This window comes from Streptomyces ficellus, assembly GCF_030406405.1.
In the GTDB taxonomy this organism is placed as follows: Bacteria; Actinomycetota; Actinomycetes; order Streptomycetales; family Streptomycetaceae; genus Streptomyces; species Streptomyces ficellus_B.
In genome coordinates this window covers 1-55,773 of the sequence record NZ_JAUEPL010000031.1, presented here as the reverse complement: position 1 = coordinate 55,773, position 55,773 = coordinate 1, and the positions used below count along the sequence as shown (strand labels likewise).

General features: G+C 71.0%; 51 protein-coding genes and 1 pseudogene (1 of these 52 only partly in view). 17 read left to right on the top strand and 35 right to left on the bottom strand.

What is annotated here, in order from left to right; genetic code table 11:
• Positions 1–1,380: the 3' portion of a Bcr/CflA family multidrug efflux MFS transporter gene (locus QWM81_RS20070; RefSeq protein WP_290113530.1), read on the top strand. 198 nt of this gene lie to the left of the window's left edge; the window shows 1,380 of its 1,578 coding nt (coding positions 199–1,578); its start codon lies off the left edge, out of view; the stop codon is at positions 1,378–1,380.
• Positions 1,381–1,409: 29 nt separating this feature from the next.
• Here QWM81_RS20070 and QWM81_RS20065 read toward each other — a convergent pair whose 3' ends face one another.
• The gene (locus QWM81_RS20065; protein WP_290113529.1) at positions 1,410–2,750 is read right to left on the bottom strand and encodes a hypothetical protein; all 1,341 of its coding nucleotides are present in this window, start codon (positions 2,748–2,750) and stop codon (positions 1,410–1,412) included.
• Between the two features lie 145 nt (positions 2,751–2,895).
• Here QWM81_RS20065 and QWM81_RS20060 point away from each other — a divergent pair, with 145 nt between their 5' ends.
• Together QWM81_RS20060 and QWM81_RS20055 are read left to right on the top strand one after the other, a co-directional pair.
• A complete protein-coding gene (locus QWM81_RS20060; RefSeq protein ID WP_435372402.1) occupies positions 2,896–3,900 on the top strand; it encodes a small ribosomal subunit Rsm22 family protein in 1,005 nt (334 codons plus the stop codon).
• A 113-nt stretch (positions 3,901–4,013) separates the two neighbouring features.
• Entirely contained in the window at positions 4,014–4,526 is a 513-nt protein-coding gene (locus QWM81_RS20055; protein ID WP_290113527.1) for a hypothetical protein, read from the top strand.
• Between the two features lie 103 nt (positions 4,527–4,629).
• Here QWM81_RS20055 and ddaH read toward each other — a convergent pair whose 3' ends face one another.
• Positions 4,630–5,475, bottom strand: a complete 846-nt coding sequence (gene ddaH / locus QWM81_RS20050; RefSeq protein WP_353938319.1) for a dimethylargininase — start codon at positions 5,473–5,475, stop codon at positions 4,630–4,632.
• Positions 5,476–5,617: 142 nt separating this feature from the next.
• Here ddaH and QWM81_RS20045 point away from each other — a divergent pair, with 142 nt between their 5' ends.
• Entirely contained in the window at positions 5,618–6,235 is a 618-nt protein-coding gene (locus QWM81_RS20045) for a TetR/AcrR family transcriptional regulator (protein ID WP_290113525.1), read from the top strand.
• Positions 6,236–6,538: 303 nt separating this feature from the next.
• A complete protein-coding gene (locus QWM81_RS20040; protein WP_290113524.1) occupies positions 6,539–7,306 on the top strand; it encodes a bifunctional DNA primase/polymerase in 768 nt (255 codons plus the stop codon).
• A gap of 63 nt (positions 7,307–7,369) precedes the next feature.
• Here the strand turns inward: QWM81_RS20040 and QWM81_RS20035 are convergent, their stop codons facing one another.
• A complete protein-coding gene (locus QWM81_RS20035) occupies positions 7,370–8,356 on the bottom strand; it encodes an SCO2278 family lipoprotein (protein WP_290113523.1) in 987 nt (328 codons plus the stop codon).
• Positions 8,357–8,483: 127 nt separating this feature from the next.
• Between QWM81_RS20035 and QWM81_RS20030 the strand changes: the two genes are divergently transcribed.
• Positions 8,484–9,146 carry a PhzF family phenazine biosynthesis protein gene (locus QWM81_RS20030; protein WP_290113522.1) on the top strand — a complete coding sequence of 221 codons (663 nt, stop codon included), beginning with the start codon at positions 8,484–8,486 and terminating at the stop codon, positions 9,144–9,146.
• Here the strand turns inward: QWM81_RS20030 and QWM81_RS20025 are convergent.
• Together QWM81_RS20025 and map are read right to left on the bottom strand one after the other, a co-directional pair.
• Complete coding sequence (locus QWM81_RS20025) at positions 9,136–9,801, bottom strand: biliverdin-producing heme oxygenase (RefSeq protein WP_290113521.1); 666 nt, start codon at positions 9,799–9,801, stop codon at positions 9,136–9,138. The genes QWM81_RS20030 and QWM81_RS20025 overlap by 11 nt on opposite strands.
• 133 nt (positions 9,802–9,934) lie before the next feature.
• Positions 9,935–10,792, bottom strand: a complete 858-nt coding sequence (gene map, locus QWM81_RS20020; RefSeq protein WP_290113520.1) for a type I methionyl aminopeptidase — start codon at positions 10,790–10,792, stop codon at positions 9,935–9,937.
• A gap of 58 nt (positions 10,793–10,850) precedes the next feature.
• Here map and QWM81_RS20015 point away from each other — a divergent pair, with 58 nt between their 5' ends.
• Positions 10,851–11,084, top strand: coding sequence for a hypothetical protein (locus QWM81_RS20015; RefSeq protein ID WP_290113518.1), 234 nt, complete (start codon positions 10,851–10,853; stop codon positions 11,082–11,084).
• 130 nt (positions 11,085–11,214) lie between these two features.
• Here the strand turns inward: QWM81_RS20015 and QWM81_RS20010 are convergent, their stop codons facing one another.
• A complete protein-coding gene (locus QWM81_RS20010) occupies positions 11,215–11,820 on the bottom strand; it encodes a hypothetical protein (RefSeq protein ID WP_290113517.1) in 606 nt (201 codons plus the stop codon).
• Between the two features lie 90 nt (positions 11,821–11,910).
• On the opposite strand from QWM81_RS20010, the gene npdG reads away from it, so the two are divergent.
• Both npdG and QWM81_RS20000 read left to right on the top strand, forming a co-directional pair.
• Positions 11,911–12,600 carry an NADPH-dependent F420 reductase gene (gene npdG, locus QWM81_RS20005; RefSeq protein WP_290113516.1) on the top strand — a complete coding sequence of 230 codons (690 nt, stop codon included), beginning with the start codon at positions 11,911–11,913 and terminating at the stop codon, positions 12,598–12,600.
• A gap of 68 nt (positions 12,601–12,668) precedes the next feature.
• Positions 12,669–12,839 (top strand): hypothetical protein, encoded by a 171-nt coding sequence (locus QWM81_RS20000; protein ID WP_290113515.1) that lies wholly within the window; start codon positions 12,669–12,671, stop codon positions 12,837–12,839.
• Here QWM81_RS20000 and QWM81_RS19995 read toward each other — a convergent pair.
• The 3 genes from QWM81_RS19995 to panB form a co-directional block, all read right to left on the bottom strand.
• Entirely contained in the window at positions 12,829–13,638 is an 810-nt protein-coding gene (locus QWM81_RS19995; protein ID WP_290113514.1) for a site-2 protease family protein, read from the bottom strand. The two genes, QWM81_RS20000 and QWM81_RS19995, sit on opposite strands and share 11 nt — an antisense overlap.
• 413 nt (positions 13,639–14,051) lie before the next feature.
• Entirely contained in the window at positions 14,052–14,426 is a 375-nt protein-coding gene (locus QWM81_RS19990) for a cupin domain-containing protein (protein ID WP_290113513.1), read from the bottom strand.
• Positions 14,427–14,569: 143 nt separating this feature from the next.
• Positions 14,570–15,433 (bottom strand): 3-methyl-2-oxobutanoate hydroxymethyltransferase, encoded by an 864-nt coding sequence (panB, locus tag QWM81_RS19985; protein WP_290113512.1) that lies wholly within the window; start codon positions 15,431–15,433, stop codon positions 14,570–14,572.
• Between the two features lie 299 nt (positions 15,434–15,732).
• On the opposite strand from panB, the gene QWM81_RS19980 reads away from it, so the two are divergent.
• Together QWM81_RS19980 and QWM81_RS19975 are read left to right on the top strand one after the other, a co-directional pair.
• Positions 15,733–16,755, top strand: coding sequence for an endonuclease/exonuclease/phosphatase family protein (locus QWM81_RS19980; protein WP_290113511.1), 1,023 nt, complete (start codon positions 15,733–15,735; stop codon positions 16,753–16,755).
• Between the two features lie 130 nt (positions 16,756–16,885).
• Entirely contained in the window at positions 16,886–18,109 is a 1,224-nt protein-coding gene (locus QWM81_RS19975; RefSeq protein WP_290113510.1) for an MFS transporter, read from the top strand.
• Here QWM81_RS19975 and QWM81_RS19970 read toward each other — a convergent pair.
• A complete protein-coding gene (locus QWM81_RS19970; RefSeq protein ID WP_290113509.1) occupies positions 18,078–19,835 on the bottom strand; it encodes an NAD+ synthase in 1,758 nt (585 codons plus the stop codon). The genes QWM81_RS19975 and QWM81_RS19970 overlap by 32 nt on opposite strands.
• A gap of 229 nt (positions 19,836–20,064) precedes the next feature.
• On the opposite strand from QWM81_RS19970, the gene QWM81_RS19965 reads away from it, so the two are divergent.
• Complete coding sequence (locus QWM81_RS19965; RefSeq protein ID WP_290113559.1) at positions 20,065–20,934, top strand: alpha/beta fold hydrolase; 870 nt, start codon at positions 20,065–20,067, stop codon at positions 20,932–20,934.
• A 68-nt stretch (positions 20,935–21,002) separates the two neighbouring features.
• Here the strand turns inward: QWM81_RS19965 and QWM81_RS19960 are convergent, their stop codons facing one another.
• From QWM81_RS19960 to QWM81_RS19940, 5 genes are all read right to left on the bottom strand, one after another.
• Positions 21,003–21,419 (bottom strand): CBS domain-containing protein, encoded by a 417-nt coding sequence (locus QWM81_RS19960; protein ID WP_290113508.1) that lies wholly within the window; start codon positions 21,417–21,419, stop codon positions 21,003–21,005.
• Between the two features lie 154 nt (positions 21,420–21,573).
• A complete protein-coding gene (locus QWM81_RS19955) occupies positions 21,574–22,212 on the bottom strand; it encodes a DUF305 domain-containing protein (protein WP_290113507.1) in 639 nt (212 codons plus the stop codon).
• Entirely contained in the window at positions 22,209–22,859 is a 651-nt protein-coding gene (locus tag QWM81_RS19950) for a thioredoxin-like domain-containing protein (protein WP_290113506.1), read from the bottom strand. The genes QWM81_RS19955 and QWM81_RS19950 overlap by 4 nt, the downstream gene beginning before the upstream one ends.
• 68 nt (positions 22,860–22,927) lie before the next feature.
• Entirely contained in the window at positions 22,928–23,335 is a 408-nt protein-coding gene (locus QWM81_RS19945) for a hypothetical protein (RefSeq protein WP_290113505.1), read from the bottom strand.
• Positions 23,336–23,475: 140 nt separating this feature from the next.
• Positions 23,476–24,570: a PP2C family protein-serine/threonine phosphatase gene (locus QWM81_RS19940; protein WP_290113504.1), complete on the bottom strand. Its 1,095-nt coding sequence runs from the start codon at positions 24,568–24,570 to the stop codon at positions 23,476–23,478.
• 119 nt (positions 24,571–24,689) lie between these two features.
• Between QWM81_RS19940 and QWM81_RS19935 the strand changes: the two genes are divergently transcribed.
• Positions 24,690–26,051: a glutamine synthetase family protein gene (locus tag QWM81_RS19935; protein WP_290113503.1), complete on the top strand. Its 1,362-nt coding sequence runs from the start codon at positions 24,690–24,692 to the stop codon at positions 26,049–26,051.
• Positions 26,052–26,126: 75 nt separating this feature from the next.
• On the opposite strand, the gene QWM81_RS19930 is transcribed toward QWM81_RS19935, so the two are convergent.
• The 12 genes from QWM81_RS19930 to QWM81_RS19875 all read right to left on the bottom strand — a co-directional run bounded on the left by QWM81_RS19930 (position 26,127) and on the right by QWM81_RS19875 (position 37,802).
• Positions 26,127–27,395: a tyrosine-type recombinase/integrase gene (locus QWM81_RS19930; RefSeq protein ID WP_290113502.1), complete on the bottom strand. Its 1,269-nt coding sequence runs from the start codon at positions 27,393–27,395 to the stop codon at positions 26,127–26,129.
• Positions 27,396–27,475: 80 nt separating this feature from the next.
• Entirely contained in the window at positions 27,476–27,715 is a 240-nt protein-coding gene (locus QWM81_RS19925; protein ID WP_290113501.1) for a helix-turn-helix domain-containing protein, read from the bottom strand.
• 447 nt (positions 27,716–28,162) lie between these two features.
• Positions 28,163–29,641 carry an AICE element replication initiation protein gene (locus QWM81_RS19920; protein ID WP_290113558.1) on the bottom strand — a complete coding sequence of 493 codons (1,479 nt, stop codon included), beginning with the start codon at positions 29,639–29,641 and terminating at the stop codon, positions 28,163–28,165.
• 2 nt (positions 29,642–29,643) lie between these two features.
• Positions 29,644–30,486 (bottom strand): bifunctional DNA primase/polymerase, encoded by an 843-nt coding sequence (locus tag QWM81_RS19915; protein ID WP_290113500.1) that lies wholly within the window; start codon positions 30,484–30,486, stop codon positions 29,644–29,646.
• On the bottom strand, positions 30,483–31,211 hold the full coding sequence (locus QWM81_RS19910) for a DNA cytosine methyltransferase (RefSeq protein WP_290113498.1): 729 nt from the start codon (positions 31,209–31,211) through the stop codon (positions 30,483–30,485). Before QWM81_RS19910 ends, QWM81_RS19915 begins: the two co-directional genes overlap by 4 nt.
• A 90-nt stretch (positions 31,212–31,301) precedes the next feature.
• Complete coding sequence (locus tag QWM81_RS19905) at positions 31,302–31,613, bottom strand: hypothetical protein (RefSeq protein WP_290113497.1); 312 nt, start codon at positions 31,611–31,613, stop codon at positions 31,302–31,304.
• A 231-nt stretch (positions 31,614–31,844) separates the two neighbouring features.
• Entirely contained in the window at positions 31,845–33,971 is a 2,127-nt protein-coding gene (locus tag QWM81_RS19900; RefSeq protein WP_290113496.1) for a hypothetical protein, read from the bottom strand.
• Between the two features lies 1 nt (position 33,972).
• The gene (locus QWM81_RS19895) at positions 33,973–35,595 is read right to left on the bottom strand and encodes a hypothetical protein (protein ID WP_290113495.1); all 1,623 of its coding nucleotides are present in this window, start codon (positions 35,593–35,595) and stop codon (positions 33,973–33,975) included.
• A 77-nt stretch (positions 35,596–35,672) separates the two neighbouring features.
• Complete coding sequence (locus QWM81_RS19890) at positions 35,673–36,011, bottom strand: RRQRL motif-containing zinc-binding protein (protein WP_290113494.1); 339 nt, start codon at positions 36,009–36,011, stop codon at positions 35,673–35,675.
• On the bottom strand, positions 36,011–37,018 hold the full coding sequence (locus tag QWM81_RS19885; RefSeq protein WP_290113493.1) for a DDRGK domain-containing protein: 1,008 nt from the start codon (positions 37,016–37,018) through the stop codon (positions 36,011–36,013). Before QWM81_RS19885 ends, QWM81_RS19890 begins: the two co-directional genes overlap by 1 nt.
• A complete protein-coding gene (locus tag QWM81_RS19880; RefSeq protein WP_290113492.1) occupies positions 37,015–37,548 on the bottom strand; it encodes a hypothetical protein in 534 nt (177 codons plus the stop codon). Before QWM81_RS19880 ends, QWM81_RS19885 begins: the two co-directional genes overlap by 4 nt.
• Entirely contained in the window at positions 37,545–37,802 is a 258-nt protein-coding gene (locus QWM81_RS19875; RefSeq protein ID WP_290113491.1) for a DUF6284 family protein, read from the bottom strand. The genes QWM81_RS19880 and QWM81_RS19875 overlap by 4 nt, the downstream gene beginning before the upstream one ends.
• Positions 37,803–38,605: 803 nt before the next feature.
• Between QWM81_RS19875 and QWM81_RS19870 the strand changes: the two genes are divergently transcribed.
• The gene (locus tag QWM81_RS19870; RefSeq protein WP_290113490.1) at positions 38,606–39,613 is read left to right on the top strand and encodes an NsdA family TPR-like regulatory protein; all 1,008 of its coding nucleotides are present in this window, start codon (positions 38,606–38,608) and stop codon (positions 39,611–39,613) included.
• Here the strand turns inward: QWM81_RS19870 and QWM81_RS19865 are convergent.
• The 4 genes from QWM81_RS19865 to QWM81_RS19850 form a co-directional block, all read right to left on the bottom strand.
• Positions 39,597–40,385 (bottom strand): NUDIX domain-containing protein, encoded by a 789-nt coding sequence (locus QWM81_RS19865; protein ID WP_290113489.1) that lies wholly within the window; start codon positions 40,383–40,385, stop codon positions 39,597–39,599. The two genes, QWM81_RS19870 and QWM81_RS19865, sit on opposite strands and share 17 nt — an antisense overlap.
• Positions 40,386–40,542: 157 nt before the next feature.
• Entirely contained in the window at positions 40,543–41,703 is a 1,161-nt protein-coding gene (locus QWM81_RS19860; protein WP_290113488.1) for a hypothetical protein, read from the bottom strand.
• Positions 41,704–41,736: 33 nt separating this feature from the next.
• Positions 41,737–42,258, bottom strand: a complete 522-nt coding sequence (locus QWM81_RS19855; RefSeq protein WP_290113487.1) for a hypothetical protein — start codon at positions 42,256–42,258, stop codon at positions 41,737–41,739.
• Between the two features lie 633 nt (positions 42,259–42,891).
• Entirely contained in the window at positions 42,892–45,855 is a 2,964-nt protein-coding gene (locus tag QWM81_RS19850; RefSeq protein ID WP_290113486.1) for an ATP-dependent helicase, read from the bottom strand.
• 175 nt (positions 45,856–46,030) lie between these two features.
• Between QWM81_RS19850 and QWM81_RS19845 the strand changes: the two genes are divergently transcribed.
• A complete protein-coding gene (locus QWM81_RS19845) occupies positions 46,031–47,248 on the top strand; it encodes an MrcB family domain-containing protein (protein WP_290113484.1) in 1,218 nt (405 codons plus the stop codon).
• A 150-nt stretch (positions 47,249–47,398) separates the two neighbouring features.
• A pseudogene (locus QWM81_RS29275) lies at positions 47,399–47,485 on the top strand (glutamine synthetase); the annotation flags it as partial.
• Between the two features lie 45 nt (positions 47,486–47,530).
• Here the strand turns inward: QWM81_RS29275 and QWM81_RS19840 are convergent.
• Positions 47,531–47,965, bottom strand: a complete 435-nt coding sequence (locus QWM81_RS19840; protein WP_290113482.1) for a VOC family protein — start codon at positions 47,963–47,965, stop codon at positions 47,531–47,533.
• 94 nt (positions 47,966–48,059) lie between these two features.
• Entirely contained in the window at positions 48,060–50,060 is a 2,001-nt protein-coding gene (locus QWM81_RS19835) for a PIG-L family deacetylase (RefSeq protein WP_290113480.1), read from the bottom strand.
• Between the two features lie 351 nt (positions 50,061–50,411).
• Here QWM81_RS19835 and QWM81_RS19830 point away from each other — a divergent pair, with 351 nt between their 5' ends.
• Positions 50,412–53,402 carry a bifunctional [glutamine synthetase] adenylyltransferase/[glutamine synthetase]-adenylyl-L-tyrosine phosphorylase gene (locus QWM81_RS19830; protein WP_290113478.1) on the top strand — a complete coding sequence of 997 codons (2,991 nt, stop codon included), beginning with the start codon at positions 50,412–50,414 and terminating at the stop codon, positions 53,400–53,402.
• Here QWM81_RS19830 and QWM81_RS19825 read toward each other — a convergent pair.
• Together QWM81_RS19825 and QWM81_RS19820 are read right to left on the bottom strand one after the other, a co-directional pair.
• On the bottom strand, positions 53,390–54,136 hold the full coding sequence (locus QWM81_RS19825) for a phosphatase PAP2 family protein (RefSeq protein ID WP_435372401.1): 747 nt from the start codon (positions 54,134–54,136) through the stop codon (positions 53,390–53,392). The genes QWM81_RS19830 and QWM81_RS19825 overlap by 13 nt on opposite strands.
• A gap of 153 nt (positions 54,137–54,289) precedes the next feature.
• Entirely contained in the window at positions 54,290–55,360 is a 1,071-nt protein-coding gene (locus tag QWM81_RS19820; RefSeq protein WP_290113475.1) for a LacI family DNA-binding transcriptional regulator, read from the bottom strand.
• Positions 55,361–55,773: the final 413 nt, after the last annotated feature.

Sequence of the window (55,773 nt, the reverse complement as noted above, 5' to 3'; positions counted from 1 at the left end):
GGTGCGTCCACCGACCCCGCCGCGGCCGCCGCGTTCGCCGCGCCCGGCGGGTCGCCCGGAGCCACGCCGCCCCCCGGACCCGCGCCCCGGACGCCCACCGGCCCCGCACCCGCCACCCGGGCCCCGGCCCGCGCCGGGAAGGACGCCGCCACCCGCCGCGTCGGGCTGCTGGTCACGCTCGTGCTCGGCGGGCTGACCGCGCTGCCGCCGCTGTCCATGGACATGTACCTCCCGGCCCTCCCGGAGGTGACCCGGTCCCTGCACGCGCCCGCCGCCACCGTTCAGCTCACCCTCACCGCCTGCCTCGCCGGCATGGCGCTCGGCCAGCTCGTCGTCGGCCCGATGAGCGACAAGTGGGGGCGCCGCCGCCCGCTGCTCATCGGCATGATCGTGTACGCCGCCGCCACCGCCGTCTGCGCGCTGGCCCCCACCGTCGAACTGCTCATCGCCTTCCGGCTGCTCCAGGGCCTCGCGGGCGCGGCCGGCATCGTGATCGCCCGGGCCGTGGTGCGTGATCTGTACGACGGCGTGGAGATGGCCCGGTTCTTCTCCACCCTGATGCTGATCTCGGGCGCCGCCCCGATCATCGCGCCGGTCATCGGCGGACAGGTGCTGCGGATCACCGACTGGCGCGGCGTCTTCCACGTCCTCACCGTCGTCGGCGTGCTGCTCACGCTGGTGGTGTGGAAGTGGCTGGGGGAGACGCTCGCACCGGAGCGGCGCCACGGCGGCGGGGTCGGCGAGGCGCTGCGTACGATGCGCGGACTGCTCGCCGACCGGGTCTTCTCCGGCTACATGCTGGCCGGATCGCTCGCCTTCGCCGCGCTGTTCGCGTACGTGTCCGCCTCGCCGTTCGTGGTCCAGGAGATCTACGGCGCCTCGCCGCAGACCTTCAGCCTGCTCTTCGGGATCAATTCCATCGGCCTCGTCGCGGTCGGCCAGATCAACGGCAGGCTGCTGGTGGGCCGGGTCAGCCTGGACAAGGCGCTGGGCTTCGGGCTCGGTGTGATCACGCTGGCGGCCGGTGCGCTGCTGCTGATGACCAGCGGGGTCTTCGGCGACGTCGGCCTGGTGCCGGTCGCCGCCGGGCTGTTCGTCCTGATGTCCGCGATGGGCCTCGCGATGCCCAACACCAACGCCCAGGCCCTGATGCGCACCCCGCACGCGGCGGGCTCGGCGTCGGCGCTGCTGGGTACGTCCTCGTTCCTCATCGGCGCGGTGGCCTCACCGCTCGTCGGCATCGCGGGCGAGGCCACGGCGGTCCCGATGGCCGTGGTCCAACTGGCCTGCGCGCTGGGCGCGGTGGCCTGCTTCCTGGGCCTGTGCCGCCCGTGGCGTAGTCAGCACAGGAGTCAGCACAGGAGTCAGCACAGGCGTTAGTGCGGGAGTCAGCACAGGAGTCAGTACAGCTAGCGCCGCCGGTATCCGGTCAGGTGCACCCGGTCCCGCGTGTCCGTCCAGGGGAACAGGCCGACCCCGGCCACCTCCGCCGCCGGGAGCCGTACGTTCGCCGCGAGCGCCTCGGGCACACCGGTCGCCAGGTCGACGGCGACCGGGTCGCCCCCGCCGGCCAGGGCGTCCGCCGCGCTGCGGGCGCTGCTCGCGCCGTACGCCACGCCCGCGTCGGTGACGGTGGTCAGCGTGAGCGGCTTGGAACCGTCCGCCTCCTCGAAGCAGCGGCCGGTACGTGCGTCCAGGTCGAACGCGAGGTTCCCGGCGATCACATAGCGGCCGCCCGGCGACACCACCGCCTGCGGGTACTCGCCCGGTTCGATCGCCGGCCTACGGCACTCCGCCTTCACCAGCGGCTTCCCGGTCCGTGCGTGGTGAACCGCCCAGATGTCATGCGTGGCGGCCCGCGCCGCGCCCTTCCGCTGCTGCCAGCGGGCGAGGATGTGCCCGTACGTGACGGAGGCGGGCACCCCCGTCGCCGGGTCAGCGCCCGCCGGAGCCCGGTCGCGGCTGAACCAGCCGCCCGGCACCCAGAACCCCCGCGCGCCGCTCACCAGCAGCCCCTTCGGCGTCACCCCGCGCACGGCGGTCAGCTGCCGGCAGGCCGCGCAGCCCTTGGGGTGGCCGAGGCGCCGCGCCGGGACCGTGCTCACCTCGCCGGTGTCCGGGGCGACGACCGCGCTCCTGGTGCGGCCGTCGCTGATCAGCACGGCCGGGCCGGTGCCGGTCACTATCGGTACGTCGGCCCATGGCACCTCCACCCGTCGGCGGGCGCCGTCGGCCGCGTCGTACAGGTCGAGCGAGACCAGGCTGCCGGCGGTCGTCAGCGGGTCGTCGCCGGTCCTCCCGTACGACCACGTCACGAAGAACTGCCGGTCGTCCGTGGTGATCGCCAGCAGGCCGGGGAAGACCTCGGGATCGCCGAGCGGCCGCCACGGCGCGCCCGCCCAGCCGGGCCGGCCGGTCCGGGGGTCGAGGGTGCGCAGGCGGTACCGGGCGTCGCCGGCGCGCTCCAGGTAGGCGATCGTCCCGCTGGGGCGGGCGATGACGTACTGGGGCGACAGACCGGTCACCTCCCAGCCCCGTGAGGTGTCGTACGCGGCGGGAACGGTGAGCCGCGTGACCGGGGCGGCACGCACGCGGCCCGGCTGCCCGGTGCTCTGCCCGGTGCTCTGGCCGGTGCCACCGGCGCCACCGGTCGCATCCGTCCCACCGGTCCCGCAGGTCGCGAGCAGGACCAGCAGCGCCGAAACGGCCACGCCGGCCACCAGGGCCATGCGCACGATCCTCTGCCTCATGGTCCCCCCGTGAGCACGGCCAGTGAGCACGGCCACCGGATCAATGGTCGGCCAGCCTAGCAACTGCCCCGGGGCGCCGAGTGGTTCACGACCGCCCCCGCACCCCGCCGGGACGGCGGCCGTGAGGCCCCGGGCGGCGCCTACGATGGGGCGGGTGAACGTCTCCCTCTCCGCTTCGGAAGCCCTGCGCGGCGCCCTCGCCGGGCTGCTCGACGGGCTGCCGCCGACACAGGCCGCCCAGGCCACCGGCCGGCTGATCGCCAACTACCGGGGTACGACCCCCACCGACGCGCCCGTGCTGCGCGACCGGTCGGACGTGGCCGCGTACGCCGCGTACCGGATGCCCGCGACGTTCGAGGCGGTACGGGCGGCGCTCGCGGCGCTGCGGGACGCGGCGCCGGAGTGGGTGCCGGGCACGCACACCGACATCGGTGGCGGGACCGGGGCGGCGAGCTGGGCGGTCGCCGAGGCGTGGGAGCAGCCGGAGGCGCCGCGTACGACCGTCCTCGACTGGGCCGAGCCCGCCCTCGCGCTGGGACGGGAGCTGGCGGCCGCCTCGGGGATACCCTCCCTGCGCGCCGCCACCTGGCACCGCTCACGCATCAGTGCGGCGCTGCGGATCGAGAGCGGTGATCTCGTCACCATCTCCTACGTCCTCAAGGAGCTCACCGAGCAGGACCGTACCGCCGTCGTCACCGAGGCCGCGCGGGCCGCCCAGGCCGTCGTGATCGTCGAACCCGGCACCCCCGACGGCTACGAGCGGATCGTCGCCGCCCGCGACCGGCTCGTCGCGGCCGGCCTGCGGATCGCCGCACCCTGCCCGCACAGCGGCGCCTGCCCCATCGAGCCGGGCGCGGACTGGTGCCACTTCGCCGCCCGCGTCAGCCGCTCCTCGCTCCACCGCCAGGTCAAGGGCGGCTCGCTGGCGTACGAGGACGAGAAGTTCAGCTACGTCGTGGCGACCCGGTTCCCCGTGACGCCGGCCCCCGCCCGGGTGACCCGAAAGCCGCAGATCCGCAAGGGCCAGGTACTGCTGGAGCTGTGCACCGAGGACGACGCTCTGCGCCGTGAGACGGTGACCAAGCGGCACGGCCCGCTGTACAAGGCGGCCCGCGACGCCGCCTGGGGGGACCAGTGGCCGCCCCGCTGACGGGGTGACACCGTGCCACCGGGCGGGTGATGTCGTGCCCGTGGCAATTGCCTTCGGGGCCCGGGGGAGTTGAGGTGGGCTCGTTTCCGCCCCCCAACTCCCCTGGAGGTCCCATGCTCCGCACCCGAGTCCGGCGGCTGGCCGTCGGCGTGCTGACCGCCGCCACCGCGACGCTCACGCTCACCGCCACCGCGCACGCCGCGCCCGTCCCCACGCCCAAGGACACCAAGGAGACCAAGGAACAGGTGAAGGTCCTCAACTGGCTCGGGGTCAAGCAGACCGACACCAAGCCGGAGCGGGTCCGCGTGGGCGCCGACTGGACCGTCTACGGCCACCTGTTCGAGGACAGGAAGGGCAGGCCCGGCAAGAAGATCGGCGACGCCACGGCACACTGCAGCGCCGTCGACGTACGCCGCCACGGCATCGTCACGCTCTGCCAGCGCGTCCTGCGCACCGACGCCGGCAGCATCACCCTCACCGACACGCTGGACCGCTTCGGCCGCCCGCCACACGGCGGGAAGTCGGCCATCACCGGCGGCACGGGCGCGTACGCGGACGCCGAGGGGCAGGCCACCATCGTGCTGTACGGCAGCCACGTCACGTACCGCATCGCCCTCGACGACTGACGCCACCGGGGCGACCGAGGGACAGACAAGAGCAGAGAAGAGCAGAGAAGAGCAGAGCGGAGAGGGACCGGCCGCCCCACGCGGGCGCCGGTCCCCGACCGTCTCAGGCGCGCAGCTCCTGCGTACAGCACTTCACGCTGCCGCCGCCCTTGAGCAGCTCGCCCAGGTCCATGCCGATCGGCTCGAAACCGCGCTCGCGCAGCGGCCGGTAGAGCCCCACCGCGGCCTGCGGCAGCAGTACGTGCCGGCCGTCGCTCACCGCGTTCAGGCCGAGCGCCGCCGCGTCCTCCTCCTCGGCGATCAGCGCGTCCGGGAAGAGCCGGCGGAGCACCGCGCGGCTGCCCGGCGAGAACGCGCCCGGGTAGTACATGATCTCGTCGGCCGCCTCGTCCAGGACGCACAGCGCCGTGTCCAGGTGGTAGTAGCGCGGGTCCACCAGCTCCAGGCCGATCACCGGGCGGCCGAAGAACTCCTGCGCCTCGTCGTGCGAGAGGGGACTGGAGCGGAAGCCGCGCCCGGCCAGGATGTACGTGGCGGTGACGGCGAAGTCGCCCTCGCCCTCGTTGATGTGGTCGGGTTCGTGGACGTCGGTGAAGCCGTGCGCCCGGAACCAGTCCCGGTGCACCGCGGCCTCGGGCACGCGCTCGGCGTGGGCGAACCGGGCCAGGAGCACCCGGCCCTCGATGACGGTGGCGCCGTTGGCGGCGAACACCATGTCGGGGAGATCGATACGGGGCTCCAGCAGCTCCACGGTGTGGCCGAGGGAGCGGTAGCGGTCGCGCAGGTCTTCCCATTGGGTGAGGGCGAGCGGCAGGTCGACCGGTTTCGCGGGATCCATCCACGGGTTGATGGAGTACGTCACCTTGAAGTGCGTGGGTGGGCACATCAGGTAGCGGCGGGGTGATGCGTCACGAGGCAAAGAAGGCTCCTCACGGACGGCTGGGTGCACGGTGTGTGCGTGGATGCCATGGTGCGCCGTGCGGGGCCGTCGCGCAGTGGACCGTACGGGTGGTTCACCGCGCGTTCACGAGGCACCACCGCGAGAAGATGAGACGAAACGTCTCGCCTCGGTCCGCTGTTAGATTGACGACATGGCTGAGACCAAGGCACCCGACTCCACGCGCCGCAGCGAACGCTCCCGCCGCGCCATCTACGACGCCGCCCTCGCCCTCGTCGCCGAGGTCGGCTACGCCAAGACCACCATCGAGGGCATCGCCGCCCGCGCCGGCGTCGGCAAGCAGACCATCTACCGCTGGTGGCCCTCCAAGGCGGCCGTCCTCCTTGAGGCCTTCCTCGACCTCGGCCGGCAGGCCAACGAGGCGCTCGGCGGTGACGCCGACAGCGAGATCCCGGACACCGGCGACCTCGAAGCGGACCTCAAGTTCGTGCTGCGCGCCACGGTGGACGAGATGACCGACCCGAAGTTCGAGGCCCCCTCGCGCGCCCTCGCCGCCGAGGGCGTGGTCAACCCCGAGCTGGGTGCCCGGTTCGTGGAGCAACTGCTGGAACCGCAGCTCCAGCTGTACGCCAAGCGCCTGGCCGCCGCCCAGGAGGCGGGCCAGGTCCGCGCCGGAATCGACCTCCGTATCGCCCTGGAGCTGTTCACCGGCCCCCTCGCCCACCGCTGGCTGCTGCGCACCCAGCCGCTCAGCCATGCGTACGCGGACAGACTCGTCGAATACGCCCTGTACGGCCTCGCTCCGCGATGACCCGCCGCAGGTCGTGTCCGCGAAGTCCCCGCTGCCCTGCGGCGGACGACGCCGCTTCGCGGGCACTCCCCGGCCCCGGGCCGCGCCCCCTCGGCGAACGCCTGCGCGACCGGCGCGTGTAGCCGCTCACGCCCGGCGGCCGCTGACGCGGTGCGAATCTGCCCATACCGCCGCAAGGTGAACGGCTCGGTGGCGCCGGGGAATCGACCGCCCCACCCCGGTTGAGGACTCCGGTCACCGAGGACTCAGGATGGTGGGACCATGGCAGGGACCGCAGGGCTCGGCAGAGGTGTGAGGGGATAGATGGGCGACGGGATCGGCCGCTACCGCGGCACGGAGAGCAAACTCGCACAGTGGCTGCGCCGGCGCCCCAGGAAAACCGCCGCCGCCGACACCCCGAGCCGCGAAGATCTGCTCCTGGCCGCCGCCGCCTCGGGACTACCGCTCGCCCCCGCGGCCTATCCGGTCGGCTACCGCTGTTCCTGCGAACGCGTCGGCTGTCCCACCCCGGCCCGCCATCCCGTCTCCTTCGCCTGGCAGACCCAGTCCACCACCGACCGCGCCCAGATCGAGCGGTGGGCCCAGGGCGAGCCGCAAGCCAACTTCATCACCGCGACCGGCATGGTCCACGACGTCCTGGACGTTCCGTTGGAGGCCGGTCGCGCCGCGTTGGAGCGACTGCTCCGCGAGGGCGTCGACGTCGGTCCGGTCGCCGAGTCCGGGGCTCCCGCCACTCCGCACGACACGGGCGGAGGCGGCCGGATGCTGTTCTTCACCGCCACCCGGGGCACGCCCGAGGACGAGGACGAGTGGTGGCCGTGCGAGCTGGACTGCCACCCGGAGACGATGGACGAGCACCCGGGGCTGCGCTGGCACTGCCGCGGCTCCTACGTCCTGGTCCCGCCCGCCCGGCTCCCCGGTGAGCTGGGCGTGGACTGGGTGCGCGGCCCCGAGCACCCGCTGCCCGACCCGCTGACGCTGCTGGAGGCGCTCACCGACGCGTGCGCCCGCCACGCGGACCAGTGCGACGACCACGACCACCACACGGTGGCCTGGCCCCTCAGCCGCTGACCGGAGCCGCTGACCGGAGCCGCCGGCCGTTGACCGCCGCCGCGGCCCGCTGCCGACCGGCGCCTACGAGCCCGTCGCCGACGTCACGCCCTGCAGCCGCCCCAGGATGGTCACCTGGTCCGACGTCGCGCCGGCCGGCTTGACCAGAACCGCCTGGCTGGACACCCACTCCTTGGTGAGGGCGCTCCTGACCTCTCCGGTCATCAGCGCCCGTACCTCCTCGCTGACCTTCGGCCGGTACCCGGGAGCGGCCGTCTGCCGGTCGTAGAAGCGCGTCGCGAAGAAGACCAGCGCGCCGCCGTCCTGGGTCGTCAGCCCCAGCGGGACGTAGTCGCCGGTGTCCAGGGGCTGGTCCACGTACTGCGTGGAGAGCCCGGGCCGGAGGGCGACCTTCTGCCGCTCCTCCCGCCACAGCGAGGTGTGCGGCCCGGCGGTGAAGTGCGCCGGCTTGCCGGTCTGGAGGTACGAGGCGTACTCCTCGCTCAGGTTCTTCGGCGCGACCGCGAGCGCGGTGGAGTCCGGCTCGGCGGGCTCGGCCCATCCGTCCTGGTCGGTCTTGAACTTCGGCACCCCGTCGGCGGAGAGGATCGTCAGATACGCGACCTCCCACAGCTGGTCGGGTCCGTTGCGTACGAAGACGAGCACCCAGCGGTTGTCGTCCGCGCCCTGGTCGGCGTCCCGGTTGGAGTCGGTGTCCGCGAGGAACCAGCGCGGCCAGCCCGCCTTCTTCGGGATGGCGAACCGGGCGTCGGTGAGCTCCAGCGGCCGGTGGTCGGGGTTGCCGCCGGGGTTGGTGATGCTGCGGGACTTCAGCCCCGCCTGGTTGATCGCCCCGAGCGCGCCGGTGACCCGCCCCGCGTCGAGGGCGGGGTCGTAGGCCTTGTCGGCCGCGTTGTAGGCGTCGGTGAAATCCTTCAGCGCCCGCTCGGCCTCGGCGTTCGTCGCCGTCGGCATGACCTCAAGCTCGCCGTGCACCGTCACGCACCCGCTCGCCGTCAGCGCCAGCACCGTCGTCACGAGCGCCGTCGCCACCCGACCCAGCCTTCTCATCGGTTGCCTCGCTCCTCGACCCCCATAGGACCGTCCGAACCCTACCGGGACCGGGAAGGGCCCCGACGCCGGGCTCCTGTTCCGTCCGGCGCCGTACCCGCCGGCCGTCGCGTGCTTCAATGCCGACGTGAACGCCGATGTGAACTGTGCCTATGACGTCCTCGCCGTCTTCTGCGGACCCGATGGCCGCCACGGCAACCTCCTCGGTGTCGTACGCGACACCCGCGGCTGCCCGGACGAGGCGTCACGGCAGGCGCTCGCCAAGCAACTCGGCTTCAGCGAGACGGTGTTCGTGGACGACCCGGAGCGCGGCGTCGTGGACATCTACACGCCCGGGGTGCGCCTGCCGTTCGCCGGGCATCCGCTCGTGGGCGCGGCCTGGCTGCTCGACCTGGAGGTGGTGAACCCGCCGGCCGGCGAGGTGTGGGCGCGGCAGGACGGCGAGTTCACCTGGATCACCGCCCGCGCGCAGTGGGCGCCGCCGCGCACGCTGCGGCAGTACGGGGCGGCCGCTGAGGTCGACGCGCTGGAGGTGCCGCCGCCGGGCGAGTGGCTGTACGCGTGGGCGTGGGAGGACGAGGCGGCCGGCCGCGTACGGGCGCGGGCGTTCCCGGGGCGCGGCGACGGGATCGAGGAGGACGAGGCGACGGGCGCGGCCGCCCTGCTGCTCACCGCGCGCCTGAACCGGGCGCTGAACATCACGCAGGGCCGGGGATCGCAACTGCTGACGGCTCCCGGCCCGGACGGCACGATCGAACTCGGCGGCCGTGTACGGGAGATCAGGCGCTGAGCGGGAACTCGGCCCCCAGCTCACGGAAGACGGCCCCGTTGAAGTCGAAGGCGCGCCTGCACTCCTCGATGATCCGCTGCTTCTCCAGGTCGTCGGCGTCCACCCGGTCCAGCAGCTCCCGGTAACCGCGCTTGAACGCGGCCGGGTTGGGGATCTGCTCGAAGACGTAGAAGCGCACGCCGTCGCCCTTGCGCGCGAAGCCCCAGGTCCGCTCGGCCTTGTCGCGGATGATCTGGCCGCCCGACAGGTCGCCCAGGTACCGCGTGTAGTGGTGGGCGACGTACCCGGCCGGCCAGGCGCGGGCGCACTCCTCGACCCGGGCGGCGTACGCGGCGGTGGCGGGCAGCGGCGTCAGCCCCGCACGCCAGCCGGCGCCGCGCAGATGGGCCAGGTCCCGCTCCAGCGCGGCGGTGCGGAACAGCTCCGGCTGGATGAACGGCCCGGCGACCGGATCGTCCCGCAGCGCGTCGGCGGCTCCCTCCAGCGCCCGGTACACGAACCACAGCTGCTCGGTGTAGCGGGCGTACGCCGCCACTCCCAGCCGGCCACCGAGCAGATCGCTCATGAAGGTCGAGTTCTCCGCTTCGGTGTGCTGCTGGTGCGATGCCGTGCGGATGAGCGTCGAGAACGGGGTGACGGTGGCGCGTGCGTCCAAGGCGGGCCTCCGGGGACCGAGGGGACGGGATGTGGCAGCCGAGGCCGCCACCACCGCCGATCTTCCTGCTTAGGCTTGCCTAAGTCAATGGGTTCCCGACGGTCTGTCGGTAAAACGGTACCCGCCGCAGGCGTCAGGGCAACGTGAGGATCTCGGCACCGGTGTCCGTCACGACGAGCGTGTGCTCGAACTGCGCGGTCCGCTTGCGGTCCTTCGTCACCACCGTCCAGCCGTCGTCCCACATGTCGTACTCGTGCGTGCCCAGCGTCAGCATCGGCTCGATGGTGAACGTCATGCCGGGCTGGATGACCGTCGTCGCGTGCGGGGAGTCGTAGTGCGGGATGATCAGGCCCGAGTGGAACGACGAGTTGATCCCGTGCCCGGTGAAGTCGCGGACGACGCCGTAGCCGAAGCGCTTGGCGTACGACTCGATGACCCGGCCGATGACGTTGATCTGGCGGCCCGGCTTGACGGCCTTGATGGCGCGGTTGAGCGACTCGCGGGTCCGCTCCACGAGCAGGCGCGACTCCTCGTCGACGTCGCCGCACAGGTAGGTGGCGTTGTTGTCGCCGTGTACGCCGTTGATGTAGGCGGTGACGTCGAGATTGACGATGTCCCCGTCACGCAGGACGGTGGAGTCCGGGATGCCGTGGCAGATGACCTCGTTGACGGAGGCGCACAGCGACTTCGGAAAGCCCCGGTAGCCGAGCGTCGACGGGTACGCCCCGTGGTCGCACATGAACTCGTGCGCGACCCGGTCCAGCTCGTCCGTGGTCACGCCCGGCGCGATGTGCTTGGCGGCCTCCTCCATCGCCCGCGCGGCGATGCGGCCCGCGATGCGCATCCGCTCGATGGTGTCGGAATCCTGCACCTCCGGGCCGGTGTACGGCGTCGGGGCGGGCTTCCCCACGTACTCGGGACGGCGGATGGATCCGGGAACGGAACGGATGGGGGACAGTTCCCCAGGTACGAGCAGCGACTGGCCAGACATGTCAGCGAGTCTAACCAGGGCTGCCGGGGCACCATTGCGACAGAGGAAGGAGCCCAGGATGGCCCTGTTCAAGAGGCGCACGGTCGGCAAGCCCGGTGAGTGGTACTACTGCCTGAAGCACCGCACGGTGGAGGAGGGTCCGGAGTGCCGGGCCGCCGACCGCTTCGGCCCGTACGCCACCCGCGAGGAAGCGACCCACGCGATGGAGACGGCCCGGGAGCGCAACCTCCAGTGGGAGACCGACCCCAGGTGGCACGACACCCCACCGGACACCCCCCGCGACACGGACTGACCCCCCGCCGGGGACCGCCCCCCGCCGCCCCGCCCCGCCCTCGGACTCGGCAACCGGATTTCCACGCGGTGGGCAGCCGGGGCCGAGGCGGACGGGCTACCGGCGCGGGCGGGTCACCAGCGCGGGCAGGTCACCAGCGCGGCGGTGGCGGCGACGTCAGGTGGTCGGTGAGGCGGGAGAGGCGGTCGCGGAAGCGGCGGCCCGTGCGGGGGAGAGAGGGCAGGGTGTTCTCGCCCGCCGCCGCGCTCACCAGGTGCTGCACCACGTCGAGGTCCACGTCGTCCGCCTCCGTCACCGTCAGCGCCTCGTGCGCCAGCGCGTGCACCTCCCGGTCCCCGCCGTTCAGCGACAGCACCCGCGCCCCCGCCCGCCGTGCGTCGTGGACCCGCTCCAGCAGCGCCCCGCCCGGCCGGTCCGGCGCCACCACCAGCAGCGTCGCGCCCCGCCCGGCCGACTCCAGCCGCCCCAGGCCCACGGCGAGGTGCGCCGGGTCCGCCGGCCGCACCCGGTGCCGTACCAGCGTGGGCGCCAGCTCGGGCTGGCCCGACCACGCCGCCTCGTCCACCAAATGCGCGGCCAGGTGCCACGGCTCGTACTCCGCGGTGCCCACCAGCAGCAGCCCGCCGCCCTGCGGCACCACCGATGACCGCAGCGCCCCGGCGAACCGGCGGGCTGCCGCGGGCCACTCCGTACCGGCAAGGACCTCACGCAGCAGTGCGACTCGTACGGCGTCCATGCCGCCGCATCATGCCGCGGCGGCCGGGGCCGGGCGGGCGGATCGGTCACACGTCACCCGGACGTGGCGGCGGCACGTAGTGTCAAGACCATGACTGCTTCCACCACTTCCAAGGACCCCTGGGACCTGCCCGACGTCTCCGGCCTCGTCGTGGGCGTCCTCGGCGGCACCGGTGACCAGGGCCGGGGCCTCGCCTACCGGCTCGCCCGCGCCGGACAGAAGGTGATCATCGGCTCGCGCGCCGCCGAGCGCGCCGAGTCCGCCGCCACCGGGATCGGGCTGGGCGTCGAGGGCGCCGACAACGCCGAGTGCGCGCGCCGCAGCGACATCGTGATCGTCGCCGTGCCGTGGGACGGGCACGCCAGGACCCTTGAGTCGCTGCGCGAGGAACTGCGCGGCAAGCTCGTGATCGACTGTGTGAACCCGCTCGGCTTCGACAAGAAGGGCGCCTACGCCCTCAAGCCCGAGGAGGGCAGCGCCGCCGAACAGGCCGCCGCCCTGCTGCCGGACTCCCGCGTGACCGCCGCCTTCCACCACCTGTCCGCCGTGCTCCTCCAGGACGCGACGATCGACGCGATCGACACGGACGTGATGGTGCTGGGCGAGTCCCGCGCGGACACCGATCTCGTGCAGGCCCTGGCCGCCCGTATCCCGGGCATGCGCGGCGTCTTCGCGGGACGGCTGCGCAACGCGCACCAGGTGGAGTCGCTGGTCGCCAACCTGATCTCGGTCAACCGCCGGTACAAGGCGCACGCCGGGCTGCGCGTGACCGACGTCTAGCTCGGGTCGGGCATGGGGGACACTGGACGGGCACGTTTCACGCCGTACCCGGACAGGAGCCCACCCCCATGCCCCGCCTCGCTCTGTACGCCCTCGTCGTCTGCGTCCTCGCCGTCACCGCGGCCGTGGTCTCCTTCGTCCAGGGCACCTGGCTCGGCATCGTGTGGGTGCTGCTGGCCGGCGTCTCCTCGAACATGGCGTGGTACTACCACCGCCGCGGGACGAACGTCACCCGCTGACGATCTCCTGGCAGGTCGCGCTCTGCTCCTGCCAGAAGAGGTACAGGTCCCACCCGCAGTACGTCTCCAACTGCGCGATGCCCAGGCCCTCCATGACCGTGTGCACCAGCGCGAAGAAGGCGTCCCGCACTCCGGGGACGAAGAAGAGGAAGGCGAAGACGGCCAGCAGGCCGTAGGCGGCGTACGGCTGGATCTGCCGGCGGATCTTGTACGAGAGCCACGGCTCGATCACGCCGTAACCGTCCAGGCCGGGCACCGGCAGGAAGTTCAGGATCACCGCCGACACCTCCAGCAGCGCCAGGAACGCGAGCGCGAAGCGGAACGACACCGGTACGCCGTCCAGCACGCCCAGCCAGAACGGCGCGGTGAACAGGACCACGCAGACGGCGTTCGTCAGCGGACCGGCCGCCGAGACCAGACTGCGCTTGACGCGGCTGCGGATACGGTCCTGCTCGATGAAGACCGCGCCGCCCGGCAGACCGAGACCACCGAGGATGACGAACACGACCGGCAGCACGATGCTCAGCAACGGGTGCGTGTACTTCAGCGGGTTGAGGGTCAGATAGCCCTTCGCGCCGATCGTGATGTCACCGCCGTGGTGGGCGGTGCGGGCGTGCGCGTACTCGTGCAGGCACAGCGAGACGATCCAGCCGGACGTCACGAACAGGAAGACGGCCAGGCCGAGGTTGGCCGAGAAGCCCGTCCACACCGCCCATCCGGTGACCACCATGATCGCGGCGATCCCGAGGAAGACCGGGCTGACCGTCCGGTCGCTGTGGCGGGTGGTGGCGGTGGCCATGGCGGCTCCTGAGGCTGGCGGGCTGCTGTGCCACACGACCGTATCGGACCGCCGGGACAACGCCCCGGGCGGGCGGACGGGTTCCAGGAGCGGCCGGGAAGGACATGCGAAGGACACGGGAAGGGCAAAGGGCCGGTGCGCGGGTGCGCACCAGCCCGAGGCGGGTCCTCGGTGGGAAGGGGCGGCCGGGCGGCCGGGCGATCGACGGCCCGGGCGCACCTGGCGCGGAGGGTGTACGACGTCGTACCCGGCGACGGTGGCGGACCCGGCGGACCGGGCGGACCGGGCGGACCGGGCGGACCGGGCGGATCCGGTGGACCCGGCGGACCCGGCGGACCAGGCGGACCCGGTGTCGGGTACGACCGGATCACGACCGGGTCACCGGCAGCCTGGTGGAGCTGACCCGGCGAGGGTCAGGAGGAGGCCGCGCCGGTGGCGTAGTCGCCGAAGCCGACCCAGTCGAGCATCACGCACGGCTCGTCGCCGACCACCCAGGCGTCGTGCCCGGGCGCGACCTGGACGAAGTCGCCGGGTCCCGCCTCGCCCTCGGTGCCGTCGTCCATGACGATCTTCATCCGGCCGCTGAGGACGTAACCCGTGTGAGCCGCCTGGCAGCTGTCCGTGCCGGCGATGGGCTTGACGTGCTTGGACCACTGCCAACCCGGCTCGAAGACTGCCCGGCCGACCGGTCCCTGGTCCGTGTTGAGCAGATCGAGCCTGCCCTTGCCCTCCTCGAAGGGACGGGTCTCATCCGCGGATTCGAAGCTTCTGCGCACGATCGTGGCCATGATCTACGCCTCCTGACGGAGAAGTGTGTGGAGAGCCTCCGAGTCCTCTTCCAGGCTACGCCCGGAGCCGGACCGGGCCACGGGAAAGCCCGACAGCCCGCCGATGGGGGAAGTCGGCGGGCTGTCGTCCGTACCGGGAGTGGCTAGTGGAAGGTGTGCTCTTCCTGCGGGAACGTTCCGCCGACCACGTCGTCGGCGAACGCCCGCGCCGCGTCGCCCAGCGTCCGGCGGAGGTCGGCGTACTGCTTGGTGAAGCGCGGGACCTTGCCGCCGGTCAGGCCCGCCATGTCGGTCCACACGAGCACCTGCGCGTCGGTGTCGGGGCCGGCACCGATGCCGATGGTCGGGATGTGCAGCGAGCGGGTCACCTCGGCGGCCAGTTCGGCGGGGACGAGCTCCAGGACGACCGCGAAGGCGCCCGCGTCCTGCGCGGCCTTGGCGTCGCGCAGCAGCCGGTGGGCGGCCTCGTCGCCGCGGCCCTGGACCCGGTAGCCCATGGTGTTGACGGACTGCGGGGTCAGCCCCAGGTGCGACATGACGGGGATGCCGGCCTGGACGAGCATCTCGGTCTGGGGCAGCGAACGCTCGCCGCCCTCCAGCTTGACCGCGCCGACGCCCGCTTCCTTGACCAGCCGCGTGGCGGACCGCAGGGCCTGCACGGGCCCTTCCTGGTACGAGCCGAAGGGCAGGTCGCCGACGACGAGGGCGCGCCTGGTGCCCCGCACGACGGCGGCGGACAGGATGAGGACCTCGTCGAGCGTGACCGGCACGGTGGACTCGTAGCCGAGGTGGCAGTTGCCCATCGAGTCGCCGACCAGCATGACCGGGATGCCGGCCTCGTCGAAGACGGACGCGGTCATCGCGTCGTACGCGGTGAGCATGGGCCACTTCTCGCCGCGCTCCTTGGCGGCGGCGATGTCATGGACGGTGATGCGGCGAGTCCCCTTGCCGCCGTACAGCGCCTTGCCGCTGTCGGCGGGCTGCTTCGGGGCAGCCTGAAGCGTCATGGAAACGGCTCCTTCGTCATCTCGAGGCGCCCTCACGGCGTCCCCGGACCACGTCCATGGTGGCACTTCGTGCCGCGCGGGGGGAAGTGGGACGGGCAAGACCCGGCCACCGGCCGCCGGCCGTCGTTTGTGCGCGTTTCGTCACAGCGGCCGCCTCACCCGTAACCCCAGGAACCCGCCGCGCCGCCGCGTCGTCCTCGTGGCAGTACGGCCGTCCCGCGATCCCCTAGTGTCGGGGACCGGCACGGCGTGTACGGCACAGCACGACAGGCAAGGCAGCAGTGAGTGAGGACGGCGGCATGGCGCGGGTGGACGTGACGGAGACGGGGAACGGCGGCGCACAGGGGCAGCGCACCGGATCCCGGGTCCGGTCGGTGGTCGACCGCTGGCGTGACGATCCGGGTATCTGGCGGCGTGGCCTGCTCCTCGCGGGCTGCGCCATGCTGGTGACGCTGCTGATGATCTTCCACGCCGAGATCCCGAACGCGATCGGCAACCTGGGCAGCCTGACGGAGACGTTCCTGCCGTGGCTCGGCGTCCTCGTCGTGGTGATCGCGGCGGCGGCGCTGCTGCGCCGTTCGGCCACCGCGCTGATCGCGGCCCTGCTGCCCGGCGTGGTCTGGCTGAACCTCTTCGGCGGCCTCGTCACCGACAAGTCCGGCTCCGGGGGCGACCTGATGGTCGTCACGCACAACGTCAACGCCGACAACCCCGACCCCGAGGGCACCGCCCGCCAGGTCGCCGGCTCGGGGGCGGACATCGTGGCGCTGGAGGAGCTGAAGCCGGGGATGGTCCCGGTGTACGAACAGGCGCTGGCCGACACCTACCCGTACCACTCCGTGCAGGGCACGGTGGGCCTGTGGAGCAAGTACCCCATGAGCGGCAGCCGGCCCGTGGACATCCGGCTGGGCTGGACCCGGGCGATGCGCGCCACCGTCACCGCGCCCAAGGGCGAGGTGGCCGTCTACGTCGCCCACCTGCCGTCGGTGCGGGTCAAGCTGAACGCCGGGTTCACCGCCAACCAGCGCGACGACAGCGCCGACGCGCTCGGCGAGGCCATCGCCCGCGAGGACCTGGACAAGGTGATCCTCCTCGGCGACCTCAACGGCACGATGAACGACCGGTCGCTCAACGCCGTGACGTCCCAGATGCGCTCCACACAGGGCGCGGCCGGTGACGGCATGGGGTTCAGCTGGCCGGCCGCGTTCCCGCTGGCGCGGATCGACCAGATCATGGTCAAGGGCGTCGAGCCGGTCGCGTCGTGGACGCTGCCGGAGACGGACAGCGACCACCTGCCGATCGCGGCGCGCGTCACCCTCTGAGCCTTCGAATCAGGAGATCTGACGGCAATCTTCCGTTCACCGCGGGGAACAATCGGCGTGACACCCTTTGTTCAGTAAGGGAACTTAGTAAGGGATCTCCAGCACGTCACGTCTCGAAAGGCCTGCCCTCATGCCCCTGGCGCTGCTCGCGCTCGCTGTGTCCGCCTTCGGCATCGGCACGACCGAATTCGTGATGATGGGCCTCCTGCCCAACGTCGCGGACGACCTGCACACCTCCGTCCCCACCGCCGGGTACCTGGTCTCGGCGTATGCGATCGGCGTCGTCATCGGCGCCCCGCTGCTCACCGCCTTCGGCTCCCGCGTCCCGCGCAAGCGGATGCTCCTGCTGCTGATGGCGCTGTTCACCGTGGGCAACCTCGCCTCCGCCCTCGCGCCCGGCTTCGGCTCCCTCCTCGCCGCCCGCGTGCTCGCCGGACTGCCGCACGGCGCGTTCTTCGGCGTCGGCGCGGTCGTCGCCTCCCGCCTGGTCAGTGAGGGGCGGCAGGCGCGCGCGGTCGCCACGATGTTCCTCGGCCTGACCGTCGCCAACATCGTGGGCGTCCCCGCCGCGACCCTGCTGGGCCAGCACCTCGGCTGGCGCGCCACGTTCCTGGTGGTCACGGTGATCGGCCTCCTCGCCATGGCCGCGCTCGCCCGGCTCATCCCCCACGTACCCCTCGACGCGCACCAGAGCGTCGGCCGCGAACTGCGGGCCCTCCTCGACCGCCAGGTGTGGCTCGGCCTGCTGACGGCCGTCTTCGGCTTTGCGGGCGTCTTCGCCGTCTACTCGTACCTCGCCTCGATGACCACGGAGGTCATGGGCTTCGGCGAATCGTCCGTCACCCTGGTCCTCGCCCTCTTCGGCATCGGCATGACCCTCGGCGCACTCGCCGCCGGCCCGCTCACCGACCGCGCGCTGCGCCCCACGCTGTACGGGTCGCTCGCCGCCCTCGCGCTGGTGCTGGTCGCCTTCCGCTTCACCGCGCACGTGCAGTGGGCCGCCCTGGTGACGGTCGTCGTGCTCGGCGCGGTCGGGTTCATGACGACCACGCCGCTCCAGATGCTGGTCATGAACAAGGCCCGGCACGCCCCCACCCTGGCCTCGGCCTCCAACCACTCGGCGTTCAACCTCGCCAACGCGGGCGGCGCCTGGCTCGGCGGCGTCGCCATCGCGGCCGGCTGGGGCTGGACCTCGCCGACGCTGGTCGGGGCGGCGCTGGCGGTGGCGGGCCTGGCCATCGCGGTGACCGCCGGGCTCATGGACCGTACGGCGAAGGGGACCTCCCGCGTCGTGGCGGGAAGCCCCCGGTCGCAGCGGCGCGTCAGCTCGTCGTCTCGCGCCAGCGGTTCGTGATCGGCAGGCGCCGGTCCTTGCCGAAGCCCTTGGCCGAGATCTTGGTGCCCGGCGGGTACTGGCGCCGCTTGTACTCCGCGGCGTCCACCAACCGCAGCGTCCTGGCCACCAGCTCCTCGTCGTAACCGGCGGCGACGATCGCCTCCTTGCCCTGGTCGCGGTCGACGTACAGCTCCAGGATCCGGTCCAGGACGTCGTAGTCGGGCAGCGAGTCCGTGTCCACCTGGCCCGGGCGCAGCTCCGCGCTCGGGGGCTTGGACAGGGAGTTCTCCGGGATGGGCGGCGTCTGGCCGCGCTCCTCGGCGGCGCGGTTGCGCCACCTCGCCAGCCGGAACACCGACGTCTTGTACACGTCCTTGATCGGCCCGTACGCGCCGACCGAGTCGCCGTACAGCGTCGAATAGCCCACCGCCAGCTCGGACTTGTTGCCCGGCGCGAGCACGATGTGGCCCTCCTGGTTGGAGATCGCCATCAGCATCGTGCCGCGCAGCCGCGACTGGAGGTTCTCCTCCGCGAGGCCCGTCAGGTTCAGCGCGCCCATGTACGCGTCGAACATCGGCTCGATCGGTACGGTGCGGAAGTTCAGCCCGGTACGGCGGGCCAGCTCGGCCGCGTCGCCCTTGGAGTGCTCGGAGCTGTACTTGGACGGCATCGACACGCCGTACACGTTCCGCGCGCCCAGCGCGTCGCAGGCGATCGCGGCCACGAGCGCCGAGTCGATGCCACCGGACAGGCCGATCAGCACCGAACGGAAACCATTCTTCGCGGCGTACGCGCGCAGGCCCACGACCAGCGCGGTGTACACCTCCTCGTCGTCGTCGAGGCGCTCCGCGTACCCGCCGGTCAGCTCCGGCTCGTACGCGGGCAGCGGCTCCTCGGAGAGGACGACCCGCTCGATCGTCAGCCCGTCGTCCACCGTGCCTTCCGGGGCGTCGGGGGACGCGGCCGGCAGGTCGAGGTCCAGGATCACGCTGCCCTCGGAGAACTGCGGGGCACGGGCCACGACCTCACCATTGGCGTCCACGACGATCGAGTCGCCGTCGAAGACCAGCTCGTCCTGGCCGCCGATCATCGCCAGGTAGGCGAGGGTGCAGCCCGCCTCCTGCGCCCGCTTGCGCACCAGCTCAAGGCGGACGTCGTCCTTGTTCTGCTCGTACGGCGAGGCGTTGACCGACAGCAGCAGCCCGGCGCGCGCGCTGCGGGCGGCCGGGACGCGGCCGCCCTCCTGCCACAGGTCCTCGCAGATGGCGAGCGCGACATCGACGCCGTGGACCCGTACGACGGGCAGGGTGTCGCCGGGCACGAAGTACCGGAACTCGTCGAAGACCCCGTAGTTCGGCAGGTGGTGCTTGGCGAACGACAGGACCACCTCGCCGCCGTACAGCACGGCGGCGGCGTTCTGCGGCGCGCCGGCGGGCTGGCCGAACCGGGGCTGGGCCTTCTCGGAGCGGTCCAGGTAGCCGACGACGACCGGGAGGCCCCCGAAGCCCTCCTCGGCCAGGCGCGCGGCGAGCGAGCGCAGCGCCGCGCGGGACGCCTCCACGAAGGACTGCCGCAGGGCCAGGTCCTCGACGGGGTAACCGGTCAGCACCATCTCGGGGAACGCGACGAGGTGCGCCCCCTGCTCGGCGGAGTGCCGGGTCCAGTGCACGACCGCCTCGGCGTTCGCGGCGAGATCGCCGACGGTCGAGTCGATCTGATTCAGAGCGAGGCGTAGTTGAGGCACGCGCTCAGTGTAATCGTCAGAGCGACACGATGCCTCGGGGCCCTTCGGGCGCCGCTCCGTGGCAGGCTGGCGTGCGGGGGAGAGCTACCAGTGAGCAGGGGGAGAGACGGTGGGCTGTGGACAGGTGGGGATACGGCGCGGGGCGGCGCGGGCCGGGGTGAGGGACGGGACGGGGGCCGGGGTGACAGGCGGGGTGAGGGCCGGGATGGCGGCCGGGGTGACAGACGGGATGGCGGCCGGGGTGGGGGTCGGGACGGGGGCCGGGGTGCGGGTCGGTGGAGTGCCGCACCACGTGACCGTCGAGGGCAGCGGCCCCGTGTGCGTCCTGAGCGCCGGGCTCGCGATGAGCTGGTTCGACTGGGACCCCGTCGTCCCGCTGCTGGCCCCGCACCGCACCGTCGTCCGCTTCGACCGCCCCGGCCACGGACTGAGCGGCCCGGCCGCCGTGGCGCCGTCCGCCGCCGGTGAGGCCCACCGCATCGCGGGGCTGCTGGACGCGCTCGGGCTCGGCGGTGCGCCGGTCACCGTCGTCGGGCACTCCATCGCCGGGTTCCACGCCGAGGCGTTCGCCCGGCTGTACCCCGACCGCACGGCCGGGGTCGTCCTCGTGGACGCGTCCGTCGAGGAGCACGCGCGCGTACCGGCCGCCCCCGCGGTCCGCACCGCGCTCGCCCGCGCCCTCGGCGCCGCGCTCACCGCCGTCGGGGCGCCCGCCGCGCTCGGCCCGCTCACCCGCCGCGCCGCGGTCCGCCTCTCCCGGCACGGCCACGCCCCGGACCCGGCCCCCGCCGCGCTCGTACGCCGCTGCTACGCCACGTCCCGCGTCTTTCGGGGCGCCCTCCTGGAGAACACCCACTACCGGGCCGTCGCCGCCGAGACCCTCGCCCTCCGCGACCGCCACCCGCTCCCGCCGGGCCTGCCCGTCACCGTGCTCGCCGCGCCCACGTCCGCCCGGTGGACCGCCCGCCAGCAGGCCCTGGCGGACCGGCTCGGCGCCCGCTTCGCGGCCGTTCCGGGCGCGGGCCACCTCGTCATGCTCGACCGGCCGGACGCGATAGCCGACGCCGTACTGGGCGCGCCGGACGCACCAAGGGCGTGACACACCAAGGGCGTGACGCGGCACCGCGTCACGCCCTTGCTCCCCGGGTCTCCCGGGACCAGCGGCCGTTACGGCGCGTACACCCGCTCCGCGAACTCCGCGACCTGCCGGTCCGACAGGTGACGGGCGAGGTCGGCCTCGCTGATCATGCCGACCAGGCGCTTGTTCTCGATCACGGGGAGCCGGCGGATCTGGTGGTCCTTCATCATCTGGAGGACCTCGGTCACATCCGCGTCGGCGTCGATCCAGCGCGGCGTACCCTTCGCCATGTCACCGGCCTTGACCTGCGACGGGTCGTGGCCCATGGCCACGCAGCCGACGACGATGTCGCGGTCGGTGAGAATGCCGCAGAGCCGCTCGTTCTCGTCCGCGATGGGCAGTGCGCCCACGTTGAGGTCGCGCATCATCTGCGCGGCCCGGTCGAGGGTCTCGTGTGCGGGGAGCCACTGGGCTCCCGGGTGCATGATGTCCTTGGCGGTGGTCATGGGGTGTTTGCCTCCGAAAAACGCCGTACGACGCCCTGTGTCGGTCCCCGAGCGCCTCCATTCTCATCGCGCCCCCACCACCCCGCGACCGCTGTACGGCCATACGGCCGCGCCGGGGAGGTTCCCGGCGCGGCCGTGGCGACGCGCACGCGGCCTACGGCTTCGCGCCGCGCTTCTTCAGCAGGTCGGCCATGAGCAGGATCTCCGACTCCTGGGCGTCGACCATGCCCTGCGCCAGCCGCCGTTCGACGCCGACCTCGCACCTCTCGACGCAGCCACGCGCCATGTGCACACCGCCCTTGTGGTGCTCAGTCATCAGCCGCAGGTACGTGATCTCCGCCTGCGTGCCGCTCGCGGCCCGCAAGGCGTCCAGCTGCGCCGCCGTGGCCATGCCCGGCATCAGCGCGCCGCCGCCGGCCGGGGCCGCGTGGTGGGACGGCGTACCCATCCACGCCATCGGCTCGCGGTCCGGCGCGACCTTCGGCAGGCCCCACAGGTCGAGCCATCCCAGCATCATGCCGCGCTGGTTGGCCTGGGTGTTGGCGATGTCGTACGCCAGCCGGCGCACCTCCTCGTCCCGCGTGCGGTCCCGCACGATGAACGACATCTCCACCGCCTGCTGGTGGTGCACCGCCATGTCCCGGGCGAACCCGGCATCCGCCGAATCCGCCGCCGGCGTGGGGGCGGCGGGAGACTCCGAGCCCCCGCCGCCCGCCGAGGCGACCGTCGCCGCCCCGGCGAAGAGCAGCGCGAGCACCACGGCGGTGACCGCCGCCCAGTGCGTACGGGTCACTGCTCGCCCATCCCGTTGGTGCACGCGGCACCGGGCTCGGGCGTCTGCGGACCCTGTACGTACTTGGTGAAGAAGGCGTCCACTCGCGGGTCGTCGGCGCCGTCCACGGTGACCTGCTTGCCCCAGGCGCTCAGCATGATCGGCCCGGCCTGCTCCTTGACCGGGCTCATGAAGGAGTACGAGGTCTTCCCGACCTTCTCCTCAAGCTTCTTCACGTCGGCGGCGGGGGCCTTGTCGTTGTACGTCACCCACACCGCGCCGTGCTCCAGCGAGTGAACGGCGTTCACCTCGGGGACCGGCTTCTTGTAGACGTTCCGGTCGCAGTTCATCCACACCTGGTGGTGGTCACCGCCGACCGGGGGCTTCATCGGGTACGTCACGGGCGTCGTGACGTGGTTGCGGCCCAGCTTCTTCGCGTCCCAGGACTTCTCGTCCTGGATCGGCGCCTTCGCCGCGGCCTCCTGCTGCTCCTGCTCCTCGTTCTCCTTGGTGAGCACGTACCCGCCGAAGCCGACGAGACCGGCGACCACGACCGTGCTCAGGGTGATGGTGATGATGCGGTTGCGGCGCTCGCGGGCCTTCTCGGCGCGGCGCATCTCCTCTATTCGGGCCCGGCGGTCGGCGGTGGAGGATCGGTTGGCGGCCATGGTGATCGATGTCCTTCGTCAGTGGTGGGGAGTGGGGAGTCGGGTTCGTGGTTCGGAAAGGACCCGGCCTAGGTCCGCAGAACCTGAAGGACATGGAGATCCGGCGCCCGCGGCCGCGCCCCGGAGCCGGCCGGCCGGCTGACGGTGGCGTCCGGCGCGGCCGGCCGCACGAGCCCGTCCGTGTGCGGGGGCGGGTCGAGCGGTGGGGCGGTGAGGACGGCGGGGGTGAGGTACGGGAAGAGCCGGCAGTCGCCCCGGTCGTAGGGGCACGTGTACTCGGGGTACCCCGAGGCGTGCTCCGTGGCCCCGGCGGCGAGCGTCATCCCGCGCGCGTGGGCGTCCTGCGGGGGCACCGGGGGAGGGGCGTGTGTGGTGCCGTGCGGGACGAGACAGACGAAGAGCGCGGCGAACAGCGTCGCCACGGCGCTCACCCGCGCCATGGGACGCACGATGCGTATGAGCCCCAGGCCCCCCATGGGCGCAGATGGTAATCGCCGCACGCCCGATCAGCTATCGCCACCGTCACGGCCGCCCCCGGCCGTCAGGCCTCCGCCCGCCCCTCACCGCCCTGCGCGCCCTGCCCGCTGTGCCCGGCCGTCACGCCTGCACCCGCCCCTCACCGCCCCGCGCGCTGCCCGCCGTGCCTCGCGTGGCCGTCCGACATGCTGAGCGCCAGCAGCGCCACGTCGTCGGCGACCTCGCCCGCGTACGACGACAGGTCACGCCACACCGCGCGGACCAGCTCCACGGGCGCGCCCGGCCGGACCCGCTCCGCCAGCGGGTAAAACGCGCCCGTCGCGTCCCGCGCCTCCGTCACCCCGTCCGTGTGCGCCAGCAGGACGTCCGCCGGCCGCAGCGGTACCGTCACCGCCTCCGGCGGCCGGAACTCCGCGAGCCCCAGCCCCAGCGGCGAACCCGGCTCCAGCTCCACCTCCCGCGTCCCGTCGCCGCCCACCAGCAGCGGCGCCGGATGGCCGCAGCTCAGCACCCGTACCGTCGAACCGTCCGGCGGGAACTCCAGGAGCACCGCCGTCGCGAACACCTCCGCGTCCCCCCGGTTCCCGCAGTCCACCACCAGCCGCCGGTCCAGCCGCGCGGCCACGCCCGCGAGTTCCGGCTCGTCGAGGACCGCCTCGCGGAACGTGCCCAGCAGCGCCGCCACCGTGCCGACCGCCGCCAGACCGTGCCCCTGCACGTCCGCCACGATCGCCCGCACCCCGAACGGGCCCGCCTGGACGTCGTACAGATCACCGCCCACCAGCGCCCCCCGCTCGGCTGCCCGGTACAGCGCGCCGCACCGCACCGGACCCACCCGTTCGGGGAGCGGCGGCAGGACGGCCAGCTGCGCGGCCTCGGCGAGCGTACGGACCGACACCAGCTGGGCGTCCCGGCGCACCCGCAGCCACGCCAGCCCGACGCTGACCACGCCGATGAGCCCGAACGCGAGCAGGTCACCGTGGGTGACGTCGTCGGCCCGGATCGCGGGGAAGAGCAGCAGTCCGAACATGGCGCTCGTCACCAGGGCGGTGCCGACGAACCCGTACACCAGAGACGTGAGCGGCGGCACCACGGCGAACAGGAAGCCGAGCTGCACGCTCCTGGGCGTATACAGCTGGACGATCACGAGCAGGATCACCGTCAGCCACGGGAGCAGGCGCAGCCACGCCGGCGGCCGACCGGTGCCGGGCAGCTCCTGGGCGCCACGGTCCATGCCACCAGTCTGCGAGGCCTGCGTTACCTACGCCACAGACCTCCAGGCACTATGGGTTCGCAACGTGCACGTAACCGTGTGGTGGCATGCTGGCCTGATCAGCGAGGATGGGTGTGGAAATGGACAAGCAGCAGGAATTTGTGCTCCGTACGCTCGAGGAGCGCGACATCCGCTTCGTGCGCCTGTGGTTCACGGACGTGCTCGGTTTCCTGAAGTCGGTCGCGGTGGCGCCCGCCGAGCTGGAGCAGGCCTTCGACGAGGGCATCGGCTTCGACGGCTCGGCGATCGAGGGCTTCGCCCGGGTGTACGAGTCGGACATGATCGCCAAGCCTGATCCGGCCACTTTCCAGATCCTGCCGTGGCGCGCTGAGGCTCCGGGCACGGCCCGGATGTTCTGCGACATCCTGATGCCCGACGGCTCGCCCTCCTTCGCCGACCCGCGCTACGTCCTCAAGCGCATCCTGGCCAAGACCTCGGACCTGGGCTTCACCTTCTACACCCACCCCGAGATCGAGTTCTTCCTGCTGAAGGACAAGCCGCTGGACGGTTCGCGCCCGACCCCGGCCGACAACTCCGGCTACTTCGACCACACCCCGCAGAACGTGGGCATGGACTTCCGCCGCCAGGCGATCACCATGCTCGAATCGATGGGCATCTCGGTCGAGTTCAGCCACCACGAGGGCGCGCCGGGCCAGCAGGAGATCGATCTCCGCTACGCCGACGCCCTGTCGACCGCCGACAACATCATGACGTTCCGCCTGGTCATGAAGCAGGTCGCGCTGGAGCAGGGCGTGCAGGCCACCTTCATGCCCAAGCCGTTCTCGGATTACCCGGGCTCCGGCATGCACACCCACCTCTCCCTCTTCGAAGGCGACCGGAACGCCTTCTACGAGTCGGGCGCCGAGTACCAGCTCTCCAAGGTCGGCCGCTCCTTCATCGCCGGCCTCCTGCGGCACGCCGCCGAGATCTCGGCCGTCACCAACCAGTGGGTCAACTCCTACAAGCGCATCTGGGGCGGCTCGACCCGCACCGCCGGCTCGGGCGGCGAGGCCCCCTCGTACATCTGCTGGGGCCACAACAACCGCTCGGCGCTGATCCGCGTCCCCATGTACAAGCCGGGCAAGACGGGCTCCGCCCGCGTCGAGGTCCGCTCCATCGACTCGGGCGCCAACCCGTACCTGACGTACGCGGTCCTCCTCGCCGCCGGCCTCAAGGGCATCGAGGAGGGCTACGAACTCCCGGCCGGCGCGGACGACGACGTATGGGCCCTCTCGGACGCCGAACGCCGCGCGATGGGCATCGAACCGCTCCCGCAGAACCTGGGCGAGGCGATCTCCCTGATGGAGCGCAGCGAACTGGTCGCCGAAACTCTCGGCGAGCACGTCTTCGACTTCTTCCTGCGCAACAAGAAGCAGGAGTGGGAGGAGTACCGCTCCGAGGTCACCGCCTTCGAGCTCCGCAAGAACCTGCCGGTCCTCTAAGCGCAGGTCAGGACAGGTTTCCCACCGATTCGACGGATGGGGCCGACAGTCGCGAACCGTCGGCCCCATCGCGGCTCACTGCCCCTGGGCCGTCTCTGGGCCGTCCGGCGTCGGATCGGCGCCCTCGTACAGGCCGTCCACCGCCTTCCGGGCCCGTGCGTCGCTGCTCGGCATGAGGTGCGTATAGACCCGGAGCGTGAACCCCGGATCGTTGTGTCCGAGGTAGTGGCTAAGTGCCTTGATGTTCTCGCCGGCGTCCAGTAGGACCGAGGCGTAGAAGTGCCTTAGCGCGTGCATGCCGTGTTCGCGGGCGGCCTGGTGGCGCTGGCCGGGCCTTGGCTCCGGGATCACCCCCGCGGTGACGAGAGCAGGCTTCCACACCCGGTCGTTGAAGTCGGTACGCCGAACCGCACCCGCGCCATCGAGACGGGTGAACAGCAGCCGCTTCGTGACTGGCGGACCATCCACCCGAAGCCAGGGCAGGGTGATCTCTACCGGGGGAAACGCCTCCATATGCTGTTTGAGGATTTGGGCCACGCGATCCGGCAAGGGAACGTCTCGGATCTTGTTCCGCTTCGGCGGGGCGAACACAAGACCCTCTTTCGTCACCTTCACCTGATTCACGATGTGCAGCCATCCGGAGTCGAAGCCGACCTCATCGACTGGTAAGCCGAAGATTTCCCCTTGTCGGAGTCCGCATCCGCCTCCGAGGTCGACTGTCGCGCGGTAGCGCTCTGGCAGTGCCGCCCGCACGGCGAAGACGCGCTCTGCGCTCCACGGCACAACGCGACCACTTCCCGCAGCAGGCGGGCGCACCGATTGCGCGTGGCAGGGGTTCTTCGACAGGTGGCCATCGTCGACGGCCGCGTTGAGGACCGTCGATACGTTGTTATAGATCACACGCCGATACGAGGACGCCGGGACGGCCCGTTCCAATTCGCTGAGCCAATCCCGGATGTGTTCCGGCTTGAACGAGCCGAGCGGTCGCGGCCCCAGATAGGGGATCGCGTGGCCGCGGATCGCGGACTCTACCGACTCCCGGGTGGTCATGTCGGTGGTCTGCGTGTTCAGCCACTTCTCGGCGTACTGCCGGAACGTCACTCGGCTGGCAGCAGGGTCCACGTACTGCCCCCGAGACATGTCCGCCTCGATGTGGGCAAGCCACTGGTCAGCCAGTCGCTTCTGTCCGTCGGGGAATGACTTGCTCTTCTCGGTGCCGTCCGGGCCGATGTAGCGAGCTCGGTAGCGCAGGCCGGCGCCGTAGCGCTCAGTCCGTACGCGGCGGGGCTTTCCGTTGGAGTTGGTTTCCGTCTTGTACCAGCGGTCTTGGATGTGGCCTGCCATGCGGCGGCGATCCTCTCTCGACATACAGCAGGGAGAGCCGCTGGGCAGCGGCTCTCCCTGCTGGTTCTCGTGGTGTTCGGCTAGGCGGCGTTCCGGTCGGCGCTCTTGCGCTCGGTGACGTAGGCGCGGACGTCGGCGGGGTCGTAGCGCAGGTGCTTGCCGATGCGGAAGCCGGGCGGGCCGGTCCGCTTCTTGCGCCACTGGTAGACGGTTTCGACGGGGACGCCGAAGATCTCGGCGATGTCGTCGGGGGTGAGGTACCGGTCGGGCAGTCCTCCTCGGAGAGTGGCGCGGGGGTCGGGGTCTGTCGGTTTTGCCATAGGGACTCCAAGCGGGGAGGGCCTGGCCGAGTCTGTCCGAGGTTCGGATTTCTGCGTCACCTGCGTCATCTGCGTCATTCGCGCACCTGACCTGCGGTTTCGCGGTGACGCAGAACGGTGGGGGTGCGTCACCGGTGACGCATGCCTCCGTCATCGGGTGACGCAGGTGACGCAGGTGACGCAGGGTGACGCAGAAATCGGCTGTCTGCGTCACCCGTCTTTGGGCAGGTCACCGGCCGTTTTCGGGGGGTGGGTGACGCAGGTGACGCAGCGTCTCTCTACTTCGGACAAAGAGGGGGTGGTGTCTGTTGTGGTGCGCGGCTCAGAGAGTGAAGAAGGAGCCGCTTCGCGGCGCGACCTTCGCAGGGCGGCGCTGCCGCCGAACAGCAAGAGGAGCACGCGCCCGGGTGCTCCTCTTGCTTGTGCGAGCGGTGGTGGGCCGCGCGGTCAGAAGGCCGCTTCCTGCTCGGGTGAGGGCGGCGCGGCGGCCGGCCGCGCGATCTCGATGTAGCGGGATGTCTTGGTGCGTCCCCAGTCGATGAGGACGCCCCGGGCGGCGAGGGTGGGCTGTAGGCGTTTGAGGCGGTCGGAGAGAACCTTGCCGGTGGTGGGCCACCCTTTGGGCAGGGGGCGGAAGTCCTCGCCCGTGTAGAGGCCGGTGAGGCAGTGCAGCCATTCGGCGGACGTCATCCGCTGCTCGGTGCCCGGGTCGATGCCGGCGGCGTGCTTGAGCACCGTCTGTGCCAGCAGGTCGCCCTCGATGACGTCGTCGTTGAGGTCGTCCAGGCTGGCCCGGTAGGCGGCGAGCGCTCCCAGACCGGTGGCCGCGTCGAGCTGCGCGCACAGGTGCGCGAAGTCGGCCATGCGCAGGTCGGTCGGGATGTCCGCCTCCGCTGCCCGCACCTGCACCGTGAGGTCCAGGAGCGAGCCGAGGATGACGGGCAGCACCTCGGCGAAGTCGGACCACAGTTCCGCCTCGGTGCGCCGGACCCGGGGGCGTTCCAGGCGGAGCGGCAGGAGCCGTTCGGCGAGGTCGGGCCGGATCACGCCGACGTCGATGCCGGTCAGGAGCAGGGGGCGGCGGTAGCCGATGCGGAAGACGTCCCCGTCGGTGAACAGGGCCCGCTTGACGTCCTCGGCGCCGGTGACGATGCGGCACATGGCGTCGGAGAGATCCGGGGTCATGTGGGAGAGGTTGTCCAGGGCGGTGACCCAGCCGGCCGCCACTGCCGTGGTCAGGTTCTCCTCGTCCTTCGGGGCCCGGCGCAGGTCGCCGCTCATGCCCTCGATGATCCGCACGAGCATGCGCCCGCCGGTGGACTTGCCGGCGCCCTGCGGGCCGGTGAGGAACGGAGCGGGCACGGGCACCGACGGTGCGAGGCAGCCGATGAGCCAGGCGATGGCCAGGCACTCGGTCTCGGCGGTGGCGAAGTTGCACAGCCGCATCAGCAGGTCGATGCCCTTGCCGTCGGTGTCCTTGGCCGGCAGGGGCAGTTCCCCCGTGAGCTGGGTGCGGCGCCAGCAGACTTCCCGCGGGTCCGGGGTGTGGATGCCCCACCCGGTGGGGTGGATGCGCACGGACTGCCCGTCGCTGCGTCCCAGGTCCAGCCAGGTGGCCCCGTCGTATCCGGGGGCGACGCGGATGTGGACGGGCTGGACGTCCTCGGTCAGCGCCAGTGCTTCGATCAGGTCGAGCGCTTCCTTCATCGCGGTGCCGTTGAACACGCCGATGCCGTCCTTGAACAGGCCGACCATGAGTTCTTGCCGGTGGCTTCCCGTGGTGCCCTGGGAGCGGATCGGGCGGGCCACGGGGTGGCCGTTGCGCTGCGCGTACACGGTGCCGTCGGCGGTGCGGAAGTACCGGAAGTGCGCTTGCGCGTAGTCGGTGATGATCTCGCGGGCGGGGGTCTTCTCGTCGTCGGACATGGTCACAGTCCCAACGTGGTGCGGGCGTTGGTCCACGCGTCCACGCAGTGCCGCGGGCTCTCGCCCTTGGCCTGAGCCGCGGTGAACAGGCGAGCGACGTGGGTGTCGGTGAGGCAGCCGCACCGGCCATGGTTCGACAGCACGGCCAGGAACGTCCGGTACACGGTCGCGTGGACCGCACTGGACGCCTCGGTGATGCGCTGCTCTGCCATGGCGATGCCGCGTTCCAGGTAGGCGGGCGTGCGGTGCGGGCACTCCCCGCCCCTGCTCCCAGCGGGCACGGCGACGGCTGTCGGCCGGACCGGGGAGGGTGCCTTGACGGCCAGCGCGCGTACGGCGTCCGGCAGTTCGGCCATTACGCCGGTGCCGGGGCCGAGGTAGCGGGCGTAGGACATGGTCGACTTGATGTCCACGCCGGGCCGGCACGCGTTTCGGGACGCCATGGTGCCCTGATAGATCCAGTGCTGACCGCGCGTCGTCGGCACGGTCCGCGTGGCGGGCAGGGCGGTACGGGCCCAGGCGATGGCGTCCGCGTCGTCCAGGTCCACCACGGTCAGCCCGGCGCCGCCGGGGTGGTAGCCGACGCACACCGCCCGGCGCCACGCCGCCGACCATGCGGGCGAGACGATGACGGCCGGGTCGGTGGTGGCGGCGGCCCAGGCGTGGCAGATGCCGGGGCAGCGGCAGGGGCCCGGGGTCTTCATGTTCGGCCGGCCGCCGCACGCGTTGTCCGCGCACGCGGGGCAGTTGCCGAACGGCACCTTGCCCCGGCGCAGGGGCAGCACGGGCATGCCGGACGCGGCGAGGCTCAGCGCGGTGTGCTGGGGGTTGGGCGTCTTGCTCATGCCGCCACCTCCAGCGTGGTCGTGGCGAGGAACGCGGCGCCGATGTGCTCGGTGTAGGCGGGCGGGATGGCTTCGGTCAGTTCCTCGCGGACGTCGGTCCAGTCGATGCCCATCGCCGCTTGCAGTTCCGGGACGGTGGGCTTGCCGCCGCCGTTGCCGTAGGCGGCCACGTACGGGCCGTCGAAGTACTGGCCGTGCCGGTAGCCGCGGACCCGGCCCCGGTGCGGGACGTGGGCGGGCTGTTCGATGGTCCAGCCGCCGGCTTCGAAGTTGCGGTGTCGGATGACTCCGAGGCCGAACATCTCGCCGCAGAGGGTGAGGTCTTTGCGGATCTTCGCTCGGCCGTTGGGCTGCTCGATCACGTAGGGCAGACCGGTCCTGTCCAGCAGCTCACGGGTGGGGGCCACGAGGTCGACATGCGCGCGTCCCCAGCCCTGCGAGGCGTTCGTGCCCACGGTCAGCGCGCATCCGTGCTGGCAGGGCGGGGAGGCGTGCACGAACGCGTACCGGCGGATCTCATCGGTGGCGATCAGGTGGGCGAGGTAGGCGAGCGCGTCGCCCCGGTGGTGGGGGAAGGGGTAGTTGGGTCGGTCGGCGATGTCGCAGCCGTCGACCGCGAATCCGGCGCGGGCGTAGCCCACGGCCGCGCCGCCGGCACAGCAGAAGAGATCCAGAAGGCGGGGCCGGTGGCCACGCTCTCGCCGGATGGTGGCGGGTTGCGTCATGCTGGGAGACCTCCACAGGTCAGTTGGTTGGCAGGTGGACAAGGGCGGCCCCGGTGTTCTTGGCGGAATCGGGGGCCGCCCTTGGCGTAGCTAGGTGTGCTTGGTGCGGGCGAGTTTGAGGGTGATGCCGCCGATGCCGATGGGCCCGGCGGCGCCCGCGATGACGGTGGCGGTGTGGGCCGCGGCGTCGAGCAGGAGGCACAGGCAGGCGACCAGTCCCCAGCCGCCGGCCACGACGGCACCGGCGATCGCGAACGGGAGCAGGGCACGGCGCCAGGGGATGCCAGCCGGGTGGGTGTCGTGGACGACGATTACGACGGGCTGGCCGGTGGCCTGCGCGCGGCGGTAGGCATCGGCGGGTATGTGCGGGGCGATGTTCCCCGGCGGGGTGCGGTGGTCCATGACGGGGCTCCTCGGGTGAGCCGCGGGCCCGCACCCCGGTGGTGCGGGCCCGCTCGGATGGGTGGCTGTGCTTGTCGCGTTGCTTGTCGTCTTCCTTGTCGCGTGCTTGTCGTCTGGCTTGTCGCTTGTCTTGTCTTGTCGCTTGTCGCCTTGCAGGTCACAAGCCGTTTCCGCGCTCTCAGAGGCAGCCGGACGGCATGTGTTCTGGTGGGCGCGACAAGCGACAAGTGATCAGCTCTCGGGCGGGTGCTCGGGGGTGTGCTGGCGGTGGACGTAGCGGGCCTTGGTGCCCTCTCCGACGCGGACGGCGGTGCCGTCCTTCACCCAGTCCCGCAGCCAGCCGACGACCGTCTGACGGGACGTGCCGTGCTCCTCGGAGAGTGCGCGGGCGATCGCGGAGGCTCCAGTGCCCTCGCGGCCGGCGGCGAGCAGCAGCGCCAGCGCGGCCTGCTGTGCGGGGCTGTCCTGCTCGCCCCGCAGCGCCGACAGGTTCAGCCCGCCTACGGCCGGCGGCCCGTCGCCCCGCTCGGGGGCCTGCGGCTCGGGGGCGGTGCCGAACTGGGCGTCGATCTGCTCCCGGAACTGGCGCAGCATCGCCTCTTCGGGCGTCACCTGCTCCGCCTCGCTCTCACGCAGGGCGGTCAGGTTCAGCCCGCCCGAACCGGCGTCGGAGTCGTTGCCGTGGTCGGTATCGGTGAGGGTGAGGTCGCGCATCCACGCGGTGCGCTCGGCCTCCCAGCGGCGGGCGTAGGAGGGCCCGGCCGCCTTGGCGGACACGTCGTCCAGGCGCGGGTGCCGGTCGGAGGTGGCGACGGTGATGTCGCGGATCTGGTTGGGCAGGATCCGCCAGGACTTGAACAGCGCGGCCGGCGATTCGGGGGTGCCCATGAACCCGGACCCCTTGTAGGGGGCCTGGTCGACGCGCAGTCCGCGCCGGCCGGGGAACATCTTGCCCAGGTCCATGCCCTCGGTCTCACCGCCGGTCAGGGCGACGCGGACCTTGCCCTCTCGGCGGATCATCAGGTTGCCCAGCACGCTGCCGGTGGCACCGAGCGCGGTGAGCACGGTACGGATGCCCATGGCGCGCAGCATCCGGATGACTTCCAGGATCTTCTTGGCGAGCTGCTTCATCTGCCGGTCGGTGCTGACCAGGATCTCCGCGCCCTCGTCGATGACCAGCAGGATCTGCGGAATCTTGGCGCTGATGGGGAGCAGGTCCGTGTTCGCCTTGGCCAGCAGGTCCTGATACGCCTTCTTGCGGTGCAGCCCGATGGCCAGCGCGGCATCGAGCATCAGCACGGCCTCCTCGTAGGAGGAGGCGAGCCAGTCCACGCCGGGCCGGACGGGCTTGCCGTCCTGGCTGGTCAGCTCGCCGTTCAGGGCGGGCAGCACCCAGGGCAGTCCGGCGCTGCCGGCGTTGAGGTCGATCACCCAGGTGAGCACGTCCTGCGCGCGGGCGAACCCGGCGAGGATCGTGTGCACCATGTTCGTCTTGCCCGACCCCGTGGGACCGACGACCAGCGCGCACTGCTCGCGCAGGTAGGCGGAGACGATCTCCCCGTTGGTGCGCACCCCCCACGGCAGACCGGACAGGACCGACAGGGGCCCGTAGTCCTCCGGGTATGGGCAGTCCTCCTTGAGGACGTTGACCGTGGTCACGTCCATGATCGTGCGGCCCTGGTGGATACCGGGCCCGGCACTGGCGGTGCAGCCGTGCGGCAGCCTGGCATCCGCCGACAGTTGCACCGAGTACTGCGCGATCCGGTCGTAGGTGACGCCGCCCTGCGGCTCCAGGTCCAGGGAGTAGCCTGCGCCGGTCGGCCACATCTCCACCCCGACCACGCGCACACTGATCGAGCAGATCCGCTGGATCCGCTCCACCCACTCCGCGGCGATCGCCCGCCGCTCCGCGGACAGCTCCCGCGCAATCTCCCGCTGCTCGGCAGCGATGGCTTCCTCCTCGCGGGCTTCCTCGAACAGGGCGGAGGAGCGGGCAGCGGCGCCGATGCCGACGCCGATGGTGGCCAGGGAGCCGAGGGCGGCCCAGGTGAGGGGGCCGTGGGTCATGGCCCAGGTGGTCCATCCGGCGCCGACCAGCCAGGAGGCGGCGCGGGTGGCAAGCGTCCGGCCGGCGTTGCGGACGCGCAGGCCGACGACGGTGTGTCCGAGGGCGCCGGCCGCACCCACGGCCAGGGCCCAGCCCGGGGGCATGTGGGTGGCGGCGCCGGTGGTGGCGACGGCGAAGGCTCCGGTGGTGGCGGACAGGGCGCCGGTCACGGGTCCGTGACCGGCCGCCCAGTCCAGCACCGGGCCACTGCTCGCCTGCTGCTTCTTGGTGGCGGTGGCGGTGCTGCTCATCTCAGACGTTCCAGCCCTTCTCGGCCTCGGTGCCGTTGCGGGGGTCCTCGTGGCGGGCGATGTCCTGCTCGTGGGCCTGCCGGAACAGCGGGCCCATGTCCTCCGCGACCGCGACCGCGCTCATCAGGGCGCCGAAGATGTCGTTGAAGCCGTCCGCGACTTCCTTCTCCAGCGGGAACTCCGAGTCGGAGCGCTCCGCGAGGATCTTCATCACGTTCGCCACGCTGGTCAGCGCGGCCGGTAGCCCTTCGACCATGGCCAGGATCTCCATGGCGTTCTCGGGCTCGTAGGAGTTGGCGGCCTGCGCCATCTCCTCAGCGGCCTCTTCAAAACGGAAACCGGACACGTGCTCTCCCTCGATCGACGGGGTGTTCGTGCTGGTGGGAACGGTGGACGGGGGACGCTCGACGCTGTCCGTGATGCCGTCGGCCCCGTCCTTGGCGGCTTCCGCGTCGGCGGCGGCTTCCTGCTCGGCCTGCTCCTGGCGGATCGCCTCATCCCGCGCGGCCCGCTGCTCGGCAGCAACACCGGTCAGACGATGGAACAGGCGCCGTCCGGGGTGGATGAGCCAGGGCAGTCCGAGCTTCCGGCCGATCGGGCTGGTGACCAGCCCGAGCAGACCGACCGGGAGGGCGAGCAGGGCGGCGAGCAGGCGCCGGCCGTGGAACCGGGCCGCGGACCTGCGCAACGCCCGCCGCGCCGCCCGCCGGACCGGCGCCTTACGGACCGCCGCACGCTTGGCTGCGACCGTGCCAGCGGCCTTGGCGTCGCGCTGGGCACGGTGCTTAGCAACCGCCGCATCCCGCGCGGCGCGAGCCTTACGGGCGGCACCACCAAGCAGCCGACCGCCCGCACCGCCCCGGGGTCCGGCGCGGTGAGCGAGCCCGGCGCCGCCGGCGGTGGTGCGGGCCTTGGCGTTGCGGCGGGCGTCCGCGACCGCGCGGCGTGCCGCGGTCGTCTGCGCCCGCTGACCGGCCCGGGAGCCGGCCGCGGCCTGCTGCGCGGACCGGCGCAGGGCCTTGACCTGCCCCACCTTGCCCGCAGCCTTCCCCGCGGCCCCAGCAACCGCGCGCTTGGACTTGGACGTGGCCTTGCCGGTGGTGCTGCGGGTCTTCCCGGCCGTGCCGGTTCCCGTGCTGCCGTGGCGGGCGGTCGTGCCAGCTCCGCGGCGGTGCTGGCCCGGACCGTTGCCCGACTTGCCACCGGAGCGACCGGCGCGGGAGCCAGCCGAACGGCTGCTCCCGGCTCGGCTACTGCCGGCCGTGCCTACTCCGGTGCGGCGCGGGCCCGCGCTGCGGGCGGCGGACCGGCCTGCGGTGCGGGCGGCGGTGCGGCGGGCTTGCTTGCGGGGGTTGGTCTTGCGACTGCGGGAGCCCGCCACGGTGCCGAGGACGACGGCGCCCGTCGCGGCCACTATGGCAGCGATCGGACCGCCGGCCAGGGCGGCGGTGGCGACCATGCCCACCGTGCTGTTCGCCCCGGCCAGGGCGAGCGGGACGACCGGCCAACCGCCGGGCGTGTGCTCCACCCCGGCATCGGCCGGGGCCTGCTCGGTTGGCGCGGGTGCGGGCGGGGGCGGTGCGGGAGCCGGGATGGCTACCGGCTCGGTGCTGAGTTCCGTCATGCTGGGAGCACTCCTTCAGGGGAGTAGGGCCCGGCCAGGGCTGTAGGAGGCGATCTGGCCGGGCCTGCCAACAGGGCTCATGCGGCGCGCTGTTCCTCGGAGTAGGCACACGGTGTGCACGTGCCGAGCGAGGGCGGGATCACGTATCCGGGATCCCGCCGGCACCGCGGGCAGATCCGCCGGGCGGCGTTGGCCTTGGCCAGGGCCGCCCGCTTCGCGGGCGTCATCGGCCGAACGGGCTTGGCCTGCTCGATGCGGTAGAGGTAGGCGACCAGCGGTTCACGCCGTCGGCGGGGGCGTTCGAGCTGCGCGGCGACGTCCTGTCCGCCGGGCCGCAGGCCGAGGGCGCGCAGCTGGCGGCGTGTGGCCAGTCCGTCCGGGGCGAGCCGCCACCGGTAGGTGGGGAGGCTGGCCATCAGCTGCTCGCGATGGCCAGTTGAGCACCGCCGGCGCCCGGGTCGCGGTGTTCGGCGTAACGGGCGGACACCCACCCCACCGACCAGCCGCACAGCTCCGCGGCAGAGCGCACGGACAGCTCTGCGCCGAACGCGGCGGCCACGATCTGCCGAGCGTCGTCCTCGGCAAGCTTGCCGTTGGCCGGCCCACGCGCCAGCAGCGCGGCGCGTTCACGCTCGGCCCGCTCCTCGCGCTCCTGCCGTTCACGGCGTTCACGCGCTTCCCGCTCGGCGCGCTCGCGGGCACGGCGCGCGGTGGCCTCCCGCTCGGCCCGTTCACGCTCCTGTTCACGCTGTTCACGCTCGCGTTCACGGCGTTCACGCTCGGCCCGCTCCGCAGCCTCCACCCGCTCCCGGGCTTCCCGCTCCTCGCGGCGCTGGCGCTCCTCCCGCTCGGCCTGTTCGCGGGCGAGCGCGGCTTCGTGCTCACGCTGTTCACGGGCCAGCGCCGCGGCGTGCTCCCGCTCCTCGCGGGCCTGCCGACGGGCGGCTTCTTCCCGCTCCCGCACCGCCTGCTCGCGCCGCTCCCGCTCGGCCCGCTGCTGCTCCTCCAGCGCCGTCACGGCGGCGGCGATGGCCCGGCGGTAGGCGAGGCTGGTCTCCGCGGTGACGATCAGCAGCAGCGGCGCCACCGCGTGGACAGCGACGCCGACCAGGTCTTTCTTCAGTGCGGAGTCGGCGGTGTTGAGGGCGAGCGTCATAAGACCGGTCATCCACCGCAGCACCATGGGCCAGCGTCCGCCGTGCCCGCCCAGGCGGGCCAGCACGTCATCGAGCTTGACCACGATGACCACCGCGGCGTCCACCACGAGCGGCAGGATCGGCGCCGTCCAGTCCCACTCCTCGGCCGTGTGAGCGGCCATCAACGGCGTCACGGTGAGGATGGAGTAGAGCATCGCCCCGCACACGATCAGCCACGTGCCGCCCGACAGGGCCCGCTCTGCTGAACGCGTCTGAACACTGTTCACGCCGCACCCCCCACCGGCTCCGGAGCGGGCGTGAACGCCCGGCGGAACCCGTTGCAGGAGGCGTCGTAGATGAACGCCGCGATGCACCACATGGACGCCGACGCCGGGCGTTCACCGGCGGGCACCCACGGGGTCCCGACGGGCACGCCGTGCGTCGCGGTGTCGGCGTAGGCGTCCTCACGGGAGGCGTAGATCGTGTGCGGCGCGCCGTAGTGCATCAGCACCGTCAGCGTGTCGCCCTCCACCGGCCCGCGCTGCAGTTCCTCGCGCAGCCGGCGGATCTCGATGTCCTTCAGCAGCAGCTCCTGCTGCGCGGCGGACAGCTCCTCCATGGCCAGTGCGAGGATCGCGCCCACCTCGGACGTGGCCGCCTCCGACCGCTCGGCGCGGTCGGTGACGGCGTACAGCTCCCGCACGTGGCGGCCCCACGCTGCATCCGCCTGCGCCTGTACGTCCCGCGCACGGCCACGGGCCTGGTCGGCGTCCTGCTCCAGCCGGGCGATACGGCCGGCGGTGACGATGCGGATCACGCCGCCTCCCCGCGGCCGGCGCGGTTGGCCAGCACCACGCGCGTGGCCAGCGCCTTGCGGCGGGCCCGGCGGATCCGGCGGGCGTCCAGCGCGCCCGGGACGCGCTCCAGCGCGGCGATCTCCGCGTCGACCAGGTCGACGTCCGCGAGGATCGCGGGCATCTCCAGCTCGATGGCGTCCAGCTCCGCGTCCGTCGGCTCCTTCCAGTCGGCGAACGCGGTAACAGCTTCCTGAACAGTGACGATGTGGCTCATTGGGTCGTGTCTCCCTAGCAGTAGGTACGGCCCCAACAGCGGCCCCGGGTGGCTAGACCCGGGGCCGCCCGCCGTCTAGGACAAGCCTCTCGATCTGCACGAGCGGCCACGGCTCCCCGGCACAGCGCGCCGCGTACGGCGCAGGTGCCGGGGACCGTGAGCACTGGTGCTCAGGCGGGACGACGATTGCCCCGCAAAGGTTCTGCGGAAGTCGGATCAAGCGAGGCCGGATCCGCCCCGCGGGACAGATCCGGGCAGGTCACCTGGCCCAACATGGGTGGTCGGGGTGGTGACCCGCACCCATCGACCACCCGTGTTCAGGTGGCTGGGTCGGCACTCTGTTGAGTTCTTCGCAGTGCGAAATCCGGGCCTTGCATCCGGGCACTGACACAGCTGGTGAAGCCCTTTCGGGCGCCCGTTGCGTGCACACCACAGACCCGACGCGAGCCGGTATCTGGTGCGCACCAGTAGGTTGCATCTGGTGCGCACCAGAGTCAAGGTGGTTTGCCGATTTGAAGGGCGTTCACCTCGCCGCGGTGCCCCTTCAGGAGACTGTCTGAGGCAGGGTCACCGGTAGCCAACAGGACTTAACTTCCGGCCTGTTAACCCCTGTTGACCTGCGGCGACGTGCGGCATGCTGGGATGGTCAGTTGAGGGCATCTATCGCCGGACGGTGGCCTGTGAGCGCAGGACTTCGAAGTGCGCGGACGGCGCGCGGCTGGTCTCAGGAGCGACTGGTTCGTGAGATTGAGCAGTACGCCCGACGGAGCGGCACGGACGTCGCGTCGACAGCGAGTTTGCGGGTGTACGTGTCCGAATGGGAGAACGGCAAGCGCACCATCTCGGACCGGTACGCGGCCATCCTGCGGCAACTCCTCGGCGTGACCGATGGGGAGCTGCGGGACGCCGCGCCGACGCCCGTGGCGCCGACGGCAGACGGCTACGACGAGCTACTCAGCCGGATCGATGCCGCCGACAGCGTCAGTGAGTCCATGGTGAAGGCGTTCAACGACCAAACTGAGTTGCTCCGCACCATGGACCGGCAGAGGGGCGCCGCTCATCTCATCGACCAGATGACAGGTCATCTGGCAGCCCTCGAAGAGACGCTCAACTTCACCGTGCTGCCGACCGCGCGTCGACCGGTGGCGCTCGCGCTCGCGGGTGCGTCGACGCTCGCAGCCTGGCAGGCAATCGACTCGGGGGCGGTCGAACGGGCGTGGCGTCACTACGAACAGGCCAAGCAGGCGGCGCGCGATGCTGAGGCTCCGATGTACCTCGCCCACGCCATGGCAGAACAGGCGTACGTCCTCTGCGAGGCTGGGCGGCCGGCGCTCGGCGTCGACCTGGTCCGCGAAGCGCGGCGCACCGTCGGCCAAGCCGGCTCCGCTCGGCTCCATGCATGGCTGTACGCCGCGGAAGCGGAGATGTGCGCGCACGCCGACATGCCGGACGACAGCCGCCGTGCGCTCGATGCCGCACTGGCCAGCATTCCGCCGGGCCCGGAGGACCGGGACCCCGACATGCTGAGCATCTTCCTGAACGGTGCCCACCTTGCCCGGTGGCACGGCAACGTGCTTGCGCTCCTTGGTGACGGTGACGCAGTCACCAGTCTGTATGAGGCGATGGACGGCATGGACGCGACATTCGTACGGGCCAGGGCCGGACTGCACACCGACCTGGCGCATGCGCATCTCGCCCGAGCCGAGTACGACGACGCGCACACCCATCTGAGGCAGGCCCGACTGTTGGCGAGCCGCACCGGATCGGTTCGGCAGCGCCGTCGTGTCGACATGCTCAGTGCGCGGCTGTGACTCCCTGCGCACGCCGGTTGGCCAGGATGTGCAGCAGTGCGACGAGCGTGCCCGACCCCATCAGCTCACCGCGGGCCATGAGCCCCGGAATGTCTGCGAGGGGAACCCACTCGATGTGCCCCGCCTCTTCTAGGTCCGTCGGTGAACCGACCTTCTCGGCCCCGTTGCCCACGAAAATCTCGTGTGGCGAGTCGACCATGCCCACCATGGGCTGGTAGGTCACAACGTGCTCTAGAGACCTCGGCCGCCAGCCGGTTTCCTCGACGACTTCGCGCATCGCCGTCTCCGCCGGGTCCTCACCCTCGTCAACGATGCCGCCAGGGAGCTCCCAGCCGAACTGCTGGGGGACAAATCGGTACCGCCAAATCATGAGCACGCGGTCCTGATCGTCCAGGACAGCGGTTACCGCCACGTGGTGCAGCCTTACCACGTGATGCTCGAACGGCTCCATGCCAGGCGGCTGCACGTCCCAGAGTTGCAGCTTGACCCATCGGTTGTCGTATAGGTCGCGCTCGCCGTGGATGCGCCACGGCTCCAGCCCTTCCGGCCGCTCGACGCTCACCGCGCCTGGCACTCGGTATGAGCTCCGTCCGCGTACCTCCAGGGCGCCCTCAGCGACGAGACGGGCGAGCACTTGCCGAAGAGCCGTCCGGCCGATGCCCAGTTCTTCGACCAGCGTGCGCTCTGAGGGGAACTTGTCGCCAGCGGCGTACTCGCCGGCGGTGAGCCGCGCGTGAAGCGTCTCGTAGACCTTGGTCGTCTTCGGTCCCATCCGCGGAGCACTCTCCATCCTGAAGTGGCGCGAACCAGCGTAACGCCTTGCGATGCGATTGGTGGGGGCCGGGGATGTCCCGTCCTCGGAACGACGGCGCATGTGGCTCTCACGCCCTCACTCACGGTGATGACGGTAATGGGTTTGGTGGAATCGGTCACCAATCCATGTTGGCGGCCTGGTCTGTTAGGTAGGAGCAGTACTCTATGAATCTGTCGAAATGTTCCGGTGATTCCATTGCCAATGATGCTTGGTCTCGGAAATTCTCGTCGTAGTAAACATCCAAACCACTCTCGACCCATTTCATTGCAAGTGGTGCGACGTCTTTTCTGAGCCATTCGTCTATTGAGTCGAATGCGAGCTTCACGCGGCTGAAGTCGTCTGCGTCGACGGGGACGAAGCTAAAGTAGGAGTTTCCGCGGATGTTGCTGAGTACGGCTGGAAGTGCGCCAACTCCTTCCATGTGAAACAGGAAAGTTGAACCATTCTTATCGAACCCCCCGTGCCCGTAAGTATTGCGGTACTCCTCGGCGATTCGATAGAGAGTGTCGAAGTTATTCTTGGCAGATGGGTCCCTGTCGACTGTGAATATCTTCCTGAACTTTTCCCCCCACCGCTCGCCGATGAAATCTTTCAGAGCGGATTCGGAGGGATCGAACCCCGTGAAGGGGAGCAGCAGCACCAAAGTATGTTCCAAGAGGCTGAAATATGCCGACACCATGGCTACCGTATTGTAGAATCCCTCGGTTGCACGAGGATTGAAACGTCGTCCCCCGTCAGGCAACTCTGGGCTGAGTCTCCCCTGGCCGGCAAAGGCGAGGCTTGCGCCTTCTTGGAAGTACTCATAAATGTCGCGCAAACGATGGTACTGATTGCGAATCGTCAAGCCACCTTGACGGATCTGCTCGTCTGCAAAATCCCGCAATTGGCGTCTTTCCAGACTGCGCTGTGCGCTCTCCAGTGCTTTCGTGATTCGATCGAGTAGGGCCTGTGCGTCATCTTCGGACGCTATAACGGTAGAGTCTACATAAAGACGCAGTCCGAATTTTTGATGAGCAAGCGAACAGGAGGTGCCGTCGACTTCAAATGCGTACTCCCATGCGAGCTTTTCTGCCTGTCCTAGATCTTGCAGCCCGATCAGTTCAAGAACTATTCGAACGATCCCCGGGATGGGAAGACGTTGCGGGTCTACTCTGAGTCGATGACGGGGGCGGCCGATCGTCATAGCGAATCCTGGATCACCGGGGTTAGCGGGCTTAATTGCGCGCATGATGATCGACATGTGTTTCTTGAGTTTTTCATCAGCGAAAAGATCCACATGTTCCGCCTGAAAGGTATAGTGTTGGGCTGCTCAGTGGTCAACAGATCGAAGATCTGGCCGCGTAATTACCTCGCGTGCGCCTGATAGATTCCAGGGCCGCCTTGCCGTCTTGCTGCCGTTGAGGTGAGAACGGGCGGCGTCGGTGAAATTGTTAATTGCGGTCAGTAGGTCTAGGTGTGTGTTGCGACCCTCACCGGTAGGGGCGGGTCGCCCGTCCAGCGCGTCGAATAATGTGTAGGGAGCCTCGCCGTAGAGTGCGTCGACGTGCACGTTGTGGGCGTGATTTTCGATCTCCCGTGCGATGGCTGCGATATTTTCGGGGCCTTCAAGTTGGACGACGGCCGCAGCGAGTTTCAGTGGCTCTGTTGGCACTTCCGACTGGATACGCAAGGCGCGTCGGTTGATTTCCTGGCGCCTGGCTTCGTCTCGCAATGAAATGCCTAATTGGCTGCTAGCTTGTTGTGCGCAATTTCCCCACAAAGTCTTACTGAGAAATGCGTTGGCTTCCGTAAGGAAAGCGGCGTAGGCGTCTCGCTGGTGCTGGCGGCGCACGGCGTCAACGGGGCCGCGGTAGGCACCTCGGCCTTGCACGAGGCCAGCGCCATACGCAGCCCCGGCCGCTAGTAGTGCGACGGGGCTGGAGATCAGAGCGGCTGCTATGGCGGGGTCCACAAGAGTCGATCTTCCCTTACCACGGGCGCGCAGGTCCCCCTGTTGCGCAGATTTTGCACCGATCTGGCCGCGTTCTCGTGGGAGTAGCGGTGTTCGCGCGCCCTCGCCGCTGTTCCGCGCGTCTGCGGTGAGACCCGCTCTTGGGACGAGGTGTGGACGGTGACACGCGCATGCGCCGACCGTGTCTGCACACGGGCAGGTCAGCGGCGCATCTGCGACCTGTTAGCTGGGGGACTGTAAATTCGCCGCGAGAGCTGAGCTGTCCGAGCGGCTGGCAGCAAGCGGCTGCTGACCATGATGACAAGGGGCAGGTCGCCGACCGGCTCATTGGTCCCACTGCCCAGCTAGAGGTAGCGAGACGCATCCATGGCGGCCAGGGCCGCTTGCCACCGCGGTGCCGGGTCCAGGCGCCAGAAGAGACGGTCGGGGCGTAGGTCATCGATCAGCTTCAGCACAGTGGGCTGAGACCCTTAGCGCAGGATCCACAGCCCACGGCACCGGCTTGCGTCACGCCTACTCGTCGGGCCCGAGCTGAGAGAAGGCGGACACCATCAGGAACTCCTTGCCGCCGTTACTGGCCGGAAGGTGAAGCTTCGGCGGCTCCTGTGACGTCGCGAACTGCTGCACCTTCTTCGGGCAGATCTGGGCGAAGTCGCAGCCACCGCACTTCTTTCCCGAGGCGCGCTGCGGGAAGTCGCCTTCCATGATTCGGTCGACCGCCCAGTCCACATTGGCGACCGCGGCGTCGACGGCGTCGGTGTCGACCGGAACCGACACCCGCTGGCCATCCTTGAGAAGGTGTACGGCACCAGTCCGCGCGTTCATCCCGTACACCTGTACGGCGCCACGTGCGTAGAGCTGGACCTGCAGGGAGAGGTTCTCCCAGTGGAGATCGGGATTGTTGATCGGTTCGGGGCCCCCTTCCATGGTCTTGAAGTCGATCACCGATGCGTCGCGGATCTGGTCCGAGTCGTCGTAGCTGAGCAGCAGATCGATGGCTCCGGAAATGACCGCGCGGTTCACCGGGACCTCGAAAGGAAGCTCGACCTGCCGCTTGCTCTCGAAGTCCTTCGCGTACTTGTCGACGTAGCTGGCCACGATGTTCGCTGAGCTCTGCTTCGCACGCTCGTACGCGCCTGGCCGGTTGACCGGGTCCTGGCTCGGGGCGACGTGCTTGAGGTGAAAGAGGTCCTCGGCCACGTTCCGCGCCTCGACCGGGCTGGGTGCTTGGTCTTTATAGAGCTGGTGCACCTTGCCCACTGCCGCGTGGACCGCGCGTCCGAACCCGAAGAGCTCCGGGATCGGCGGGGCGAACCCGTGCACCACGCTGAGCTTGTAGGCGTGGGGGCAACGCATGTAGGTGTGGATCTGGGAGTACGTGGTGGGCAGCACGGACTCGTCGCCACGCCTGGACGGAACGGCGGGCGGGGGCATCACCTTGGGCGGGGCGGACGGGTCGAGAAGGTCGCGACGGACTTCGGGATGCGTCAGCATGGCTGCGTAGGGGGACACCTTGGTCGGCTTCGCACCTCCGGGTAGCCATTCGGATCCGGTGACGTACAGAAAGCGCTCGGCGCGGGTGATGGCCGTGTAGAACAGCCGGGCCTGGTCCGGCCGATCCGCCTGGTAACTGCCGTTGTTCAGGGCCCGCTGCACCAAGGTGGCAGGGATCCACCCGTCGTACGAGCGCTTCCTGCCTGGGAAACGGCCGGCTTCGACGTCCACCACGAAGACGACCGGGAACTCCAGCCCCTTTGCCTTGTGGATCGTGGAGACCGTCACTGCATCAGGGCGGGCCATCATCTGGTTGTCGGTCTCATATCCCTCGCCTGCCACGTTCTGCAGGAAGTTCAGAAGCTCCCCGTACCGTGCCTTGCCGTCGACCGAGACGTACACCGACTCGAAGTCCGTAAGGATCTTGCTGAAGGTACCCAGGTCGGCCATGACGCCGTCGCCGAACCCGCTGGCGGCGACGCCGAGGGCTTCCAACAGGTCATGGAGCAGCTGCTGCGGGAAGAGGCGCTGACGTGGAACGCCCGGTGCGACGGGAGCGTGGATGCGGCGACCCCAATCGGCGAAGACGTGCCTGACGCGGCCCAGGTCGGCACAGGGGAAGGCTACGCTCAGCTCGGAGTTGAACAGTCCGTCCACTTGCGTACGGTTCGGGTTTTCGCCGCGCAGCAGCTGAAAAGCGCTGAGCACGGCTGCGGGCTGGGCTCGTTCGAAGAGCTGGCCGCCGGCATTGAGGGCGTACTCGATGCCCCGCGTTTCCAGGGCTCGGATGAACGCGGTGTGGCGCTTGGTTTCATCGCCTTCGGACATGTTCGTCGACCGCATCAGGATGGCGAAGTCGGCGGGAGTCAGACCGCGCACGGTCCCGTCCGCTTCCTCGTAGCGGGTGCCGAGCAGTTCCTTGATCCGGTCGCCGACGAAAGCAGCCTCGTCCATCCGCGTGGGGAACCGCAGGACGCCGAACTCACGGGGGTCACGGTCCACAGCGGCGGTCAGTTGTTTCTGCAGCCGCGTGGCGCCCAACTCCTGCCCGGCGAACGTGCTGGCGGCCTCGACGATGGCCGACGTGGACCGGAAGTTGGTGAGCAGCTTGTGCACGGCCGCGTTCGGATAACGCTGGTCGAATTCCAAAATGTTCGTAATGTCCGCGCCGCGCCACCCGTAGATCGCCTGATCGTCGTCGCCCACCACGAAGAGGGTGTCGGACTCGCGGTGCATCAGCTCGATCAGACGCTCCTGCACGACGTTCACGTCCTGGTACTCATCCACCAGCACGTGCTGGAGAGGAGCAAGTGCCTGCACTGCCCCGGGTTCCTTGCCCTCAAGCGCCTCGACCACGAGGCGCTGCATCAGTGAGAAGTCGATGAAGTTGTCCTGCTCCATCTGCGCGCGAAGACGCTCCAGAGCGTCGCCCAGCACTGGATCTTCGGCAGCGATCTGTGCAGGATCGAGTAGTTCGTCGTTCATCATCGTCCAGGCACGACTGACCTGGTTGAGCGTCTCGAAGTACCCGCGCGGCTTGCCTGCCTTCGTGCTGTGTTGGGCACGCAGTGGATGCAGGTTGAGCTTGGGATACCGAGACATCAGGTACATCTGGAGCTGCATGGCGTCGAGCACATCGAACTGCCGGTACTTGGCATCCATTTCGCCGAGGACGCGACGGCACCAGGCGTGGATGGTGCCGATGTACATCCCACCCACCAGGAGTGGGTCCAGCCCACACACCGTAAGAGCCTGAGCCACCCGCTCCTTGATCGTCTCGGCAGCCTTGTCGGAGAACGTGAAGGCGACCAGCGACTCCGGGAGCGCCCCCGAGGCCACGAGGAAGGCTACTCGGGCAGCGAGGGTTCGCGACTTGCCGGACCCCGCGCCGGCGAGCGCGAGGATCTCAGCGTCGGTTGCGATGGCCGCCGGGAGCTGATCGGCGGTCAGTGGCCAAGCGCTCAGCGCCTGCTTCACGTCCACAGGAACTCCATTGTTCGAACGGGTTGTTACAGGTGAACACCCTGCCAGGAGGGTCTGACAATCGACCCAGTTATGGGGAGATTCCGTGTGCAATGGCGCGAAACCCCGCCGTCGGTGGCCCTACTCCGCTATGGGCGCCCCGAGCGCTGTCAGTACTCGGGGCTACGCTGCGGCCGTGAATGATCTCCTGGGCAAGGTCCTTAATCTTCAGCCGTCTTGGACGGCAGCGAACACGGAAAAGATGCAGGAACGAGGCGTCGTCGTCCGGCAGCAGCTGCCAGATCTGCTTCGGGCGCGCGGACGGGATCTGTCAGCGGCGCTCGGTACTTCACTCGACAACTTAGGAGTCGAGGGCCGCGATGGTACGGGGCTCAAGTCGGAGATTCCCTGGGTTCGGGTTTTCGGGCGGGAGCAGTCACCCAGCTCGACCACCGGGTGGTACGTGGTCTACCTGTTCAGCGCCTCCGGTCGGAGGGTCTACCTGTCGTTGAATCAGGGGACCACCATCTGGACGGGAGGCGTCTTCAAGGCGCGCAGAGCCGAAGATCTTCGTGCCCGTGTCGACTGGGCGCGGCCACTACTGGCGAAGGCGACGACCGCGCGCCCGGACCTGCACGAAACGCTTCAGCTGGACGCCAGGACCCCTCTTGGCAGTGGCTACGGCCCCGGGAACGTGGTGGCCATCGCATACGAGCGCGAGCAGCTGCCCTCGCGGGAGGTTCTGCTGAAGGACCTGGCCTTCATGACAGGCCTACTCGGCACCCTCTATGAAGCCGAGCGCCTCGCCCCTTACATCCCTGGGGACCCGACTCCGGAGGTGCTGGAGGCTGAGCAGAGCGCGGAGAAGACCGCCGGCCGTCGGACCCGTAGCGGCACCCGACCGCGTAGACCGGGGCAGGGATTTCTGCTCACCGCCAGCGAACGCCGCGCGATAGAGCACCACAGCGTCCGGATGGCCACTGAGCACTTCGAGGCTCAGGGTTGGTCGGTCAAGGACGTCGGCGCCAAGGAGTCCTTTGACCTCCTGCTCACGAGGGGGGAGAAGCGACTGCACGTGGAGGTCAAGGGGACGACCTCTGCGGGGTTGGAAGTGATCTTGACCCGAGCCGAGGTCGAGAAGCAGCGGAAGTACTACCCGGACAACGCGTTGGTTGTCGTGCACTCGATCAAACTGGACCGCACTGGGGTGGAGCCGACCGCCTCCGGTGGCATCCTCCACTGCACCTCCCCGTGGGCCGTGGAAGACGAAGATCTCACGGTGATCTCATACGCCTACCGCACGCCTGTGGACAGGCTCACGTCCGGTGATGTGGCTGGGAAGCAAACGCTGTTTCCCGTAGCCGTCCCCCGACAGCGAGACCTCCGAGAGAAACCGCAGGCCGAAGCAGGTTAACTGGGCCGGGGTGAACCACCGTGCCTGGGCCGTCTGTGGGCCGTCGAAGGGCGGCCCACAGCGACCCACATCGACCAATGACGACCGCTCGACCGCAGGTCAGCGCTGCGCCGGCGTCGATCGCGTGAGGTCGCTCGGGGCCGACGACACTTCCTCCGCAACAAGAAGCAGGAGTGGGAGGAGTACCGCTCCGAGGTCACCGCCTTCGAGCTGCGCAAGAACCTGCCGGTGCTGTGAGCCGTGTCGAGGGGCGCCCGATCAGAGCGCCCCTCGACTGGTCTCCTACTCGCGCTCCGAGAGCTCGGAGGGGGCCTCTTGGACCGTCCAGCCGTTGCCGTCCGGGTCCTTGAAGAAGAGGAACGAGTTCCACGTCCCGCCCTTGCCCTCGGTCCAGCCGTCCGGGCCCACGTGCTGGACGGGACTGACGTCCACGCCCCGGGAGAGCAACTCCTCGCGGGCCGCCTCGATGTCGGTCACGCACAGCTGGAGGCCCTGGAGCGAGCCCGGGGCCATCGACATCTCGCCCGGGGCGAGCGGCATGCCGCTCTGCAGGGCGATCGAGCAGCGGGACCCGGGCGGGGTCAGCTGGATGATCCGGATGCCCGGCGCGACCTCGTCGTCCAGGTCCACCCGGAACCCGCACCTGTGGCCGTAGAACTCCTTCGCCCGGTCCAGGTCGGTGACCGGGACCACGACGACTTCGAGCGTCCAGTTCATGAAGCGGGTCTCCTCACAGGCGCGGGCGGGGAAAACGCCAGGGGGACCGTACGTGGCGGGATGGGCGTCGGCAAGGAGGTGACGCGGGTCGGCCTCAGCGGTCCCAGGGCGTCCAGCGCAGGCGGCCGTCCAGGCCCAGGGTGGCGAAGCCGGAGGGCACGGCGGCGGGCGCGCCGGCGAAGAGGGAGCCGTCCACGGTCCACCGGTCCGTCCCGGCGTGCGGCGCCGCCGCGAGCGCGCCGCCGCGGCCGCGCAGGGCGAGGCGGTCGCCCCACGCGCCGACCGCGCCGTACCCCGCGACACCGCCCGGCAGCTCCGCCACCGGCGAGGCGTGGGCGCCGCCGTCCGCGAAGCGGGCCGTGCGGACGGCGCCGGAGGCGGGCTTGCGGAACCAGAGGCGTACGCCGTCGGCGCCGTCCGGTGTGGCGCTGAGCGACCCCGTGGTGGGCGGCAGGCCCGTCGCCGCCGGGGTGCCGGGCGCCCTCCCCGTCCAGGCCAGAACCGTCTTCGGGGTGGCCGCGAAGACGTAGCCGCGCCCCGCCGCGTCCATCGCCGCCACCGGGTTGCCGCGCAGGTCCCGGCCGCCGGCCGACCGCCACGGCGACCAGTCGCCGCCCGGCCGCTGGGACGTCACCCTCATCGTGTGGCCGGCGTCCCGTACGTACACCGTCATCAGGCCCGACCGGTCCACCAGCACCGCCGGGACGCTGATGTCGGACGTGCCCGCCGCGTCGTCCCGCTCGGGTGTGCCGAGCGAACGCCACGGCCCGAACGCGCCGTTCTCGGACAGCGTCATGACCACGTCGCGGCGGTACGACTCCGGGGTGTCGCCCAGGTCGGTGCGCGTACCGAACACCGCGATCCGGCCGTCCGGGAGGCGGACGGACGTGACGCCGCCGTCCAGGCCGGTGCCCTGGTGGAGGACCGGGCCCGTCCAGCCCGTGGGCGACCTGTGCCAGGTCGCGAGGCGGCCGTCGAGGACCGCGAAGGCGTACAGCTCGCCGGGGCGCGCCCCCTGCTGCACCCAGGTCGTGGAGTCCGAGCGGGTGTAGCGGATCGACTGCGCCCAGTCGCGCCCGGCGGGTCGCGCGGCCACCTTGCGGTCGCCGCAGCCGGCCGGGTCCTCGCAGTAGTCGGAGTGGTCCATCCACGCGTACGTCTTCAGCGTGCGCAGCTTCGCCTCCGTCGACTCCGGGTCGAGGGAGTGCGGCATGCCGCCGGTCGAGTAGCCGAGGTAGTTCTGTACGGCGAAGGCCGGGCGGGCGGGAGTCTCGGCGTACGCGGCGAGCGCCGCCTGCGCGAACCGGGCGCCGTACATGTGGTCCTGGTGGTCGGACAGCTTCCCCGTCCTGTCGTTGCGGCCCGGGGTCGGGTCCATCAGGCGCACGAAGGTGGGCTTGAAGCGGTGCAGGACGGCGGAGAGGGTGTCGATGGTCTGGCGCTTGGTGTACGAGAAGTCCTCGCGGACCGGGGAGCCGGCGGCGAGCTGGGAGCCGAGCGCGTCGATCCGCCCGTCCCACAGGCCGTGCAGGCTGTGCGGGCGGTCGTCGGAGACGCTGCCCGCCTCGCGCAGCTGGAGCCACACCAGGCTGATCTGCGGCTTGGCGCGCAGGGTGTCCAGCTCGGCGCGGCCGCCGCCGGCGGTGGCCACGGAGGTGCGGTCCCAGGGGCTGGTGCGGTTGCCGGTGGCCATCTCGGCGTAGGCGGCGCGTATGCCGTTCTGCCGGGCCTCCGCGTACGCGGCCTTGTCGGCCGGAGGCCGCGGATCCTGGTAGCGGGCGTTGCGGCCGTCGGACTCGCCGGCGGTGAGGTAGACGGAGGTCAGGCTGTGGCCGGCGGCGATGGACTGGCTGGTGTCCGGGTTCATGAAGAACAGGTCGTCGTCCGGGTGGGCCATGATCTGCAGGACGGACTCCTGAGGGGTGCGCACCGGCTTCGTCGCCCGCGCCTCGGGTACGCCCCGGCTCGGTACGTCGGAGGCGTCCGACGACCCGGCGGTGAGGGCCAGCGTCCCGCCGGTGATGCCGAGCAGCACGGCGATCGGCGCGGCCATGAGCAGGCCACGGCGGGGGGAGGGCAGGGCGGATCGAGGCATGGCGGCGGCTTCCGTGAACGCGGTGGGGTGGGCGAACCGGGAGGGAAGAGGGGCTTTGCCGCGACGCGGTTCACAGGGCGTGGTGTGGGGTGCCTCACGCCGGCCCCTGCCTGTGGGGTGCCTCACGCCCGCGTCTGCCTGTGGGCGGCTCACTCCCGCGTCTGCGTGCGGGCGCCTCACTTCGCGTCTGCCGGTGCGTGCCTCACGCCCGCCCCCGCCTGTGGGTTGCCTCACGCCCGCCCCGGGCCGGACCCCGGCAGCGGGCCGGGCCGTGATCCCTCATGCCCGTGGGCAGGTGGGCCGATAGGCTCGGCGCGAGGAATGGCGCCACAAGCGAAGGGGTGACCGGGGATGACCGTGCCGGTGCCGGGGCGTAGGAGCAGTACCTTCAGCAGGCTGCTGCGGCACGGCTTCACCGACCCCTCCGCCGCCGAACGGCTGCTGGAGCTGCCGGTGCTGTCGGCCGTGCACGGGGACCCCGTGCTGCTGGACGCCCTCGGGGCCACCGCCGACCCGGACCTGGCGCTGCGCGGGCTGGTGCGGCTCGCCGAGGCGCAGGGGGGGGACGCTCAGGAGCTGCTCGGCACCCTGCTGAGCGCCAAGCCGCTGCGCGACCGGCTGCTCGGTGTCCTGGGGGCCTCGGAGGCGCTGGCGGACCATGTGGCGCGGCACCCGCGGGACTGGCGGGCGCTCGTCACGTACGAGGCGACGGATCTGCATCCGGGGGTCGAGGAGTTCGAGCGCGGGCTCGCCGGGGCGACCGATCCCGTCTCGCTGCGGGTCGCCTACCGGCGGTGCCTGCTGGCCATCGCCGCGCGGGACGTGTGCGGGACGATCGATGTCGCCGAGACCGCCGCCGAGCTGGCCGACCTCGCCACGGCCACCCTGCGCAAGGCGCTGGCCATAGCGAGTGCGGCCGCGCCGGAGGACGCCGCGATGTGCCGGCTCGCGGTCATCGCGATGGGCAAGTGCGGGGGACACGAGCTCAATTACGTGTCCGACGTCGATGTGATCTTCGTGGCTGAGGCGGCGGACGGCGCCGACGAAGGCAAGGCGCTCAGGGCCGCCACGCGCCTCGCCTCCCATCTGATGCGGATCTGTTCCGAGACGACCGTGGAGGGCGCGATCTGGCCGGTGGACGCCAATCTGCGCCCCGAGGGCAGGAACGGGCCGCTGGTGCGGACGCTCTCCAGCCACCTCGCGTACTACCAGCGCTGGGCCAAGACCTGGGAGTTCCAGGCGCTGTTGAAGGCGCGCGCGGTGGCCGGGGACGCCGAGCTGGGGGCCGCGTACATCGACGGCGTCTCACCGCTCGTATGGCAGGCCGCCGAGCGGGAGAACTTCGTCGCCGACGTACAGAAGATGCGCCGGCGCGTGGTGGACAACATTCCGGTCGCCCATGTGGAGCGTGAGCTGAAACTCGGGCCCGGCGGGCTGCGGGACGTCGAATTCGCCGTGCAGCTGCTCCAGTTGGTGCACGGGCGCAGTGACGCCACCCTGCACAGCGGGACGACGCTGGAGGCGCTGAAGGCGCTGGCTGCGGGTGGCTATGTGGGGCGGGCCGACGCCGCGCAGCTGGACGAGGCGTACCGCTTTCTGCGGGCCATGGAGCACCGCATCCAGCTCTACCGGCTGCGGCGCACCCACCTGGTTCCGGAGGCCGAGGAGGACCTGCGGCGGCTGGGGCGGTCGCTGGGGATGCGGACCGATCCCGTCGCCGAACTCAACCGGGAGTGGCGGCGGCACGCGGCGGTGGTGCGGCGGCTGCACGAGAAGCTGTTCTACCGGCCGCTGCTCGACGCCGTCGCGCAGCTCACGCCCGGCGAGACCCGGCTCAGCGCCAAGGCCGCCGGGCAGCGGCTGGAGGCGCTGGGGTACGCCGACCCCGCCGCCGCGCTCAGGCACTTGGAGGCGCTGTCGTCGGGCGTGACCCGCAAGGCGGCGATCCAGCGGACGCTGCTGCCCGTGCTGCTCGGCTGGTTCGCGGACTCCGCCGACCCCGACGCGGGGCTGCTGGCGTTCCGCAAGGTGTCGGACGCGCTGGGCAAGACGCCGTGGTACCTGCGGCTGCTGCGCGACGAGGGCGCGGCGGCGGAGAACCTCGCCAGGGTGCTGTCCGCCGGGCGGCTGGCCCCCGACCTGCTGCTGCGGGCCCCCGAGGCGGTGGCCATCCTGGGCGCGCCGGAGGGGCTCAAGCCGCGCGGGCGCGACCACCTGGAGCCGGAGATCCTCGCGGCGGTCGGCCGCGCCGGGGACGCCGAGCTGGCGGTCGCCGCGGCCCGTGGCGTACGGCGCCGGGAGCTGTTCCGTACCGCCGCCGCCGACATCATCGCCTCGTACGGGACGGAGGACCGGCCCGCCGAGGTGGACACCGGTGCCCTGGTCGACCGGGTGGGCAACGCGGTGACCGACCTGAACGCCGCGACCATCGCGGGCGCCCTGCGCGCCGCGGTGCGGGAGCGGTGGGGCGACACCCTGCCCACCCGGTTCGCCGTCATCGGGATGGGGCGCCTCGGCGGACACGAGCTGGGGTACGGCTCGGACGCCGACGTGCTGTTCGTGCACGAGCCGCGCGAGGGGGTCGACGAGCAGGAGGCGGCGCGGGCCGCCAACACGGTCGTCGAGGAGATGCGGCGGCTGCTCCAGCTGCCGACCGCCGACCCGCCGCTGCTGATCGACGCGGACCTGCGGCCGGAGGGCAAGAGCGGACCGCTGGCGCGCACCCTCAAGTCGTACGCGGCCTACTACCGCCGGTGGTCGCTGGGCTGGGAGAGCCAGGCCCTGCTCAGGGCCGAGCCGATGGCGGGCGACCCGGATCTGGGCCGCAGGTTCATCGAGCTGGTCGATCCGCTTCGCTATCCCGAGCAGGGGCTCGACGAGGACGCCGTACGCGAGATCCGGCGCCTGAAGGCCCGCATGGAGAACGAACGGCTGCCGCGCGGCGCCGACCCCGCCCTGCACACCAAACTGGGGCGCGGCGGGCTGTCGGATGTGGAGTGGACGGTCCAGCTGCTCCAGATGCGGCACGGGCACGCGGTGCCGGGGCTGCGCACCACGCGGACCCGCCGGGCGCTGGCCGCGGCACGGGACGCCGGCCTGATCGACGCGCAGGACGCCCGGACGCTGGACGAGGCGTGGGTCCTGGCCACCCGGGTGCGCAACGGCGTGATGCTGGTACGTGGCCGGGCCGGGGACACCTTCCCCTCGGACGCCCGCGATCTGGCGGCGGTCGGGCGGTACCTGGGGTACGGCCCGGGGCACGCCGGCGAGATGCTGGAGGACTACCGGCGGACGGCGCGGCGGGCGCGGGCCGTGGTGGAGGAGCTCTTCTACGGGGCGTGAGGCACGGCGGCCACATGGCGCGGCAGCCGGTGCGGCACGCCGCCGTACCACACGTACGCCAGGGTGTAGCCGAAGGCCAGGCACACCATGCCGCCCACCGCGTCCAGCCAGAAGTGGTTGGCGGTGGCCACGATGACGACGAGGGTGGCGGCCGGGTAGAGGAAGCCCAGGATCTTGGCCCACGGTGCCTTGGCGAGGGCGTAGATCGTCAGGCCGCACCAGAGGGACCAGCCGATGTGCATGGACGGCATCGCCGCGTACTGGTTCGACATGTTCTTCAGGTCGCCCGAGGCCATCGACCCCCAGGTGTGGTGCACCAGGACGGTGTCGATGAAGTTCTCGCTGGTCATCAGACGCGGCGGAGCCAGCGGATACAGGTAGTAGCCGAGCAGGGCGATCCCGGTGGTCGAGAACAGCACCAGGCGCGTGGCCGCGTACCGCCCCGGGTGCCAGCGGTAGAGCCAGACCAGGACGCCGATCGTGACGATGAAGTGCAGCGTGGCGTAGTAGTAGTTCATGCCGACGATCAGCCACGTCACCGAATCGACCGCGTGGTTGACGCTCTTCTCGACGGCGATGCCCAACGACTGCTCGGCCCGCCAGATCCAGTCGGCGTTGCGCAGCGCCTCGGTCTTCTGCTCCGGTACCGCGTTGCGAATGAGTGAGTACGTCCAGTAACTGACCGCGATCAGCAGGATCTCGAACCAGATCCGGGGGTGGCGCGGAGCGCGCATACGCTCCCACACGGTCCGGCTGTCCGCCGGGCGCGCCGGAGCCGGTTCGATGGGTGAATCCACCGGTGGTGCCGGGGCCTCACGGCCCTCCAGTGTCCTCACAGTCGTGTCACCCATGGGCCAAGAGTCTGCCAGATAGGTCTACTCGGTCGATCATCCGTCAGTCTGGTCGTCAACGCCATCGCTACGCCTTTCGGAGGACCTCTGACCCTGAGGCCCCGAGGCGGTCGAACCCCGGACCACCAGCTCGGGCATGAAGACGAACTCGCTGTGCGGGGCCGGGGTGCCGCCGATCTCCTCCAGCAGCGCGCGGACCGCCGCCTGCCCCATCGCCTGGACGGGCTGGCGGATGGTGGTCAGCGGCGGGTCCGTGAACGCTATGAGGGGGGAGTCGTCGAAACCGACGACGGACACGTCCCGGGGGACGTGCAGGCCCTTCTGGCGCGCGGCCCGGATGGCACCGAGCGCCATCATGTCGCTGGCGCAGACGAGGGCGGTGCAGCCGCGCTCGATGAGGGCGGTGGCGGCGGCCTGCCCGCCCTCCAGGGTGTACAGGGAGTGCTGGATCAGCTCCTCGCACTCCTCGGGCGCGAGATGGAGCCGGGCCTGCATGCCGAGGCGGAAGCCCTCGATCTTGCGCAGGACGGGCACGAACCGCTTGGGCCCCACGGCCAGGCCGATCCGGGTGTGCCCGAGCGCGGCGAGGTGCGTGACGGCGAGCTGCATCGCGGCCCGGTCGTCGGGCGAGACGAAAGGTGCCTGCACCTTCGGCGAGAAACCGTTGATCAGGACGTACGGGACGCCCTTGCCGCGCAGCTGGTCGTAGCGCGTCATGTCGGCGGTGGTGTCGGCGTGCAGGCCCGAGACGAAGATGATGCCGGAGACGCCGCGCTCGACGAGCATCTCGGTGAGTTCGTCCTCGGTGGACCCGCCGGGGGTCTGGGTGGCGAGGACGGGGGTGTAGCCCTGGCGCGTCAGGGCCTGGCCGATGACCTGGGCCAGGGCCGGGAAGATCGGGTTGTCCAGCTCGGGGGTTATCAGGCCGACGAGGCCGGCGCTGCGCTGGCGCAGCCGGACCGGGCGTTCGTAGCCGAGCACGTCGAGGGCGGCCAGCACGGACTGGCGGGTGGCCGCGGCCACACCGGGCTTGCCGTTGAGCACGCGGCTGACTGTGGCTTCGCTGACCCCCGCCTGGGCTGCGATGTCGGCAAGCCGCGCGGTCATGGGATGGGACTGTACCGGCCGCACGTCAGCTTGCCCACCAAACGCAGGACTCCGCCGCGAGGAAGACGGGCCGCCCGCCGTCGCCCGCGTGGGCGGGGTCGGCCGTCAACTCCCGCGCCGGGAAGGGGACTTTGCCGCCCACGAAAACCTCCTCGGACCCGCTGCCGTCCACCGCCCGCGGCCCCTGCCCGTCGCCGTCCACGACCCCGTGCGCCACCCGGCCGCCGCCCTCGCCGCCACGCCCCGGGGCGCCGCCGAGGACGTCGGCCGCCGGGTGGGGGAGCCTGGCTTGCGCGGGGCTCCCCGCCGTCCTCCGCGCGTCCGAGCTGCGGGGGTCGGTCTTCTGCGGTAGTGCATCCCGGCGAAGAACAGTTGGTGATGTCGGACGGCGGCGAGCCGGTCCCGCACGTCCC

Bases quoted from the DNA above. Each gene is read 5' to 3' on its own strand.
- QWM81_RS20015 (WP_290113518.1), top strand. From the start codon at position 10,851: ATGGCCCTGTTCAAGAGGCGCACGGTCGGCAAGCCCGGTGAGTGGTAC.
- QWM81_RS19895 (WP_290113495.1), bottom strand. From the start codon at position 35,595: ATGACGGAACTCAGCACCGAGCCGGTAGCCATCCCGGCTCCCGCACCG.
- QWM81_RS19905 (WP_290113497.1), bottom strand. From the start codon at position 31,613: ATGGACCACCGCACCCCGCCGGGGAACATCGCCCCGCACATACCCGCC.
- QWM81_RS20035 (WP_290113523.1), bottom strand. From the start codon at position 8,356: ATGAGAAGGCTGGGTCGGGTGGCGACGGCGCTCGTGACGACGGTGCTG.
- QWM81_RS20010 (WP_290113517.1), bottom strand. From the start codon at position 11,820: ATGGACGCCGTACGAGTCGCACTGCTGCGTGAGGTCCTTGCCGGTACG.
- panB (WP_290113512.1), bottom strand. From the start codon at position 15,433: ATGACGCTTCAGGCTGCCCCGAAGCAGCCCGCCGACAGCGGCAAGGCG.
- QWM81_RS19900 (WP_290113496.1), bottom strand. From the start codon at position 33,971: ATGAGCAGCACCGCCACCGCCACCAAGAAGCAGCAGGCGAGCAGTGGC.
- QWM81_RS19925 (WP_290113501.1), bottom strand. From the start codon at position 27,715: ATGGCAAAACCGACAGACCCCGACCCCCGCGCCACTCTCCGAGGAGGA.
- QWM81_RS19920 (WP_290113558.1), bottom strand. From the start codon at position 29,641: ATGTCCGACGACGAGAAGACCCCCGCCCGCGAGATCATCACCGACTAC.
- QWM81_RS19990 (WP_290113513.1), bottom strand. From the start codon at position 14,426: ATGGCCACGATCGTGCGCAGAAGCTTCGAATCCGCGGATGAGACCCGT.
- QWM81_RS20055 (WP_290113527.1), top strand. From the start codon at position 4,014: ATGCTCCGCACCCGAGTCCGGCGGCTGGCCGTCGGCGTGCTGACCGCC.
- QWM81_RS19935 (WP_290113503.1), top strand. From the start codon at position 24,690: ATGGACAAGCAGCAGGAATTTGTGCTCCGTACGCTCGAGGAGCGCGAC.
- QWM81_RS19825 (WP_435372401.1), bottom strand. From the start codon at position 54,136: ATGCGCGCTCCGCGCCACCCCCGGATCTGGTTCGAGATCCTGCTGATC.
- QWM81_RS20045 (WP_290113525.1), top strand. From the start codon at position 5,618: ATGGCTGAGACCAAGGCACCCGACTCCACGCGCCGCAGCGAACGCTCC.
- QWM81_RS20000 (WP_290113515.1), top strand. From the start codon at position 12,669: ATGCCCCGCCTCGCTCTGTACGCCCTCGTCGTCTGCGTCCTCGCCGTC.
- QWM81_RS19890 (WP_290113494.1), bottom strand. From the start codon at position 36,011: ATGGCCAGCCTCCCCACCTACCGGTGGCGGCTCGCCCCGGACGGACTG.
- QWM81_RS19975 (WP_290113510.1), top strand. From the start codon at position 16,886: ATGCCCCTGGCGCTGCTCGCGCTCGCTGTGTCCGCCTTCGGCATCGGC.
- QWM81_RS19980 (WP_290113511.1), top strand. From the start codon at position 15,733: ATGGCGCGGGTGGACGTGACGGAGACGGGGAACGGCGGCGCACAGGGG.
- QWM81_RS19835 (WP_290113480.1), bottom strand. From the start codon at position 50,060: ATGCCTCGATCCGCCCTGCCCTCCCCCCGCCGTGGCCTGCTCATGGCC.
- QWM81_RS19910 (WP_290113498.1), bottom strand. From the start codon at position 31,211: ATGACGCAACCCGCCACCATCCGGCGAGAGCGTGGCCACCGGCCCCGC.
- QWM81_RS19865 (WP_290113489.1), bottom strand. From the start codon at position 40,385: ATGGGACCGAAGACGACCAAGGTCTACGAGACGCTTCACGCGCGGCTC.
- map (WP_290113520.1), bottom strand. From the start codon at position 10,792: ATGTCTGGCCAGTCGCTGCTCGTACCTGGGGAACTGTCCCCCATCCGT.
- QWM81_RS19945 (WP_290113505.1), bottom strand. From the start codon at position 23,335: ATGGGGGGCCTGGGGCTCATACGCATCGTGCGTCCCATGGCGCGGGTG.
- QWM81_RS19875 (WP_290113491.1), bottom strand. From the start codon at position 37,802: ATGAGCCACATCGTCACTGTTCAGGAAGCTGTTACCGCGTTCGCCGAC.
- QWM81_RS20040 (WP_290113524.1), top strand. From the start codon at position 6,539: ATGGGCGACGGGATCGGCCGCTACCGCGGCACGGAGAGCAAACTCGCA.
- QWM81_RS19840 (WP_290113482.1), bottom strand. From the start codon at position 47,965: ATGAACTGGACGCTCGAAGTCGTCGTGGTCCCGGTCACCGACCTGGAC.
- QWM81_RS19830 (WP_290113478.1), top strand. From the start codon at position 50,412: ATGACCGTGCCGGTGCCGGGGCGTAGGAGCAGTACCTTCAGCAGGCTG.
- QWM81_RS19965 (WP_290113559.1), top strand. From the start codon at position 20,065: ATGGCGGCCGGGGTGGGGGTCGGGACGGGGGCCGGGGTGCGGGTCGGT.
- QWM81_RS20060 (WP_435372402.1), top strand. From the start codon at position 2,896: ATGGGGCGGGTGAACGTCTCCCTCTCCGCTTCGGAAGCCCTGCGCGGC.
- npdG (WP_290113516.1), top strand. From the start codon at position 11,911: ATGACTGCTTCCACCACTTCCAAGGACCCCTGGGACCTGCCCGACGTC.
- QWM81_RS20065 (WP_290113529.1), bottom strand. From the start codon at position 2,750: ATGAGGCAGAGGATCGTGCGCATGGCCCTGGTGGCCGGCGTGGCCGTT.
- QWM81_RS19930 (WP_290113502.1), bottom strand. From the start codon at position 27,395: ATGGCAGGCCACATCCAAGACCGCTGGTACAAGACGGAAACCAACTCC.
- QWM81_RS19940 (WP_290113504.1), bottom strand. From the start codon at position 24,570: ATGGACCGTGGCGCCCAGGAGCTGCCCGGCACCGGTCGGCCGCCGGCG.
- QWM81_RS19960 (WP_290113508.1), bottom strand. From the start codon at position 21,419: ATGACCACCGCCAAGGACATCATGCACCCGGGAGCCCAGTGGCTCCCC.
- QWM81_RS19820 (WP_290113475.1), bottom strand. From the start codon at position 55,360: ATGACCGCGCGGCTTGCCGACATCGCAGCCCAGGCGGGGGTCAGCGAA.
- QWM81_RS19950 (WP_290113506.1), bottom strand. From the start codon at position 22,859: ATGGCCGCCAACCGATCCTCCACCGCCGACCGCCGGGCCCGAATAGAG.
- QWM81_RS19915 (WP_290113500.1), bottom strand. From the start codon at position 30,486: ATGAGCAAGACGCCCAACCCCCAGCACACCGCGCTGAGCCTCGCCGCG.
- QWM81_RS19995 (WP_290113514.1), bottom strand. From the start codon at position 13,638: ATGGCCACCGCCACCACCCGCCACAGCGACCGGACGGTCAGCCCGGTC.